The 57,326-nt window shown below is 53.3% G+C and carries 52 protein-coding genes (1 of these 52 running past the window's edge); 32 read left to right on the top strand and 20 right to left on the bottom strand.

From position 1 onward, the window contains the following. The 5 genes from CPA45_RS16355 to hutI form a co-directional block, all read right to left on the bottom strand. On the bottom strand, positions 1–817 hold the 5' portion of the coding sequence (locus CPA45_RS16355; RefSeq protein ID WP_096653334.1) for an HAL/PAL/TAL family ammonia-lyase. 731 nt of this gene lie to the left of the window's left edge; the window shows 817 of its 1,548 coding nt (coding positions 1–817); the start codon lies at positions 815–817; its stop codon lies off the left edge, out of view. Then, a complete protein-coding gene (locus tag CPA45_RS16350; RefSeq protein WP_096653332.1) occupies positions 810–2,399 on the bottom strand; it encodes a BCCT family transporter in 1,590 nt (529 codons plus the stop codon). Before CPA45_RS16350 ends, CPA45_RS16355 begins: the two co-directional genes overlap by 8 nt. A 101-nt stretch (positions 2,400–2,500) precedes the next feature. Next, positions 2,501–4,177, bottom strand: a complete 1,677-nt coding sequence (hutU, locus tag CPA45_RS16345) for a urocanate hydratase (RefSeq protein ID WP_096653330.1) — start codon at positions 4,175–4,177, stop codon at positions 2,501–2,503. 54 nt (positions 4,178–4,231) lie between these two features. Beyond that, positions 4,232–5,194, bottom strand: coding sequence for a formimidoylglutamase (gene hutG, locus CPA45_RS16340; RefSeq protein ID WP_096653328.1), 963 nt, complete (start codon positions 5,192–5,194; stop codon positions 4,232–4,234). Continuing rightward, a complete protein-coding gene (gene hutI, locus CPA45_RS16335) occupies positions 5,184–6,398 on the bottom strand; it encodes an imidazolonepropionase (RefSeq protein WP_096653326.1) in 1,215 nt (404 codons plus the stop codon). Before hutI ends, hutG begins: the two co-directional genes overlap by 11 nt. Positions 6,399–6,752: 354 nt before the next feature. On the opposite strand from hutI, the gene CPA45_RS16330 reads away from it, so the two are divergent. Next, a complete protein-coding gene (locus CPA45_RS16330; RefSeq protein WP_096653324.1) occupies positions 6,753–8,075 on the top strand; it encodes a YjiH family protein in 1,323 nt (440 codons plus the stop codon). A 37-nt stretch (positions 8,076–8,112) separates the two neighbouring features. Here CPA45_RS16330 and hutC read toward each other — a convergent pair whose 3' ends face one another. Continuing rightward, complete coding sequence (gene hutC / locus CPA45_RS16325; protein ID WP_096653322.1) at positions 8,113–8,829, bottom strand: histidine utilization repressor; 717 nt, start codon at positions 8,827–8,829, stop codon at positions 8,113–8,115. A gap of 163 nt (positions 8,830–8,992) precedes the next feature. Then, on the bottom strand, positions 8,993–10,279 hold the full coding sequence (locus CPA45_RS16320) for a cyanophycinase (protein WP_096653320.1): 1,287 nt from the start codon (positions 10,277–10,279) through the stop codon (positions 8,993–8,995). A 331-nt stretch (positions 10,280–10,610) separates the two neighbouring features. Between CPA45_RS16320 and CPA45_RS16315 the strand changes: the two genes are divergently transcribed. The 9 genes from CPA45_RS16315 to uxuA all read left to right on the top strand — a co-directional run bounded on the left by CPA45_RS16315 (position 10,611) and on the right by uxuA (position 21,113). Then, complete coding sequence (locus CPA45_RS16315; RefSeq protein WP_096653318.1) at positions 10,611–12,119, top strand: amidase; 1,509 nt, start codon at positions 10,611–10,613, stop codon at positions 12,117–12,119. Between the two features lie 168 nt (positions 12,120–12,287). Next, positions 12,288–13,043: a GntR family transcriptional regulator gene (locus CPA45_RS16310; RefSeq protein ID WP_096653404.1), complete on the top strand. Its 756-nt coding sequence runs from the start codon at positions 12,288–12,290 to the stop codon at positions 13,041–13,043. Then, on the top strand, positions 13,040–14,251 hold the full coding sequence (manD, locus tag CPA45_RS16305; protein WP_078087094.1) for a D-mannonate dehydratase ManD: 1,212 nt from the start codon (positions 13,040–13,042) through the stop codon (positions 14,249–14,251). Before CPA45_RS16310 ends, manD begins: the two co-directional genes overlap by 4 nt. Positions 14,252–14,333: 82 nt before the next feature. Further along, entirely contained in the window at positions 14,334–15,356 is a 1,023-nt protein-coding gene (locus CPA45_RS16300; protein ID WP_096653316.1) for a Zn-dependent oxidoreductase, read from the top strand. A gap of 117 nt (positions 15,357–15,473) precedes the next feature. Beyond that, complete coding sequence (locus CPA45_RS16295; protein ID WP_096653314.1) at positions 15,474–16,442, top strand: TRAP transporter substrate-binding protein; 969 nt, start codon at positions 15,474–15,476, stop codon at positions 16,440–16,442. 94 nt (positions 16,443–16,536) lie between these two features. After that, entirely contained in the window at positions 16,537–17,115 is a 579-nt protein-coding gene (locus CPA45_RS16290; RefSeq protein WP_096653312.1) for a TRAP transporter small permease, read from the top strand. 2 nt (positions 17,116–17,117) lie between these two features. Continuing rightward, the gene (locus tag CPA45_RS16285; protein WP_096653310.1) at positions 17,118–18,401 is read left to right on the top strand and encodes a TRAP transporter large permease; all 1,284 of its coding nucleotides are present in this window, start codon (positions 17,118–17,120) and stop codon (positions 18,399–18,401) included. 2 nt (positions 18,402–18,403) lie between these two features. Then, entirely contained in the window at positions 18,404–19,924 is a 1,521-nt protein-coding gene (locus tag CPA45_RS16280) for a mannitol dehydrogenase family protein (RefSeq protein WP_096653308.1), read from the top strand. A gap of 10 nt (positions 19,925–19,934) precedes the next feature. Next, a complete protein-coding gene (uxuA, locus tag CPA45_RS16275; protein WP_096653306.1) occupies positions 19,935–21,113 on the top strand; it encodes a mannonate dehydratase in 1,179 nt (392 codons plus the stop codon). 138 nt (positions 21,114–21,251) lie between these two features. On the opposite strand, the gene CPA45_RS16270 is transcribed toward uxuA, so the two are convergent. The 4 genes from CPA45_RS16270 to CPA45_RS16255 all read right to left on the bottom strand — a co-directional run bounded on the left by CPA45_RS16270 (position 21,252) and on the right by CPA45_RS16255 (position 25,650). Then, complete coding sequence (locus CPA45_RS16270) at positions 21,252–22,751, bottom strand: sodium:solute symporter family protein (protein WP_096653304.1); 1,500 nt, start codon at positions 22,749–22,751, stop codon at positions 21,252–21,254. Positions 22,752–22,908: 157 nt separating this feature from the next. Then, positions 22,909–23,301 (bottom strand): RidA family protein, encoded by a 393-nt coding sequence (locus tag CPA45_RS16265; protein ID WP_096653302.1) that lies wholly within the window; start codon positions 23,299–23,301, stop codon positions 22,909–22,911. After that, on the bottom strand, positions 23,298–24,785 hold the full coding sequence (locus CPA45_RS16260; RefSeq protein WP_096653300.1) for an N-acyl-D-amino-acid deacylase family protein: 1,488 nt from the start codon (positions 24,783–24,785) through the stop codon (positions 23,298–23,300). The genes CPA45_RS16265 and CPA45_RS16260 overlap by 4 nt, the downstream gene beginning before the upstream one ends. 1 nt (position 24,786) lies before the next feature. After that, positions 24,787–25,650, bottom strand: a complete 864-nt coding sequence (locus CPA45_RS16255) for a MurR/RpiR family transcriptional regulator (protein ID WP_096653298.1) — start codon at positions 25,648–25,650, stop codon at positions 24,787–24,789. A 179-nt stretch (positions 25,651–25,829) separates the two neighbouring features. Between CPA45_RS16255 and CPA45_RS16250 the strand changes: the two genes are divergently transcribed. Then, positions 25,830–27,053, top strand: coding sequence for an amino acid deaminase (locus CPA45_RS16250; protein WP_096653296.1), 1,224 nt, complete (start codon positions 25,830–25,832; stop codon positions 27,051–27,053). Positions 27,054–27,077: 24 nt separating this feature from the next. On the opposite strand, the gene CPA45_RS16245 is transcribed toward CPA45_RS16250, so the two are convergent. The 4 genes from CPA45_RS16245 to CPA45_RS16230 all read right to left on the bottom strand — a co-directional run bounded on the left by CPA45_RS16245 (position 27,078) and on the right by CPA45_RS16230 (position 30,908). Next, positions 27,078–27,770: an HAD family hydrolase gene (locus CPA45_RS16245; RefSeq protein ID WP_244287636.1), complete on the bottom strand. Its 693-nt coding sequence runs from the start codon at positions 27,768–27,770 to the stop codon at positions 27,078–27,080. A gap of 8 nt (positions 27,771–27,778) precedes the next feature. Further along, the gene (locus tag CPA45_RS16240) at positions 27,779–28,753 is read right to left on the bottom strand and encodes a 2-hydroxyacid dehydrogenase (protein WP_096653294.1); all 975 of its coding nucleotides are present in this window, start codon (positions 28,751–28,753) and stop codon (positions 27,779–27,781) included. A gap of 79 nt (positions 28,754–28,832) precedes the next feature. Further along, positions 28,833–29,801: a sugar kinase gene (locus tag CPA45_RS16235; protein WP_096653292.1), complete on the bottom strand. Its 969-nt coding sequence runs from the start codon at positions 29,799–29,801 to the stop codon at positions 28,833–28,835. A gap of 90 nt (positions 29,802–29,891) precedes the next feature. Beyond that, positions 29,892–30,908 carry a LacI family DNA-binding transcriptional regulator gene (locus tag CPA45_RS16230; RefSeq protein ID WP_096653290.1) on the bottom strand — a complete coding sequence of 339 codons (1,017 nt, stop codon included), beginning with the start codon at positions 30,906–30,908 and terminating at the stop codon, positions 29,892–29,894. A gap of 184 nt (positions 30,909–31,092) precedes the next feature. Here CPA45_RS16230 and CPA45_RS16225 point away from each other — a divergent pair, with 184 nt between their 5' ends. Then, on the top strand, positions 31,093–31,971 hold the full coding sequence (locus CPA45_RS16225) for a methyltransferase domain-containing protein (protein WP_096653288.1): 879 nt from the start codon (positions 31,093–31,095) through the stop codon (positions 31,969–31,971). Beyond that, positions 31,968–32,960, top strand: coding sequence for a class I SAM-dependent methyltransferase (locus CPA45_RS16220; protein WP_096653286.1), 993 nt, complete (start codon positions 31,968–31,970; stop codon positions 32,958–32,960). The genes CPA45_RS16225 and CPA45_RS16220 overlap by 4 nt, the downstream gene beginning before the upstream one ends. 65 nt (positions 32,961–33,025) lie before the next feature. On the opposite strand, the gene CPA45_RS16215 is transcribed toward CPA45_RS16220, so the two are convergent. Beyond that, on the bottom strand, positions 33,026–33,781 hold the full coding sequence (locus CPA45_RS16215; protein WP_096653284.1) for a FadR/GntR family transcriptional regulator: 756 nt from the start codon (positions 33,779–33,781) through the stop codon (positions 33,026–33,028). 354 nt (positions 33,782–34,135) lie between these two features. Between CPA45_RS16215 and CPA45_RS16210 the strand changes: the two genes are divergently transcribed. The 8 genes from CPA45_RS16210 (at position 34,136) to CPA45_RS16175 (ending at position 42,355) form a co-directional block, all read left to right on the top strand. Next, positions 34,136–34,876 (top strand): SDR family oxidoreductase, encoded by a 741-nt coding sequence (locus CPA45_RS16210; protein ID WP_096653282.1) that lies wholly within the window; start codon positions 34,136–34,138, stop codon positions 34,874–34,876. A 22-nt stretch (positions 34,877–34,898) separates the two neighbouring features. Beyond that, positions 34,899–35,741, top strand: a complete 843-nt coding sequence (locus CPA45_RS16205; protein ID WP_096653280.1) for a fumarylacetoacetate hydrolase family protein — start codon at positions 34,899–34,901, stop codon at positions 35,739–35,741. A gap of 235 nt (positions 35,742–35,976) precedes the next feature. After that, positions 35,977–37,014 carry a zinc-binding alcohol dehydrogenase family protein gene (locus CPA45_RS16200; RefSeq protein WP_096653278.1) on the top strand — a complete coding sequence of 346 codons (1,038 nt, stop codon included), beginning with the start codon at positions 35,977–35,979 and terminating at the stop codon, positions 37,012–37,014. Then, the gene (locus CPA45_RS16195; protein ID WP_096653276.1) at positions 37,011–38,648 is read left to right on the top strand and encodes a UxaA family hydrolase; all 1,638 of its coding nucleotides are present in this window, start codon (positions 37,011–37,013) and stop codon (positions 38,646–38,648) included. The genes CPA45_RS16200 and CPA45_RS16195 overlap by 4 nt, the downstream gene beginning before the upstream one ends. Before the next feature lie 69 nt (positions 38,649–38,717). Beyond that, entirely contained in the window at positions 38,718–39,704 is a 987-nt protein-coding gene (locus CPA45_RS16190; protein ID WP_096653274.1) for a C4-dicarboxylate TRAP transporter substrate-binding protein, read from the top strand. A 58-nt stretch (positions 39,705–39,762) separates the two neighbouring features. Continuing rightward, complete coding sequence (locus CPA45_RS16185) at positions 39,763–40,236, top strand: TRAP transporter small permease (protein ID WP_096653272.1); 474 nt, start codon at positions 39,763–39,765, stop codon at positions 40,234–40,236. Between the two features lie 11 nt (positions 40,237–40,247). Further along, positions 40,248–41,531 carry a TRAP transporter large permease gene (locus CPA45_RS16180; RefSeq protein WP_096653270.1) on the top strand — a complete coding sequence of 428 codons (1,284 nt, stop codon included), beginning with the start codon at positions 40,248–40,250 and terminating at the stop codon, positions 41,529–41,531. A 95-nt stretch (positions 41,532–41,626) separates the two neighbouring features. Then, the gene (locus CPA45_RS16175; RefSeq protein WP_096653268.1) at positions 41,627–42,355 is read left to right on the top strand and encodes an SIMPL domain-containing protein; all 729 of its coding nucleotides are present in this window, start codon (positions 41,627–41,629) and stop codon (positions 42,353–42,355) included. Between the two features lie 36 nt (positions 42,356–42,391). Here CPA45_RS16175 and greB read toward each other — a convergent pair whose 3' ends face one another. Then, entirely contained in the window at positions 42,392–42,925 is a 534-nt protein-coding gene (gene greB, locus CPA45_RS16170) for a transcription elongation factor GreB (RefSeq protein ID WP_096653266.1), read from the bottom strand. 155 nt (positions 42,926–43,080) lie between these two features. Here greB and CPA45_RS16165 point away from each other — a divergent pair, with 155 nt between their 5' ends. The 8 genes from CPA45_RS16165 to CPA45_RS16130 all read left to right on the top strand — a co-directional run bounded on the left by CPA45_RS16165 (position 43,081) and on the right by CPA45_RS16130 (position 51,327). Next, positions 43,081–43,725: a tetratricopeptide repeat protein gene (locus CPA45_RS16165; protein WP_096653264.1), complete on the top strand. Its 645-nt coding sequence runs from the start codon at positions 43,081–43,083 to the stop codon at positions 43,723–43,725. A gap of 193 nt (positions 43,726–43,918) precedes the next feature. After that, positions 43,919–44,641, top strand: a complete 723-nt coding sequence (locus tag CPA45_RS16160; RefSeq protein ID WP_244287635.1) for an NUDIX domain-containing protein — start codon at positions 43,919–43,921, stop codon at positions 44,639–44,641. 12 nt (positions 44,642–44,653) lie between these two features. Beyond that, complete coding sequence (locus tag CPA45_RS16155; RefSeq protein WP_096653262.1) at positions 44,654–45,100, top strand: DUF1249 domain-containing protein; 447 nt, start codon at positions 44,654–44,656, stop codon at positions 45,098–45,100. Further along, positions 45,100–45,834, top strand: coding sequence for a phosphodiesterase (locus tag CPA45_RS16150; RefSeq protein WP_096653260.1), 735 nt, complete (start codon positions 45,100–45,102; stop codon positions 45,832–45,834). The genes CPA45_RS16155 and CPA45_RS16150 overlap by 1 nt, the downstream gene beginning before the upstream one ends. 211 nt (positions 45,835–46,045) lie before the next feature. Further along, positions 46,046–47,005 carry a sulfate adenylyltransferase subunit CysD gene (gene cysD, locus CPA45_RS16145; protein ID WP_078087124.1) on the top strand — a complete coding sequence of 320 codons (960 nt, stop codon included), beginning with the start codon at positions 46,046–46,048 and terminating at the stop codon, positions 47,003–47,005. A gap of 14 nt (positions 47,006–47,019) precedes the next feature. Further along, on the top strand, positions 47,020–48,462 hold the full coding sequence (gene cysN, locus CPA45_RS16140; RefSeq protein WP_096653258.1) for a sulfate adenylyltransferase subunit CysN: 1,443 nt from the start codon (positions 47,020–47,022) through the stop codon (positions 48,460–48,462). A 335-nt stretch (positions 48,463–48,797) separates the two neighbouring features. Beyond that, a complete protein-coding gene (locus CPA45_RS16135; protein WP_096653256.1) occupies positions 48,798–49,700 on the top strand; it encodes a homocysteine S-methyltransferase family protein in 903 nt (300 codons plus the stop codon). 40 nt (positions 49,701–49,740) lie between these two features. Then, positions 49,741–51,327, top strand: coding sequence for an ABC transporter substrate-binding protein (locus CPA45_RS16130; RefSeq protein WP_096653254.1), 1,587 nt, complete (start codon positions 49,741–49,743; stop codon positions 51,325–51,327). A 91-nt stretch (positions 51,328–51,418) separates the two neighbouring features. Here CPA45_RS16130 and CPA45_RS16125 read toward each other — a convergent pair whose 3' ends face one another. From CPA45_RS16125 to CPA45_RS16115, 3 genes are read right to left on the bottom strand one after another with little or no spacing between them, the layout of a single operon-like run. Beyond that, on the bottom strand, positions 51,419–52,237 hold the full coding sequence (locus CPA45_RS16125; protein WP_096653252.1) for an ABC transporter substrate-binding protein: 819 nt from the start codon (positions 52,235–52,237) through the stop codon (positions 51,419–51,421). 51 nt (positions 52,238–52,288) lie between these two features. Further along, the gene (locus CPA45_RS16120; RefSeq protein WP_244287634.1) at positions 52,289–53,119 is read right to left on the bottom strand and encodes an ATP-binding cassette domain-containing protein; all 831 of its coding nucleotides are present in this window, start codon (positions 53,117–53,119) and stop codon (positions 52,289–52,291) included. After that, positions 53,116–53,820: an ABC transporter permease gene (locus tag CPA45_RS16115; RefSeq protein ID WP_096653250.1), complete on the bottom strand. Its 705-nt coding sequence runs from the start codon at positions 53,818–53,820 to the stop codon at positions 53,116–53,118. The genes CPA45_RS16120 and CPA45_RS16115 overlap by 4 nt, the downstream gene beginning before the upstream one ends. A gap of 188 nt (positions 53,821–54,008) precedes the next feature. Between CPA45_RS16115 and CPA45_RS16110 the strand changes: the two genes are divergently transcribed. The 3 genes from CPA45_RS16110 (at position 54,009) to CPA45_RS16100 (ending at position 56,987) form a co-directional block, all read left to right on the top strand. Then, complete coding sequence (locus CPA45_RS16110; protein WP_096653248.1) at positions 54,009–54,890, top strand: helix-turn-helix transcriptional regulator; 882 nt, start codon at positions 54,009–54,011, stop codon at positions 54,888–54,890. A 157-nt stretch (positions 54,891–55,047) separates the two neighbouring features. Continuing rightward, positions 55,048–56,166, top strand: coding sequence for an App1 family protein (locus tag CPA45_RS16105; RefSeq protein ID WP_096653246.1), 1,119 nt, complete (start codon positions 55,048–55,050; stop codon positions 56,164–56,166). Positions 56,167–56,312: 146 nt separating this feature from the next. Next, positions 56,313–56,987 (top strand): zinc metallopeptidase, encoded by a 675-nt coding sequence (locus tag CPA45_RS16100; protein WP_096653396.1) that lies wholly within the window; start codon positions 56,313–56,315, stop codon positions 56,985–56,987. Positions 56,988–57,326 lie beyond the last annotated feature (339 nt).

Genomic DNA, 57,326 nt, shown 5'->3' with positions numbered 1-57,326 from the left:
CTCGGCAGTGTGCAAGGCGAGGGCTTCCCTGTAGTAGTCGACGCAGGTTATCCCCTGTGTGCTGAACGCCACCGTGCCGTTTGAGGCTTGTCACCTCTGCCAGTAGAGCGTCCTGCTGACCACCGAGCGCCTCGAAACTCATGGCACCGATGATGTCGGCCCATGCGGCAAGGTGTGCGGTATCCGCAAGTGTTAGGCAGGCTAGGCCCGTCATTGCAGGAGTGCCGTTGACTAGGCTGAGGCCGTCTTTAGGCCCAAGTGTAAGAGGGGCCATGCCGATGGTATCCAGAGCCTGTTTGGCCGGCATGCGCTGGCCGAGGTACTCGACCTCGCCATGGCCGATCAACGCTAGGCCGATGTGTGCCATGTGGGTGAGATAACCGACTGAGCCTTTTGAGGGAACAATCGGTGTGACCTCTTCGTTCAAGAGCCGCATCATCCCCTCCACGACGAAAGGGCTGATGCCGGAGTAGCCGTGGCTATAGTTGATAACGGCGCAGCAGATAATCGCTCTAACCTGCTCCTTCCGAAGAGGTTCGCCGATGCCACAGGCGTGACTCATTAGCGTATGGTACGAAAGCCGCTGCAGTTCGCTTGGTTCTAGCACCACCTCGCATAGTGCGCCCAGGCCGGTATTGATTCCGTAATAGGGAGTAGCCGAGGAGGCGATTTCTTCGACAGTCTTGCGTGCAGTGATGATTCTGTCCCAGGCTTGTGTGGTCAGCGACAAGGACACCTTGTGGCGTGCGATCTCGACTACCTGCCGCCAGTCGACAGGCGTTGCGCCGAGCGTGATATGCCGAGAATTGTCACTCATAGGCCTTCTCCGCCTGTTGGTTAAGGGCGTCTGGCTGCTGTCCCTGAGATCCCTGCATGATGAAAACCTTCGCCGCTGAGGCTACGATCAGTGCGAACAGGAAGAGCACTATGAAGCCGCCTGCTGCGGCTAGGAACTTGATGCCATCTACGCCCTGGGCGCCACCACCGAAGGCCACCATGATGTAGGCGATGACACCAATTGAAAGGCCCCAAAGAACCTTCTGCTTGCGAGGGGGTTCTTCATTCGCCGTCATGTTTTTGGTGCAGATGGTGGCGATAGTCGAGGACATTGAGTCCGCCGCGGTCGAGAAGGAAATGATTAGAGTCAGAATGGCCAGCGGAATCAGTAGCGCTGACAGTGGCAGGTGCTGTAGGAACCCCCATAGCCCAGAGACAGCTCCGCTCTCGGTGACTACTTTGACTAGATCCAGAGTGCCATCCATTTGCCACTTGATGGCTGACCCTCCCCAAATGGCGAACCAAACAATGCCGAATATCGAGGGCAGTATCCAATTAATAATGAGAAACTCACGCAGCGTCCGGCCGTAGGAGATTCGTGCTAGAAAGAGCCCCATCAATGGTGCATAGGCAATCCAGATCGACCAGTCGTACATAGTCCACCAGGTCACCAAGGCCTCGCCACCGGACTCCTTGGTGTCGAACGACCAAAGGAAGAAATTATCGAGCCAGTAACCTAGGCTGGTTACAGACAGGCTGAGAATGTAGTTTAACGGGCCAATAATCACCAAAATAGCAACGAACGCGTAGAAGATATAAGCATTGATCGATGATAGGAAGCGGATGCCACGTTTGAGGCCAGAAACCGCTGAGGTGATAAAAATAGTCGAAATGACCAGTGTCAGAATCAGCCAAGTAGTTGGGTTAGAAGCGATGCCATATTCGACCTCAAGCCCGGAGCTGATCAGAGCCAAGCCAGCACCTAATGACGAGGCGAGGCCGAGCGCAATCGCCAGTACCGAGATGATATCGACTACTGCACGTACTAGAGGATTACGCTCGGTGTTGCCGAGAATCGGCGTCAGTGTCGACGAGATCGAAAAGCGTTGTTGGCGGTTGAAGTGCATGTAGCCGATCATCAGGCCAACGATGGAGTACATGGCGTAGGGGATGAAGCTCCAGTTGTGAAAGCTTCTTGCCAGTGCAAAGATTGCGGCTTCAGAACTGGCGGGCTCGAAGGCTTGATTACTGATCTCGCCATAGACGTTGCCCAAATAGATAATCGGTTCGTTAACTGAGTAGGTCACCACTCCCGTGGCGATCCCTCCTGTCAGTGCCATGGCAAAGGTTGCCGCCATGGAGAAAGTTGGTTTGGCGTGTTCACCGCCTAACCTGATATTGCCAGCTTTGGAGAAGAAGATATAAGCGGTGATGCCCAGTGTTGATATAGCTAACAACTGATATAGCCAGCCAAAATCAGACAGTGATAAGTAGAATAATTGTCTGGCGACACTGACTAGCAACTCGTTGTTTACGAGTCCTATGATGACGGCTAGTAAGATGATGGCGAAGGCGGGTATGAATACACTGCGGTTCAGACTTTTCTTGCCGTGCGTTGACATAAAGAATCTCCCGTTGGTGTTGTTGTTCTCATTCTCATAGAGCGCTGAAATCGGCACCACCAAGTGTTATGCGCGGTGGTGCCGGTATCCCCCCGTGAACGTTACTTCAGCATCGGCAAGTCGAGACCGTTTTCACGGGCAGACTCTTTGGCAATGTCGTAACCAGCATCTGCGTGGCGCATAACACCGGTACCTGGGTCGTTACGCAGCACGCGGCCTAATCGCGCGTGGGCATCATCGGTTCCGTCGGCGACGATTACCACGCCTGAGTGCTGGGAGTAACCCATACCTACGCCGCCGCCATGGTGCAGTGATACCCAGGTAGCGCCACCGGCGGTGTTCAGCAATGCATTGAGCAGCGGCCAATCGGAAACAGCGTCTGATCCATCCAGCATCGATTCGGTCTCGCGGTTGGGGCTAGCAACAGAGCCGGAGTCCAGGTGGTCGCGGCCAATAACTACCGGTGCTTTAAGCTCACCGTTTTTGACCATTTCGTTGAAGGCTTGACCAAGACGAGCACGATCTTTCAGACCTACCCAGCAGATACGGGCCGGTAAGCCTTGGAAGCTGATGCGCTCACGGGCCATATCCAGCCAGTTGTGTAGGTGTGGGTCGTCAGGGATCAGTTCCTTGACCTTTTGATCGGTTTTGTAAATGTCTTCCGGGTCGCCGGAGAGTGCCGCCCAGCGGAAGGGGCCTATGCCCTGACAGAATAAGGGGCGAATGTAGGCAGGTACGAAACCAGGGAAGTCGAAGGCGTTCTCAACCCCTTCTTCTTGAGCCATCTGGCGAATGTTGTTGCCGTAATCAAAAGTGGGTACGCCCATCTTCTGGAAGTCGAGCATGGCTTGTACATGTACTGCCATGGACTGCTTAGCGGCTTTTACGGTTGCCTGGGGTTGCGACTTGCCACGGGCAACATACTCTTCCCACGTCCAACCCGAGGGTAGGTAGCCGTGTAGCGGGTCGTGGGCGCTGGTTTGGTCAGTCACCATATCGGGTTTTACGCCACGCTTGACCAGCTCGGGCAGCACATCTGCTGCGTTTGCGCACAGGCCAATCGAGATCGCTTTGCCTTCTGCGGTGTAGCGCTCTATGCGCGCCAGTGCATCGTCCAGGTCGTCGGCTTGCTCATCCAGGTAGCGCGTACGCAGGCGGAAATCGATGCTGGTTTGCTGGCACTCGATATTGAGCGAGCAGGCACCGGCGAGGGTGGCGGCGAGAGGCTGAGCGCCGCCCATGCCGCCAAGGCCTGCAGTGAGAATCCAGCGGCCTGTCAGGTTACCATCAAAGTGTTGGCGGCCCGCCTCAACAAAGGTTTCGTAGGTGCCTTGGACAATGCCCTGGGAGCCGATGTAGATCCAAGACCCGGCGGTCATCTGGCCGTACATCATCAGGCCTTTTTTATCCAACTCGTTAAAGTGTTCCCAGTTGGCCCAGGCAGGTACCAGGTTAGAGTTGGCAATCAGCACTCGCGGGGCGTCTTTGTGGGTTTCAAATACGCCTACCGGCTTACCAGACTGAACCAGCAGGGTTTGATGATCTTCCAGGCGTTGCAACGTCTCGACAATTTTGTCGTAGCACTCCCAGTCACGTGCGGCGCGGCCAATACCGCCATACACTACTAAGTCCTCAGGGCGCTCAGCCACGTCTGGGTGGAGGTTGTTCATCAGCATGCGCATGGGAGCTTCGGTCAGCCAGCTTTTACAGCTAAGCGTGCTACCGGTGGGAGCACCAATCTTGCGGGAAGCGTCGTGACGTTTGTCGTTAGGTAACATGGCGAAATTCCTCTGGTTAGTCGATTTGTTGTTGATTGCTTTAAGCAGGGCTCGCTAGGTGTCGAGCGCCAACTGAAAAACAAGCCGAGCCGCCGCGCGGGCAGTACGGCTATCGATGTCGTGGTCAGGGTTTAGCTCGGCTAGGTCAGCTAGGCGTAGCTTGCCGCTATCACGGATGGCCTCGATCAGTGGTTCAATCACTGAGAGTGAGACACCTCTGGCGGCAGGAGCACTTACGCCAGGTGCTTCGGACGCAGGTAGAACATCCAGATCGATAGTTAGATAGAGGTGGTCACAGCGCACCATAAAACGCTCAAGGTCGCGCCTAATGCTCTCCAGTTGGGCAGGCTGAAAGTCTCTATCTTCGCGAACCATCACGCCGAGCTCCGCTGCGCGGCTAAACAGGGCGCGAGTATTGGCGGCACGGCTAATTCCTAAGCAGGCGTAGCGGAATGGCCAGCCACGCTGAGCACACTCATCAGCAATTTGCGCAAAGGGAGTACCCGAAGATCGAACGTGGGATGGGTCCCGTAGATCGAAGTGAGCATCAAAATTGATAATGCCTATGCGAGGTGCTTTTTCACCTTTATTTGTGAGGTGCTGAGCAAGCCCCAACCAGCTGCCATAGGCCACCTCATGACCACCACCCACAACAATGGGAAAATGATCCGCGTTGAGTAACGCACTTAAATGGTCGGCAAGGTGCTGTTGTGCCGTTTCTAGTGCATCGCCTTCGCAGCGTATATTCCCAGCATCATAAGCTGGCCCAGTACGGTGCCAGGCAAGTGGTGCCAGTGCCTTACGCAGAGCTGTCGGGCCTTTAGCTGCGCCGGTACGTCCTTGGTTTCTGGCAACCCCTGCATCACTTTCAAACCCCACCAAGGCGCAGCCTGGCATTGCCGTTTGGCTGAGTGGCTGGATTTTTTGATGCCAGCGCTCGCTGTTGGCTTCAGGGTCTGTTCGGCCTTGCCAGAGTGACATGTCGATCATTGTTGCCGTTGTCTCATTAGCCGCCATGGGTCACTACTCCCTGAAGCAAACGTTGGCGCAAACGGCCCGGCTGCACCGCATAGGCGAGCTCGGCGGGGGCTTCGACATTCCAAACACACAGGTCAGCTACTGCGCCCTCGTAGATTCGCCCTTGTTCCTTCAACCCCAGCGCGCTAGCGCCATGAGCGGTCATTCCTGCAAGCGCTTCTTGAGGTGTCATACGGAACAGTGTGCAGGCTAGGTTGAGCATCAGCGTGGGCATAAATAGTGGTGAGCTACCGGGATTAGCATCGGTGGCGACGGCCATTGGAACGCCTGCTTTGCGCAGGGCCGTGATAGGCGGTTGTTGCGTTTCACGTAGGGTGTGGAAAGCACCGGGTAGAATGACGGCCACGCTGCCTGCCTCACGCATGGCGGCGATGCCGGTGTCATCCAGGTATTCGATATGATCAGCGGATAACGCACCGTGGCGAGCGGCCATGGCCGTGCCACCTAGGTTAGAGAGCTGTTCAGCATGGGCCTTAATGGCGAGGCCGTGGCGCTGTGCCGCTTCGAAGACGCGCTCACACTGTGCTACGGAGAAGGCAATTTTTTCGCAGAAAACATCGACAGCATCTGTCAGACCTTCAGCCACCGCAGCCGGAATCATTTCCTGGCAGACCAGATCAATATAGCCGTCGCTATTGTCTTTATATTCTGGGGGAAGGGCGTGAGCACCCAGCAGGGTAGTGACGACGTTTACAGGTAGTATCTCGCCCAGGCGCCGTGCGACGCGTAGCATTTTTAGCTCGTCTTTGACGGTTAGCCCATAGCCAGATTTAATCTCCACGGTAGTGACACCGTCGGCAATCAGTGCTTCAAGGCGCGGTTTGGCGAGCGTTAGCAGGGTATCTTCGCTAGCCTCGCGAGTGGCGCGAACGGTGCTGAGAATACCGCCCCCGCGTTTGGCAATCTCTTCATAGCTTGCCCCTTCCAACCGCGCTTCGAACTCCTCTGCTCGGGAGCCTCCGAAGACGAGATGCGTGTGGCAGTCCACAAGCCCTGGGGTCATAACGCCGCCGTGCCCCATCTCGATGCAGCTATTGGCTAGTTGCTCATTGAACTCACGCATGGGTGTTAGGAGAGTGACTCGTGCTCCCTCCGTGATAACGGCCATTGGTTCAGGCAATGTCCGTAAACCATCGAAGACGCTGATGTCGCGCCAGAGACGGCGATCCGTTGCATTCGACATAGGGAGCTCCTCTCAAATTTATTTCAAAACTTATTTCGAAAACGTAATGTATATACAATTAAGGTCAATTGAACAGGATTCGTCAAGATGCCAGGTGGCACTGTTATTGAAGGATATCGAAGATAAGGTAGGGTGATATTTATAGTTATTTTAAATAAAACAAATACTTGTGAGGTTTTTTGCGTTTTTATCCATCAGTCTTAAATTTATTTATTAGACTAATGTCTACATTTTTCAAGCAAGAATAATCTTCAATCACTCACTTAATGTATATACATTAGGGTTGGAAGCTTACTTCAAGGCCTTAATACAACAGAGTTAGTTCAACAGAGTTAATACAACAGAGGCGTGCCCATGCTCACACCCAACCCTCCCTCCCAGCAGCGGCCAAATATTGCGCTGATGCTTAAGCTGTTTTTACCGAGCGCACTGGGAATATTGATTTTCTTCGTGCCTGTCGAAATAGGCGGCCGCAGCACTATATTGCTCGATCACATGGTGACAAGCGCCCGGGGGATGTTAGGCGAGGCTAGTGGGCTTTATGCGCTGGCGCTGATCGTGTCTGGTGCCGCCTACCCATTGGTGCGAGGCTACTGGAAGCGGAATGTTACCGAGCGTATTTTTACTGCACTAAAATTGCTTGGGGTGGTGGCAGCACTTCTGGCTATCACTGGCTGGGGGCCAGCTTTTTTGCACGAGCCGGATATGCTGCCATTCCTGTTTGATAAGTTGGTGATCCCGGTAGGGTTGATTGTTCCTATTGGCGCTATTTTCCTCGCCTTGTTGATCAGTTATGGGCTACTTGAGCTTATTGGTGTGCTGGTACAGCCGGTGATGCGCCCTATTTGGCGAACTCCAGGGCGTTCGGCTATCGATGCGGTAGCATCTTTTGTAGGCAGTTACTCTATCGGACTTTTGATTACCAACAGGGTTTATCAGGCCGGGCAGTACTCGGCACGAGAGGCTGCCATCATTGCTACAGGTTTCTCTACCGTATCGGCGACGTTTATGATCATCGTGGCGCGCACGCTGGATTTAATGGCGGTATGGAATCTGTATTTTTGGCTAACGTTATTGATCACGTTTATTGTCACCGCCGTTACAGTACGTTTACCGCCGTTATCACGTATGGATAACAGTGCTGAATATGGTGAGCCCGAGGCGGTAGCTGGCAAGCGCTGGTCGACGGCTTGGCAGACCGGGTTGGAGGTAGCTGCCCGAGCGCCTGCGTTGCATAAAAGTGTGGCGATCAATTTTAAGGAGGGGTTAGTGATGGCCATCAGCATCCTACCTTCCATTATGTCGGTTGGCTTGCTGGGACTGCTTACGGCTAAGTACACGCCACTGTTTGAGTGGTTAGGCTGGCTTTTCTACCCCTTCGTGGCGGTGTGGGGGCTTGCGGATGCTGCGGCACTTGCTCAGGCCTCAGCTGCTGGACTCGCCGAAATGTTTTTACCGGCACTGCTAATGGCAGAGGCGGAGTTTGTGGCCCGTTTTGCAGCAGGAGTGGTGTCGGTATCCTCTATATTGTTCTTCTCAGCCTCTATTCCCTGCATTCTTTCTACAAGCATTCCACTGTCCGTAGGGCGAATGGTGGTGGTGTGGTTCATTCGCGTTGCACTAAGCCTGCTACTCGCCGTACCTACGGGGTATTTAGTGCAAGCCATAATCAGCTAATGCCTTGTTAGAAATATCTTATTAAACAATCACTTAATTATGAGGCTTGGCGATGTACCGAGGAGCGTAACTTGTAACGATTACCAGGGTGTAATAACCGGGCATAGCTGATGAGCTGCTCGCCTGACCATGTACGCCGCACCATGCTCAAGCAGGGGGTGGCGGTATCAATGGCTAACCACTCGGCTGTTTGGTGGTCGACGAGTACTGCCTCAACAATATGTTCCACGTCGGTGATCGGGCAGGCCGCTACCAGTACTTCGTTGGGTGTATGTAGCGAAAAGTCGCTTTTTAGATAGTTAGGTACCCAGCGGGGGTTAACGTAGCGGTTCTCAAGCTGTATAGGCGTATCATTTTCCAAGTGTACGAGTAGTGTTTGAAATACACGGCTGCCAAGACGCACACCCAGACGCAGGGCGATTTCGTCATCTGCTTTAATTGCCTCGCAAACCAACACGCTGTTGCTGTAATCATGCCCCCTAGAGCGTACTTCATCGGCAATGTTGTACACCTCGACCAAAGACGATTCTGCTTTGCGATCAGTCACAAAGGTGCCTAGCCCCGGCTGGCGAGTTAGGTAACCCTTGTGGACGAGGTCGCGGATCGCCTTATTGGCTGTCATACGGCTGACCCCAAAGTCCCGAGCAAGCTGCTCTTCTGGGGGGATTTGGTGGTGAGCTGGCCAGGCACCATCCTGAATTTTTTCCAGCAAGTGCTGCTGTATTTGCAGGTAAAGTGGGGGAGCGCTGGTCATGAAATACCTTTCAAGTGAATAATGTATATACATGCCCAGTGTACCTTGTGCAAAGGAAGAGAACACCCTATTGCTGATGGCAAACCGGGCCAATACGGGCCCGGCTGCAAAGTATATATAAAAGTATATATCGAGAAGGTTTGCTAAGAACGTAAAGAGCGCCTTAGGGGGTGTGTAGCTCTACGCTTAGCGGCTCTAGGTCCATTCGAACGTTCTCAAAGCTGTACAGATCCAGAGTCATGTCCTGACTCCAGTAGCCTTGGGTGTGTTCATCTTGAGTAAACACAATCCGCAGCGCTTGGTTATCGTCACCAATTAGCAGGGAACTGACTTGGTCGGTGGCTGAGTTATCTAGCAGGTCAAAACCGATAAGCTCCTGCAAATTACGGTTAGCACTGAAAATACCACTCTGCAGGCTCACTGGCACATCGAAATACTCGCTACCTGAGGTTTCATAGGCGCCATCGCGAACGTGATACTCACCGCTTTCCGGCAGGTAACGGTCGCCCGGCAGCAAGTAGCCTAGGCGCACGTTTTCCACGTTGATTGGAAAACCAGACGAAGGGCGCGTTGCTTTACTCGTATCTACGAGGGTTACTCCGCCTCGGCCAGCCACCTGCCATTCTCCGTCAGCAACGATCAGAGCTGTGCCTTCATCAATGCCGACTCCCAGTGGCTGCCCATCTTCATGCTCCAGCATAACCGTTAGCAGGCGACCTAGGCGGGCTTTACGATCGAAGTGCTGGTCGATTATCCCTGCTTCGAAGAAGCCTAATCCTGGGCGCACAACAGCAGGGCCGTACTCCTGATTATTCATGCCTTGATAGTCGTCGCTAAACCCTTTGAATAGAGCCCCTTGGCTATCACCACCCGCCAGCATGGAGGAGGACATAATCGCTGCGCCAGCGCTGGTTCCTGCCAAAACGCCACCTCGTGAATGTAAATTCCGTATGGCGGTTAGCACCGGCGTATCGCTGCCATCTTCTTCTAAAAGCACGGCGGTAATGCGGGTTTGGTCGCCGCCCAGGAACCAGATGGCATCCAACTTATCAATTGAAGCAGCAAGTGCTTCGTCTTGTCCGTTGTCAGCCCATGTTGATTCATCCACATCTTCGGTTCGCTTGTCATCAGCAATAGCTAAGGGAAGCAAACTGATATTGTCTTCTGTGAGACCTAGCTGGGAAAAAGCTTCAGCAAGTTTGTCATAGTTACCAGAAATATTGCCGGATGCAGCTGGTACTACGCCTAGGCGTATCTCTTCGATAGGCTTATCGATGGGACTGATAACCGCTTGAAATATATCCTGATGGCTCTCTTGCAAAAAACCGCCTGTGATAATAAGTGCACCTGGTGAGCCGGCAAAGACTGCCTGACTGCTAAGTAAGACACCACTTAGGGGGAGGGCAAGAAGGGCGTTTTTAAGAGGATTGCGCGTCGTAGAAATCGACATGAATAAATTCCTTAATCAATACGTCTAGTGCCGTCACTGGTTGACGAACTCGGGAAAAACTGACTGACGAATTGATCAGGCTATTCGTTATACCACTCGCTTAGAGCAGTACGAGTGAGGGGATAAGCGCCTGTGCGCACTACCGCATCAACCCAACGGCTCAGTAAAAGCCGATAGGTAGGCGATAACAATGACAGGCAATGGTGTGACATAGGGGGGAACACTTCTTATCATTTTTTTAAAAGCTACCACTGCTGCATGGTCGTTAGCAAATCTTCAAGGCGGAGGTGCTAGTCTTGGATTAATAACCAGATAACAACGAGCCAATGCGATGCATGTTCACGATTACCAGCAGTACGATGCCACTGGCCTTGCCGAGCTGATTCGCCGTCGAGAAGTAAGTCAGGCAGATGTTTTCGAGGCTGCGATGGCGGCAATTGAAGAGCTAAACCCATCCCTCCATGCAGTGGTCAGAACACGTTTTGAAAAGGCGAGGCATGAGAGCCTCCAAGTGTCAGAAAGCTCAGTCTTTGCTGGCGTTCCTACATTAAGTAAAGATCTATTGATGGCATTGGCGGGTGAGCCGCTGGCTTTTGGAAGCGCCTCGTTATCAACATGGTGCCCAAAGGAAGAGTCGCTTTTTATCCGGCGCGTGCGAGATGCAGGATTAGTAGTGCTGGGGCAGACCGCAACCCCTGAATTGGGATTGATGGGAATTACTGAACCTAGGGCCTTTCCTCATCCGCAAAACCCCTGGCGGGCAGGCTATTCTCCTGGCGGCTCAAGTGGTGGTTCTGCCTCTGCGGTAGCAAGTGGGATGGTGCCTATTGCGCTCGCGGGGGATGGTGGTGGCTCTATTCGTATTCCTGCCAGTTACTGTGGTTTGTTTGGTTTTAAACCTTCCCGTGGTCGGGTGCCGCTAGCGCCTGCCCATGGTGAGGTGTGGCAAGGGGCAGTGATTGAACACGCGCTTACTCGCAGTGTGCGCGATAGTGCAGCACTTTTAGAACAAATTAACGGTATGGCGCCCTCAGGGCCCTACCCGGTACCCCATGAAACGGGCTATGTAGCTGCCTTGTCATCCTCCGCTAAACCGCTGCGTATAGCGGTATCATTAGGTGGCTTCTTGAGCCGTGGACTTGGCACCCAGGTGAGTGCTGAGGTGAAAACAGCCGTCGAGAAAGCCGCTCAGGCGTTGTCTGCAATGGGGCATGAAGTGGAGTGGTGCGACCCTCCGGTTGAAGGCAATCTCCTGGCGGACAGTTACCTTACGCTCTATTTAGGCCACCTGGCAGCCGATCTTCAATGGATTAGTCAGCAAACTGGGGTGTCTGTTCATCGGCTTGCCATTGAGCCTTCCACCCGCGCTGTCGGTAGGTTGGGCGCAAAACTATCGGCTCGGGATTACGAGCTTGCCAAGCGCTACTGGCATGTGGCTGCCGAGCAGATGAGCCAATTTCACCAGCGCTTTGATGTGTTAATCATGCCGGTGGCTGCGGATACCGCACCTAAAATAGGGGAGTTATACCCTTCAGTAGCACGTGAGCGGTTGATGTCTTTGTTAGCTGTTCCAGGCATTCCATCGTTGGCATTAAAAGCCGGAATGTTAAAACGCTTGGCGGTAGATGCGCTTAGTCGAACCCCGTTTACACAGCTTGCAAACCTTACCGGTCAGCCTGCCATGTCAGTCCCTTTCCATGTGGCAGCTAATGGGTTGCCTGTTGGCGTGCAGGTAGTAGGGCGCCTTGGTGAGGATAAACAGCTGCTACAACTGGCGGCAGCGATGGAGCAGCACGATGACTGGCAATGCCGTGTATGCCAAAAGCTTGAACCTGAGTAACGCTGTTTTTCATATGTAGCCCCTGTTCCTGATAGGTGGCTTTTCCTCTTTATTCTTCTCCTTCTGCAACCAAAGTATGAAGAGATTGGGCTTTCTCTTGTCTCGCCATACTACCATACTAGTTGTATCAGATAAGGGCCGCATAACGGCCACCGAATTTGGATGCCCATTATGAAAACACTTCAAGCACTCTGGGGGGAAACTCGCGAAAGCGACCCCGTTCGGCAGCGTCTTTATCAAGTGCTACGCCAGTCGGTTATCCAAATGGTGTTGGCACCCGGTCAGGCGCTATCAGAAAAGGAAATTGCGGACACTTTCTCGGTCAGCCGCCAGCCAGTGCGAGAAGCCTTCATCCGGCTTTCCGAGGCAGGGTTGGTGGAGGTAAAGCCTCAACGTGGTACTTACGTAGTAAAAATTTCCCAGCGGGCGGTGCTTGAGGCGCGCTTTGTGCGTGAGGCGGTGGAGGTCGCGGTCGTGAAGCTGGCAGCTGAAAAGGGGATTGAGCCGGCCACACTGACAGAGCTACATGATTTGTTAGCGCGTCAGCGTCGCTGTATCGAACCTAATGATAACGATCGCTTTTATCGTCTTGATGAAGCATTCCACCGAACGCTTTCACTGGGTGTTCAGCAGTATGCGGCTTGGAAAGTCATTGAAGAAGTTCGTGCCCAGCTTGACCGAGTACGCTACCTCAGTGTGCCCCATAGCACCCCGCTGGAACGGCTTGTGGATCAGCATGCCAACATTATTGCCGCCATTGAGGCGCGAGATGTACACCAAGCAGAGCAGGCGATGTCGCTTCATTTGCGTGAAATTTTGGTCTCAATGCCTGATTTGATTCGTCGTTTCCCCGCCATGTTTGAAGAGCAGGCAGCGTTTGAAGAACCAGAAACCCCAGTGCTGAAGCAGGAGTCGATGCAATGAAGATAGAGCACGCCTATACCATCGTGACATCGCCAGGGCGCAATTTTGTGACGTTGAAGATTGTGACCGACCAGGGGGAGTATGGCATTGGTGATGCCACGCTCAATGGTCGTGAGATGGCCGTTGTGGCTTATCTGGAAGAGCATGTGATTCCAACCTTGATCGGCCGGGACCCCCAGCGCATTGAGGATATTTGGCACTATCTTTACCGCGGCGCTTACTGGCGGCGTGGGCCCGTCACTATGAGCGCGATTGCCGCCGTGGATATGGCGCTTTGGGACATTAAAGCAAAGCTTGCAGGTATGCCGCTGTACCAATTGCTCGGCGGCAAGAGCCGTGACCGAGTCATGGTCTACGGCCATGCAACGGGCCGCGATATCGAAGCTTGTCTGGAAGAGGTCGCCCGCCATGTGGATGAGGGCTACAAAGCGGTACGCGTGCAGGCCGGTGTGCCCGGTATTGCCAGCATTTATGGTGTTGCCAAAAAAGATGGTGAGCCCTATGAGCCTGCCGATTCTGACCTGCCCGCTGAGCATGTCTGGAGTACCAGTAAGTACTTAAATCATGTACCCAAACTTTTTGCCGCCGTACGGGAGCGCTTCGGTGAAGAGCTGCATGTGCTGCACGATGTTCATCACCGTCTGACACCCATCGAAGCCGCCCGCTTAGGTAAAGAAGTTGAGCCCTACCATCTATTCTGGCTTGAGGACTGCGTACCCGCTGAAAATCAGGAAGCGTTTGGGCTTATTCGCCAGCACACCACCACGCCGCTAGCAGTGGGCGAGGTCTTTAATAGCCTGTATGACGCCAAAGCACTAATCGAGAATCAATGGATCGACTATATACGAGCCACCCTAACCCACGCTGGTGGTATTACCCATGTGCGCCGAATCGCCGATTTGGCAGGGCTTTACCATGTGCGCACCGGTTTCCACGGCCCAACGGATCTTTCGCCGGTGTGCCTTGGCGCTGCGATTCATTTTGATACCTGGGTGCCCAACTTTGGCATCCAGGAGTATATGCCCCATACCAGTGCGACGGATGAAGTCTTCCCCCACGATTACCGCTTTGAAGATGGCCACTTTATCGTCGGCGAGACTCCTGGCCACGGCGTTGATATCGACGAAACGTTAGCCAAGCAATACCCCTATAAGCGCGCCAGCCTACCGGTGAACCGGTTGGAAGACGGCACTCTGTGGCACTGGTGAGCTAGGGGCACTAGTGAGCTAGGGACATTGGTGAATTCGCGGCATTGGTAACTTAAAAGTGCGGGTAAGGAGAGTCACGTCAATGAAAGCATTCCAGGTGAAAGCGCCACACGACTACCAAGTGGCTGATGTTGAGGTGCCTGAGGCGGCCAGCAAAGAGGTACTTGTGCGGGTGGCCTTTGCAGGTATCTGCGGCTCAGATATGCACATCATCCATGGCGATAATGCCTTCGTGCGCTTCCCACGTATCACCGGCCATGAATTTGCCGGTGTTGTGGAAGCAGTAGGGGAAGAGGTACACGGTGTTAACGTCGGTGACCGCGTGTGTGTGGATCCGGTTATTAGCTGCGGTAAGTGTTACCCCTGTCGTATTGGCCGCCCCAACGTGTGCAGTTCGCTTGAAGTGATCGGTGTCCACCGTAATGGTGGTTTTGAAGAGTTCGTTACCGTGCCTGCCGCTAATGTGCACCACTTACCCGACCATATTGGCTTGGATGCTGCTGCCCTTGTCGAGCCCTACACCATTGCGGCCAACGTGCTTGATCGTATGCAGCCCCACCCCGGTGACCGGCTAATGATTTTGGGGGCGGGTGTGATCGGTATGACGATCCTGCAGATGGCACTGGCCAAGGGTATCGAAGAGGTCATCGTCACTGATGTCATCAATGAGCGATTAGCCGTCGCGAAGCAGCTTGGCGCCACACACATCTTTAATAGCAGTGAGCACGATGTTGAAAAAGAGGTGCTCGCGCTAACACAGGGTGAAGGTGTGCCGCTGATTGCTGATGCGGCCTGCGTGCCTGCGCTGTTGCCGCAAATGCTGCGTCTGGCATCGCCAGCAGGGCGCATTGGTTTACTGGGCTTCAGCGTTCAGCCCAGTGACCTTGTGCAGCTAGAAGTGATTAAGAAAGAGCTGACCCTGGTGGGGTCGAGACTTAACAACCGTAAGTTTCCGGAGGTGCTTGAGCTAATGGCGAGCGGGCAGTTGGATCCGTTAGCGCTGGTCAGTCATCGGTTGCCGCTGAGTGATATGCCTAGTGCCATCGACATGCTTGATCACCGACCAGAAGAGGCCCGTAAGGTGCTGATTCAAATCAGTGCTTGAGGGCGGGCTACACCAAGGCATGCCAATGCATGTCAACCCACGCCACTCCATGCTCACCCATGCGTAGTTAACCGCTGCAATTAACAACTAACAACACTCGTATGCAGGAGAAAGACAATGATCAAAAAGCTTATCACCAGCGCTGTACTGGGGGCCGCCATACTAGGCAGCCATTCTCTAATGGCGGCAGATTTCACGCTGCGTTTTGGCCATTTAGCCAATGAGCAGAACATTTGGCACCAAGCCGCCGAGAAGTTTAAAGAGGAAGTTGAAGCCAACTCCGACGGGCGAATAGAGGTGCGTCTTTATCCCAGTGAGCAGCTTGGCAACGAAATGGACGTGATTAACAGTATCCAACTGGGTACTGCGGATATGACCATTACAGGGGAGAGCTTACAGAACTGGGCGCCTAAGGCCGCGATGATGGCGGTTCCCTACGCTTTCCGTGATGCCGAACATCTTCATGCGGCGGTTGACGGCGAGATCGGTGCTGAGATTGAAGCGCAAATAACTGAGCGTACTAATTTGGTCCCTCTGGCATGGTTTGAACGTGGCCCTCGCGAGCTGACCTCCAATCGTGCTATCCGCCATCCAGATGACCTTGATGGTCTACGCCTACGTGTTCCTAACGTGCCGCTATTTGTTGATACATGGCAGGCAATGGGTGCACGTCCTACGCCAATGGCGTTCAGTGAAGTGTTCACTGCACTTCAGCAAAATACCCTGGAGGGTCAAGAGAACCCGCTTAGCCTGATTGAAAGCGCCAGCTTCAACGAGGTGCAGGACTACGTCAACATGACCGGTCACGTGCGCAGCTGGATCTATGTGGTGATTGGTCGCAACCAGCTGGAGCGTATGCCCGAGGACCTGCAGCAGGTGATTCGCGATGCTGCCCAAACAATGCAGGCATATGAAGCTGAACTGTTCACTGAAGACCAGGCGCGCCTTGAACAAGCACTACAAGATCGTGGCATGGAGTTTATCGAGGTCGATGTTGATGCCTTTGCTGAGAAAGCTCGCCCCGCCGTACTCGATGCCTTGACGCCAGAACAGCGTGAAATCTTTGACGCTATCCAAGACTTATGAAGTCGTATTTGTAGTGAATGATTAATGAAACTGGGCGGGTAGCACGCCAGCCCGGTTTCTACTGCAATAGCGGCTTGCCCCTGAGGATATGGTTATGAACTCGGATCACAAAGCGCTTGAACAGCAAGCGTTGGAGAGTCTGGATTCAATGTCGGCGGTGCCTAAGTTTGAAGGCGCCATTGGGCGTGTGATCGGCTGGGTGGATAAATGCTTTTTAACCTTAGCTGTCATGGCGCTGATTACCATTGCTGCCACGGTTCTGCTGCAAATATGTTCGCGGCTGTTTTTGCCATTCTCTATTGCCTGGACGGAAGAGCTATCACGCTATTTGTTCATCTACATGGTGGCGTTATCGGTGGGGGTGGTATTGCGCCAAAACCGTAATATCAGCGTTGAGCTTTTTCATCACTTGTTGCGTCCGCGAATGAAAGCGGCTTTCCAGGTATTGATCTGCTCGATGATAGGGCTATTTGCCTTTCTGGTGCTGCCTTACGCTTGGCAATATGCCCAAAATGGCGCCTGGCAGACCTCGCCAACGCTGCGTGCTCCCATGCTGTATATCTTTTTCTCAACGGTCGTCACCTTTGCGCTCCTCCTGGTTTACAGCTTACTGGGATGCATTGAGGGAATGGTCGCTATGTGTCGCTCTTCTGCCTCCCATCAGGAGCCGTAAGCATGGAAGTTATTATCCTGTTTAGTGTGTTTTTAATACTGCTAATGATTGGGATGCCTATCGCCTTTTCATTGGGGTTAGCGTCGCTTTCATATCTTCTTCTGGAAGGCATTTCACTGACGATTATCCCGCAGCGGATGTATGCGGGAATCGACACCTTTGTACTGCTCTGTATCCCAGGCTTTGTGCTGGCTGGCAACCTGATGAATGCGGGCAATATTACTGAGCATATTGTGCGCTTTGCCAACGCCTTGTTAGGCCACATTCGCGGCGGGTTAGGGCTGGCGAATGTGGGTGGTTCGATGATTTTCGGTGGTATTTCGGGTACCGCGGTGGCGGACTCGGCCAGTATAGGCTCGGTGATGATTCCTGGTATGGCGCGTTCGGGCTATGACAAACCTTTTGCTGCCGCCGTCACCGCCGCATCCTCTACCATTGGGCCGATTATCCCCCCCAGTGTGCCGATGATTATCGCCGGTTCGCTAAGTGGTATTTCGGTCGGGCGTATGTTCCTTGCGGGCGCTATACCTGGCTTGTTAATGGGCCTGGCTATGATGATTACGGTGTACATTCTAGCCGTTCGTCGTGGCTACCCTAAAGAGAAGCGGGTGCCAATGATGCAACTGCTGCGTGAAGCGAAAACAGCCTTTTGGGCACTGTTAATGACCGTGATTATTCTCTACGGCATTATCGGCGGTTTCTTTACGCCCACAGAAGCATCCATCGTTGCCAGCCTTTATGCGTTAGTGGTGGGCATGTATGTCTATAAAGGACTGTCGTGGAAAAATCTTCCGGGGATCTTATCTGACACGGTACTAACTTCCTCGGCACTGCTTTTAATGGTGGGATTAGCCAACCTGTTTGGCTGGATACTTACCAGCGAGCAGATCCCTCAGATGATTGCTTCACTGATTCTCTCTATCAGTGACAACCCACTGATCGTTCTACTCATCCTTAACCTGATTCTGCTGTTTGTCGGCGCCTTTATGGAAACTATTGCAGCGCTGATTATTCTCTTCCCAGCGTTGGTAGGCGTGGCCACTGGCGTTGGTGTTGACCCGGTGCATTTTGCCGTCATCGCAGTCTTGAACCTGATGATCGGGCTAACCACACCGCCGGTAGGGGTATGCCTCTTTGTGGTAGCCGGGATTGGTAAGCTACCCATGTTGACCGTCGCCAAAGCCATCATGCCGTTTTTGCTATGTAACTTGGTGGTGCTACTACTGGTGACCTATGTTCCTGCGATCTCGCTTTGGTTGCCTAACCTGCTGATGGGGAGTAATTAACGATGGCCCTGCAACGTATTGACGCTTCGCCAAAAAGTGGCCAGATCGGTATCGTTCACTTAGGCTTGGGTGCTTTTCACCGTGCCCATCAAGCCGTCTATTTAGAGCGCTATCGTCAACGCAGTGGTGATAGCGAGTGGGGCGTGTGTAGCGCTAACTTACGTTCAAGCGTTGGTTTGGTAGATGGCCTTCGCGATGCTAACTACCGTTATCAGGTTGCCGAGTACGCTGATAGCGACACCCTCACGCTACGCGAAATAGGCGTGATCGAAGAGACGCTGTTTTCTGGTTGTGATAGCTCTGGAAATAGTTCTGGAAATAGTTCTGGAAATAGTTCTGGAAATAGAGCGGGGAACTGGGGGCGTGACCGTGAGGCGCTACTGGCGCGAATGGCTGCTGTTGATACACGCATCGTTACTCTAACAGTGACCGAGAAGGGCTACTTTCTAAACCCTGCCAGCGGTGAGTTAAGGCTTGAGGACCCGATGATCATCGGCGACATTGCCTCGCCCCAGCAGCCGCGCACCGCGCTAGGTTTACTGGTGGAAGCGCTAGCACGGCGGCACGCAGCAGGCATCGCTCCATTTACGGTGCTTTCCTGCGACAACATGCCGGATAACGGTAAGCGTACACGCCAAGCGGTGGTGCAATTGGCTGAGCAGCGTGATGTAGCGCTGGCGAGTTGGATTGCCGATAAGGTTGCTTTTCCCTGCAGCATGGTAGATCGCATCGTCCCCGCCATGACCGACGTGGACTTCGAGCGTTTGGCGGCGCTGGGAGCTAACGATCCCAATGCGGTAGTGAGCGAGGCGTTCACCCAGTGGGTAGTGGAAGATAACTTCCCCATGGGGCGCCCAAACTGGGAGGCTGAAGGCGTTGAGATGGTCGCTGATGTGGCGCCATTTGAAACCATGAAACTACGCATACTCAATGGCAGCCACTCCTTACTGGCTTACCTTGGCGCATTAGCGGGTATTGAAACTGTCTTTGATGGCGTTAATCACGCCGGACTGCGTGCTTTGCTACGCCGCTATATGCTGGAAGAAGCGGCCCCTACGCTCAAAATGCCCGAGGGGATTGATTTAGCGGCATATGCCGACTCGCTACTGGCACGCTTTGCCAATGACAGTTTGCGCCATCGCTTGCAGCAAATTGCCATGGATGGCAGCCAGAAGCTCCCTCAGCGCTGGCTTTCTGGTGTGCTGGAACGCAGTGCTGTGGGGCTTTCATCGCCCTGTTTGGCATTAGGCATGGCTGCCTGGATCCGCTATACCGATGGGGAGGACCTGCAAGGCAATCGCTACCCCATTGATGATCCCATGGCCAAACGATTTGCTGAACTGCATCAAACCCACGGTGGTAACTCAACGGAGCTAATTAATGCGTTTCTAGCGGTCGATGACGTTGTGCCTGCTGTGCTGGCAGCGAATCAGCCATTTGTCGACGAGGTACTGTCGGCTTACCAAGTGCTGACAACCGACGGGCTAAGCGGGGCATTAGCGGCGCTCAATAGCAAAAAATAGGGAGTTACTAATGGAGCATACCTGGCGCTGGTTTGGCCCAAATGATGCCATTCGCTTAGCAGAAATTCGCCAAACAGGCGCAACCGGTATCGTGACGGCACTGCACGAGGTGTCCAACGATCAGGTTTGGGCAGTTGAGGCGATCCATGAGCGTCAGCAGATGATCGAAGCCGCTGGTCTGAAATGGTCGGTGGTGGAGAGTGTGCCAGTGCATGAGTCGATTAAAAAAGGCCTGCCCGAGCGGGATGCACTGATCGCAACTTACTGCCAAACCCTGCGACATCTGGCAGCCTGCGGGATCGATACTGTTTGCTACAACTTTATGCCGGTGTTGGACTGGACGCGCACGGACCTGACGTATGCGCTGCCGGATGGCGCCTTAGCGCTACGCTTTGACCAAACTGCTTTTGCTGCCTTTGATCTTTACCTCCTCAAGAGGCCAGCAGCAGAGGCTGAATACAGCGCCGAGGAGAAGGCCCAAGCAAGTGGTTATCTTGAAGGCTTAGATCGTGCTGGTCGTGACAAACTGGTCAATACGCTAATTGCAGGGCTACCTGGGGCTGAAGAGCACTACACCCTTGAACAGTTTCGCGCTGTATTGGAAGAGTATGCTGATATTGATGCTGCTCAACTGCGCGAAAACCTGGGTTATTTTCTGCAGGCCGTCATCCCAGTGGCAGAAGAGATCGGTATACGCATGGCGATTCATCCAGATGACCCCCCAAGGCCACTGCTTGGCCTTCCGCGTGTCGTCTCGACCCGCGAAGATACCCAGTGGATTGTCGATCGCGTGCCTAGCCCTGCCAATGGCTTAACGCTTTGCACCGGCTCTTACGGCGTTCGGGAAGACAATGACTTGGTGGCCATGATCCGCCATTTTGCCCCGCATATTCATTTTACCCACCTACGCGCCACCCAGCGCGAAGCGGATACACTTTCGTTTCATGAAGCGCCGCATCTTGCGGGTGATGTAGATATGGTGGGCGTGATCCACGCTTTGGTAGAGGAAGAGCGTCGCCGGGAACGTGAGGGAGGGGCGTGCATACCGCTGCGTCCTGACCACGGCCATCACATTCTTGATGATCAACAGCGCAAAACAGCGCCCGGCTACCCGCTTTACGGGCGCCTGCGCGGCTTGGCTGAGCTTCGTGGTGTGGAACTGGCGGTGCGGCAGTTAACCGCCCGGTAATCCGTAACCCCTTCATCTATTATTCTTAGGTCTGTTATCCCTAGACCCATTATCCTTCAACCCATTACTCTTCAAGATGGAAAAGCCCCACTGATTTAAAGAATCAGTGGGGCTTTTTTGTGCACGAATGGTTAACGATTAGCGAGGCGTAGAGGGGGCTTCAGAACTGGTTAACATTGGTTCTGGGACTTGTTCCATACGTTGGCGCTCTTGGTCAAGAATCGCCAGCGCCTGGGCAGAGGTGACGTTGGAAGCTGGCGTCAAGAGGCTAACAACCACCCCGGCTAACAGAGAGGCTAGAACCGCAGGAATACTCGGGTTACCCCAGAAGGCTGTCCAATCACTATTGGCGATAATCGTTAATGATGTGGCTGAGGCGAAAACTAGTGAAGCGATGGCGCCCTGCCAGTTGTAACGGGGCCAGAAACGGCCTAGTACCGCGCAAACGAATAAGCCTGACAAGATAGTTGAGATCATGCGGGTAATGTAGGTAATAACATTATCCGAGGCTAGTGCGAACAACAGTGCCAAGCCAATGGTTGCTACTAGTGCTATACGGGAGAAGCGAACCACATTGCGCGCCGATGGGGTACGCCCAGTTACTAATACATACAAGTCACGAATAAGCGTGGAGACCCCGGCAATAGCGTCTGAGCTGGCGCTCGACATAGTGGCTGAAAGGCCCGCCACCAGTAATAACAAGCCTAACCCTAGCGGCATGATTTCAGTGGCTAAGAAAGGGAAAGCGTAGTTGCTATTCTCAAGCCCTGGGTTAAGGGCATGCGTGGCCATGCCAATAATGGCGGGAATGATGGAAAAGCCAAGATAGAGAAAGCCGGTGATCAGGAATGAGCGGCGCACTGAGCCAACTGATTTTCCAGAGTAGATCCGCTGACGGAAGGAGGGGGTTGCGAGTACACCAATCGCAATAACGGCGGCTAGTGACAGTGCGGGTAGCGCACCAATTTTACCAATGCCTAAAAAGCTGGTGGCCCCTGCATCCATGCTTGCTGTAAGTCCCGAAAAACCGCCTACCTCAACCAACGCCAGCACTGCCATCAAGATGAAGCCCGCGAAGAGCACAACTGCTTGAATAGTGTCAGTCCAAATAACTGCGAAATATCCCCCAACCACACAGTAAATGCCGAAGCCAAGGGCAACCAGAATACGTGCCGTGGTTAGGTCAATACCCGCCATCCAGGAAAGGTAGAGGCCACCTCCCAAAATATGTGCGCCCAGCCAGCCAATGCAGGCGATATAGATAAGCAGCGCGACGATGTTACGCACTAGTCGGTTGGCGCCAACATAGTAGGAGAGTTCTTCGCTCATGGTCATAAAGCGCAGTTCGCGCACGGAGGCAAAACAGACGGCGAGCAGTAAAATGCCGACAGCACCGCCGAGTCCGTATAGCGCGCCAGCCCAACCATTCGCATAACCAAACCCAACGGCACCCATGCTAGAGCCGGTACCAACCATGGTAGCGACGGTAGTGCCGACGGTGAGAAACAGGGGCACACTACGTCCACCAAGTAGAAAGTCGTCTCCGCTACCGCGTTTGTGCCGGGAGACCCACCACCCAAACGCGATCATGGCGATAATGTAGAGCAGAAAGGTGGTGAGGAATATTTGACTGTTCATGTTAACCTCTTATCGTTGTTTATCCGGCCGTTGCCGCGGCCGAAGGTGGGCAATGGAAGCGATTACCGCAGGGCTTGTTTGTCTTAATCACGCGGTAATCTGGCGCTGTACCCTTGCCGGGGTACGGCGCTTTTTTGTAGTACTTATTTTTAGGTTTTTAGGCGCGATCAGCGCGAAAACACTTCACGTCAACCTCAACTTTGCAATCCACCACTAAGTCCTGAACGCTGCAGATGCGTGCCGGTGGGTTGTCACCAAAGACCTCCTTAAATACTTTGTTGAAAGAGCTGAAATAGCGCGCATCAGTCAGCACGGTGGTGACATGCACGACGTCTTCAACGCCGTAGCCAGCTTCTTGCATGATGGCCAGGCAGTTGTCGAAGGCGAGGCGGGTCTGCTCAACGATGCCGCCTTCAACGACTTCGCCATCGGTCATTGGTGTTTGGCCGGAAACGTACAGCCAGCCACCGGCTTCTACGGCGCGGGCAAAGGGCAGCTTCTGGCCGCCGGTCCCAACGCCGCCTTCGGTTCCGTATCGAATAATGCTCATGGTGTTTGTTCCTGGTTGGGTGAAAAGGGAGAGGTGGTTTGAGAAATACGTTCTGTCCTGCGTAGCATTCGGCCAGAGCGCTGGTTTGTAATAGTGCCTTGGTGGTAGGCGATCTTGCCGTTCACCACCACTAGGTCGATGCCTTTAGCTGCCGCTATCGGGGTCTCGTAATTGGCGGTGTCTTCCAGCACCTTGAGGTCAAACAGAGTGAGATCTGCATAGGCACCTATGCGGATTACGCCGCGATCCGTTAAACCAAAATTGGCAGCAGAAAGGCTGGTCATCTTGCGCACTGCTTCTGGGAGTGGCATCAAGTTTAAGTCGCGACTGTAGTGAGCCAGCACACGCGGGAAGGCACCCCACAGCCGCGGGTGAGGGTGCGGGTCGTTCGGTAAGCCATCAGAGCCCACCATGGAGAGCGGATGCGCTAACACTTGCTGCATATCCGCTTCACTCATGTTGTGGTAGACCGCCCCTGCAGGCTGCAACTGCTTGGCGGCATCTAGCAGTGACACACGCCATTCGGCGGCGATCTCTTTTAGTGGGCGACGTGCCTGTTCCGGGTGGGGGTGAGACCAGGTAATTGTGATCTCAATCTCATCCGTCACTTGGCTCAGGTCGAGGGTGGACGAGCCAGCGGTGTAGGGGTAGCAGTCGCAGTGGGCATGCTGATGTTGCGCGGCAACCTCCAGTTTACTAAGCGCCTTGCCTGCACCTCCCCAGTTGCCCGCACCTGCGCACTTAAGGTGCGAAATCACCAGGGGAACCTGCCCATCCCGAGCGGTGGCAAACGCTTCATCCATCGCGCCAAGCAAGCCCGCAAACTCATCACGAAGATGGGTGGTATAGACGCCACCTGCTTTTCCAACGGCTGCCACCAGTGGTGTCATCTCCGCTGTAGGTGCGTGTATGGCGTTACGGTAGGCAAGCCCCGAGCTGAGCCCTAATGCGCCCTCATCCAGTGCTTGGCTTAGTAATACCTCCATTTTGGCAATTTCTTCTGCAGTGGCCGGGCGGGCAAAGTTGTTCATCACCTGGCTGCGTAGACTGGTATGTCCGACCAGTGCGGCAACGTTAATGCTTGGTGTGGCGGCGTCTACGGCATTGGCATAATCAGCGAATCTGGGATAACAAAAGTCCTCTAGGTTGCCCAGTAAATTCATTGGATCGGGTACTTCGGTGGCGAGTGTCACAGGGCTTGCGCTAATACCGCAGTTACCCACCACTACTGTGGTTACCCCCTGGGTTAGCTTAGGGAGCATCTCGGGAGTACGAATGACATTGGTATCGTCGTGGGTATGAACATCGATGAAGCCAGGGGCTAAATAGCGCTGCTCGGCGTCGATGATGGTAGTAGCAGTGGCATAGGGCATGTCGCCGATAGCGCAGATACGCTCGCCTTGAATAGCCACATCAGCACGAAAATGCGGTGCACCAGAGCCATCAAGCACGTTGGCATTACGAATTAGCAGGTCGTAACCCATCTCAATCTCCTAGTGGCTGGCGGTTATCGCCGCCACGATGGTCATCGAGGCTAAGCTTGAGTCGGCGTAATTTAGTGCGTGAGCGCTCCCGGTGGCGCATGGCAAGCTCCAGCGCTAATACGTCGATGACGGCCAGCATGGCGTAGCGGGAAGCAGAAGGGTGGTAGATAAAGTCGGTCTCCCGTGACGTAATAGGGAGCACAATGTCAGATGTTGCGGCGAGCGGTGAGTTCATTGCGGTAATGGCTACCACGGTAGCGCCATACTGCTTAGCGATCTGCGCAGACTCCACCATTTCCGGGGTATAGCCGGTTACGGATAGCACGACAACAACGTCATCTTGCTCAAGGGTTGAAGCCACCATGCGGGGCAATAGTGCTTGGGGATAAGCGCAGATTGCATAGCCAAGGCGTACTAACCGAAATTGGAGCTCTTGGGAGAGGATGCTAGAGCCGCCGCCTGCACCGAATACCAGTATCTGGCGTGCTTTATCTAACTGCTCAACGGCACCTGCCACATCGGCTTTGGCGAGTAGGTCACGGTTGAGCGCTAATGTTTGCGTGGCGATGTCATATACCACGCTTGAACCGTCTTCCGGTGTTGCTTCTTGAATAAATCGGCGCCCAGCGGCCAAGGCTCGGGTTAGGCGCGTTTTTAGGTCGCGCACATTAGTGCAGCCGATGGCGCGTGCAAATCGGGTTACGCTGGCATCGCTAACCCCAGCTCGCTGGGCAATGTCACCGATGCTCGCTTCGGTGACAAACTCGATGTCTGCGAAGATAAGCTCAGCGACTTTCTTTTCTGCGTCACGTAGCGCGGCAAAGTCGGTGGTAATACGGGATAAAATATCAATTTCTTGGCTCACCGTGAGCTCCTAATGGTTGCCTTGTTTGAAAAGTATGTTAGTTTCTAACCTTAAGTCAATAGTTATGAAAGTATCTAACATTGATGCTTTGAAAGAGAGACGTTTTTGAAAGAGAAATGTTTTTGAAAGAGAAACGTTTTTGAAAGAAAGCTGATTTTGAAAGAGATAAGGAGTAGCACATGCAGACAGTAGCGTTAGCGGTGGATAAAGGAGATATCGAACTGGGGCCCAATGTGCTGTCTGGTGTTAGCCTGCCGGCAGCGGTGGTGCATGAAGGTCCGCTGATGCATAACGTGGAGTGGATGCAGCGATTTGCAGATGCTCACGGTGCTCGCTTGGTGCCCCATGGTAAAACCACCATGGCCCCTGCACTTTTTCATCGCCAGCTTCAGGCGGGGGCGTGGGGAATTACCTTGGCGACTGCCCCCCAGTGTCGTGCGGCCTTCGCCCATGGCGTCACCCGGTTGCTAATGGCTAACCAACTGGTCGGCAAAGCCAATATGGCCATCATTGCGAGTCTGCTTGAACAAGACGCAACGTTTTATTGTGTGGTGGATAGCCATGAGAACGTGAGGCAGCTTGGACACTTCTTTGCTGAGCGAGGCTTAACGTTATCGGTGCTTATTGAGGTCGGAGTAGAGGGTGGCCGCTGTGGCTGCCGCAATCAGCAGCAAATTTTATCGTTAGCGGAAGCGATAGCTGATGAGCCTGCACTTTCACTAGTGGGGCTTGAAGGCTATGAAGGAGTGGTTCACGGCGATAACCCTGAATCAGGTGTTCGTGTTTATGCCCAATATCTAGTGGATGTTGCCGTGGAGCTTGAGGCTGCAGGACGTTTTTCGCAGACGAACCCAATTGTCACTGCATCAGGCTCTGCCTGGTATGACGTAATTGCAGAGGCTTTCCGTGGGGCGCCGCTGCAGGGGCGATTTACCCCCATGCTTCGCCCTGGGTGCTACGTGGTTCACGACCATGGCCTGTATCGTGAGGCGCAGACCGCTGTAATGGCGCGCCGCCCTGATTTACAGCAGGGGCTTGAGCCTGCCTTGGAAGTTTTCGCCCAGGTGCAGTCGCTTCCCGAGCCAGGGCTTGCGATTATTGCGTTAGGTAAGCGCGATATTGGCCACGATCAACTGCCAATTGCACTACGCCGCTACCGGGAGGCTGATGAGCTCTTAAAACCTGGGCTTGCGCAACCGTTGTCGGTTGCTGGCTGGGAAGTGACGAAGATGATGGATCAGCACACCTTCGTACGCCTTCCCGAAGAGACTCAGGATGTTGAAGTCGGTGATATCGTCGCTTTTGGCGCCTCTCACCCCTGCTTGACCTTTGATAAGTGGCGCCAGTTGCTATTAGTGGATGATCAACTGAACGTGAAGGAGCGTTTGGTGACTTGCTTTTAAAAAGCACCTTCGTTGCCCGTTGCGCTAAACCGCTACTTGCGCAGTTAAGCGTGCAATAGCGGTGGGCAGCTCATTGGCATGGTGGATGCCAATGGCGCCCGCAGGGGTTACTTCTTCATTCGGGAAGTGATTGAGATGAATCACATGCATGCCCGCCGCCAAGCCTGCCTCCACACCCACCGCTGCATCATCAATAACGACACACTCGTGGGGAGCGTAGCCCATGGCTGAAGCAGCTTTGCGATACAGCTCTGGGTCTGGCTTCCACACGTTTAGGGTATAGGCGCTAAACAGCCTATCGGCAAAATGGTGACCGAGATGGGTGCTCTCAAGCGCGCAGCGGATTTTGGGTTCGGGGCCATTGGAAACGACGGCTTTAGGGTGGCTGCTTAACAGTTCCAGTGCATCGGACATTCCGGGGATGGCCACAAGTTCAGCACGCATGCGAGTCTCCATGCGTGCTCGCATGCCTGCTTCCAGGGTGAAAAACTCATCTTTCCCTAACGTCTGAAAGCGGCTTTCCAGGGTTTGCACGATGGTTTGGAAACGTACCCCACGAAATTCATCCATATATTGCTGCGCTGAGAAGGGTAAATGGAACTCGGGAAGAATGTCGCCCATCACTTCGGCTAGCAGTACTTCGCTATCCACCAAGGTGCCATCGCAGTCAAACAGTAAGCAAAAGGACGTGGGTGTGTTCATAGTGGGTGTGTTCATAGCAGAACTCATCGGCATACTTCCTCGTTAACTAAGCTAATTGGACGTTCGCCTTGGAGTGCTAGGCGAATGTTATCCACTGCCCGCTGAGCCATGGCGTCTCGGGTTTCATGGGTGGCTGAACCAATATGAGGTAGCGCCACTACGTTCGACATTTGCGGGAGAGGCGAGTCAGTCGACAACGGTTCTTGCGCAAAAACATCCAGTCCGGCCGCTTGAATAACGTTGTTGTTCAGGGCATGGATCAAGGCATTTTCATCGATCACTTTACCGCGAGCGATATTGATCAAAATGCCCGAAGGCTTCATCAAAGCGAATTCATCAGCGCCAATCAAATGCTCGGTGCTGGCGGTGAGTGGCACTGTGACACAGACAAAATCAGCCTCGGTCAGTAATTCGTTGAGTTCGCGGCGCTGCGCACCAAGCTCTTTTTCAAGGGCGGGCTTGGGTGAAGCGTTGGAGTAGAGCACTTGCATACCAAAGCCAAGAGCGCCGCGCCTTGCAACAGCCTGCCCAATGCGGCCAAAGCCCACCATACCGAGGGTCTTACCATATACATCACTGCCGAATAGGGCGGGGCCAATGCTGGTTTGCCATTTGCCCGCTTTGACCCACTCGGCTAATTCAACCACTCGCCGTGCTGTAGCCATGATGAGGGCAAAGCCTGTGTCCGCCGTGGTTTCGGTGAGCACGTCCGGTGTGTTGCACAGCATAATGCCGAGCTGGGTAAGTTCATCAACGGGGATGTTGTCGTAGCCAACAGAAACCGTCGCGATGGCTTTTAAGTTGGGCGCTGCGTCTAGCAGCTGGGGGGTAATTGCTAAGCCGGAACCGATAATGCCATGAGCCTGCGATAGGGCGGCGAGCACCTCCGGTTGCGTTAGATTTAACGGCTTGGTGAGTTCAAGTACATGAAAGTGTTGCTCAAGTTCTGCCCACTGGGATGAGCTAAGCCTCCCTAGTACGATGACGCTCTTTTGCATGCTGCCTCCTGTCGCATTGATGGTTATTGTGAGTGCCAGTGGCTATGTGCGTATCAGTAGCTATGTAAGAGCCAGTGGCTCAGTGCTGCTCAAGTGCTTGTAGCTGCTCGCGGCTTGGCAAGCCTTCCATATCGCCCACCACCTGAACGGCCTGAGCACCGATTAAGTTACCGCGCTTCAGCGCCTGGGTAGGCGTCAGGCCATCTAATAGCGCGCTGATTACGCCCACCGCAAAGCCGTCTCCTGCACCGACCGTATCCACGACGTTAGCCACGGGTTGGCCTGGAACCAAAACACTTTCCAGTGTGCCGGTGAGAGTGCCGCGATAGTAGCTGCCTTCCGGCCCCAGTTTAATGATGACGGCTTTGGCACCGCGTGCTAAGTAGAAATCGGCAATCGCTTCAGGTGACTCGCATCCAGTGAGCAGGCGCCCTTCGGAAAGCCCAGGTAATACCCAGTCGGCGCGGCTTGCTAGCTCATTTAAGGTAGTCCGCATGGCATTCTCACTGGGCCAAAGTGATGGGCGTAGGTTGGGGTCAAAGGAAATACTAGCGCCATGTGTACGCGCTTGTTTCATTAAATGGCGAGTCAGTTGGCAGGCACTTTCTGATAGGGCTGGGGTAATACCCGTTGCGTGCAGATGGGTAAGTGTCTGAAAGTCGACACCCTTTGCATCTTCAATAGAGAGGTGACTGGCGGCACTCCCACGCCTGAAATATTCAACTCGTGGATCGGCACCAGCCTGTGCACGCTCTTTAAAAAGAAGCCCTGTGGGGTGCTGTGAGTCGGTACGAATATGGCGGCTATCGATACGCTCAGCTTCCAGTGCTTGGTGAATGAATTGGCCGAAACTGTCATTGCCCACTCGGCTTAACCAGCCAACATGAAATCCCAGTCTGGAGAGGCCGATCGCGACATTGTTATCGGCACCGGCCAAGCGGCGATGAAAGTGCTCAATACTCGCAAGGGAGCCAGGAGTGTCTGCGACAAACATCGCCATTGCTTCGCCGAAGGTCAGTATTTTGGGTGCAGGAGTAGGCTGTGTCATAGGGTGTGTCTCAGTAACCTTGTTGTTGATTGGGAACGATACCATTTTGGCTATTAACCAGAGTGAGTCTCGCGACATCGATACCTGGGGCTACCCCGGAAAGGTGGTACTACCTCGGGTAATCAGCGTTGGTGGATGACGGTATTGCACAGGGAGTTCACGGGCACGCTGGGGAAACTGATTGAGTAGGCAAGCAATGGCTGCGTGTCCAATCACATCGGTTGGCTGGGCCAGCGTAGTAATGCCAGGTAACACCAGTTCACACCAGTCCAGCTCATCGATACCGATTAAGCCCAGTGGGCCCATCGCAAGGCCAAGGTGTTGAAAGCTGCGTACCATGGCAAGCGTGGCATTGCCATTGGCGCACAATACAGCCTTGGGTACGGTGGTGGGATGCTCAGCAAATGCCTTTAGTATTGGTATAGCTGAGTGTTCAGCTAAGCTGCTTAGCACCAGCGTCTGGCTGTCTAGGCCTAATGCTTCTGCTTGCTGATTAAATCGTTTCAGCCGTTCCAGACGAGCACTGGCATGCTCGGGTGTCTCACTCACGTAAAGCACCGAGCGATAACCTTGTTGCACCAGATGATCCAGCGCCATATCAATCGCCAGCACGTTATCGAGTCCGATAACCTTGGCATCGAGTTGACGTACTTCACGGTCGAGGAGTGCCAGCGGAATGCCGCCCTTCATTAGCGCTTGTAGTTGAGGCTCGGGTTGCCCAGCCGCATTGATAATCAGCCCTTCCACCTGGTAGGCCGCCAGTGACGCCAAGTGCTTTTGTTCCTGCTCTGGATCGTTATCGGTATTACACACAATCAGTGAATAGCCATGGGCGCGGGCTGCCAGCTCTACACCGTGCACGATGGCAACTGAAAAAGGGTTGCGTATATCAGCCACCAACATACCTAGTAACCGCGAACCACCACCTTTTAAGCCACGCGCCATGAGATTGGGTTGATAGCCCAATGATTGCGCCGCTTGCTCAATCCGTGACTGGAGTACAGAGGAGAGCTTGTCGCGCTCTGGCCCGAAAAACCGCGATACGCTGGTTTTGGAGGTGCCCGCCAATTTGGCAACTTCGATGAGGGTGGCCCGGGATGACGACATAAGTAGAGTGCTTCTAATCTAAATGGGAACGTTCCCAAGGTAGGTGTTTTCGATACGAAAGGCAATACTTTCGACTTGGCTGGATTAATACAATGAACCTCCTGCCGTTTCCTCCGTCGAGACAAGCCTTCTACCTTCAGGCAGGGTAAACTACGCGACTTTGAGTCAACGCTTGGCGCTATGCATGCACCCGATCTATACACCAACAAGCCATTTATCAGAAAGCCATTCATCAAAAATCCATTTATCAAAAAGCTATGAGTTAACTGAGGCGGGTGACCGTTATTTTGATGGACTGGCTGAAAAGTTCTCCCGCTCACTTTATCAGGCACCCCGTGGCGAGCTGCGTTTGGCTATGCTGGATTATTTGCTACCGCAAATGCTGCACCTAGAAGCACAGCCTGTGTTGGATGTAGGCGGTGGTTTGGGGCAGCTTGCTGCGTGGCTGGCTGAACGTGGGCACGCGGTGACCATGGCAGAGCCTTCTCAGGATATGCTGACCCATGCAAGCGCGTGGCATGCCGAGCGTGGTGCTGCAGGTACTTTACTGTCTGACCAGCTTTGCTATCTGGCGGCGCCGCTACAGGCGTTACCGCAGCAAGCCCCTGGGCCTTGGCCACTGATTACCTGCCATGCTGTACTGGAGTGGCTGGGGGAACCTCGGCTGGCCATGCAGATCCTCGCTAGCTTGTTAGCCCCTGGTGGGCAGTTAAGTTTGATGGTGTTTAACCGCGATGCACTGCGTTTTTCGAATGTGGTGAAGGGTAACCTGCAGAAAGCGCTGAGCGATCAGTTAGCAGGCAAAGGCAAACGGCAGCGCTTAACACCTATTTCTCCGGTTACCCACGATGAAATATGCCAGTGGGGCGCCGATAACGGCCTAATTATGGAGGGTGTGGCGGGAGTGCGTGTGTTTCAGGATTATCTTCGCCAGCCACCTGAAAAAGAGAGTGATCAGGCCGCGTTACTGGCGCTGGAAAAACAGTACTGCCGCCAAGACCCTCACTGGCGGCTAGGCCGCTATTTACTTTATACCTTCACCAAACCCGAGGCTGATGTATGAGCGCTCAATCGCCCGCTTGCCAACTCCTTGAACGTTTTTATGGTCAAACAGCGCATTTATGGCCCGTTGCGCCGCCTGCTGACCCTTGGCTGCAAGACCACTCCACGGCAATGATAAGTGGCGATATGGCGTTACGTCAGCAATGGTTGACCAGTGGTAAAATAGCCGCCAGCCCGTTTGATGTTCCTATCACCCAGCAGGATGGGCAGGTGGTGCTGTTCTGGCCAAAGGCCCATCAACTGGGGATCTGGTGGCTTGAATGGTTATGCTGCGTGCTGCCTGAGAATACGCCGGTGGATGTAGTGGGGGAGCATCAGGGAGGCATCAAACGTGTACCCAAAATACTCGGTGAGTTTGGGATGCGTTGCGATAAGCTTGATAACGCCCGTCGCTGCACTTTGTTTGCTACACGTACTGTGGCTATTGAAAAGTCCGATAACACTTGGCAAACCTTTGAAGCACTAGGAGTGACGTTGGTGAGTCACCCCGGCGTATTTGGCCATGGCAAGGTTGATGAAGGCACGCTGTTACTGTTGGAGAGCATCGCAAGTAGCTTGCCTAAAAAACCGCTCAACGTACTGGATGTGGGCTGTGGGGATGGCATTATCGCTGCTTGGCTGGCCAAGCAGGGGCATCAAGTCACTGCTGTGGATGTCAGTGCGTTTGCGGTAGAAGCCAGCCAGCGCACCTTAGCTGCGAACGGGTTGGAAGGGCGGGTGTTGGAAAGTGATATCTACTCAGCGCTGGAAGGCGAGTCTTTTGACCTGATAGTGAGTAATCCGCCATTTCATCAAGAGCGTGCGATTACCTATGGCCCCAGCGCGCGCCTTATCGAAGATGCCCCCCGTCATTTAACCGCCAAGGGGCAGCTTATACTCGTAGCAAACGCCTTTCTTCCCTACCCAAATGTGCTGGAAGGCGCTTTCGGTAGTTTTGACATCCTGGCCGATAATCGACGTTTTAGGGTGTATCAAGGGCGTTTGCAGTAATCAATTGGGGCGGCGATTTCTCCGGGCTGTTTTTTAGGGCGATTTCTCAGGGCCGTTTCTCAGGGCTATTCCGCAAAGAAAACGCTTAGCACGTGGTCTAGATGCACTTCCATGGCGTGGCGAGCGGCAGCAGGGTCTCGAGCCTCTATGGCTTCAACGATGCGTTCGTGGTCGTTCTGAGAGCGCTGAGGCATGTCTGTTTCCATGAACAGCTCTTGAAGGCGGCGGAACATCGCGCCGTATTTGTGCCCTAGCAGATGCTTGATAACAAGCGCATAGGCTGCGTTGCCTGATGCCTCGGCGATACGGATGTGTAGCAGCCGGTCCCCAGCGCAGTTACGCCCTCCGTTAGCATTGTCAGAGACATTGCGCTCAAAGGCTAAACGGATCGCTTGCATGTCTTCTTCGCTAGCGTTCAGGGCTGCCAGCGCTGCAATTTCTGGTTCCAGATAGCGGCGCGTTTGCAGCAGCGAGAAGGGTGGAATCTCCTCGTCCAGGTTGAGCTCAATTTCACTCTCGAACTCTGGGTCTAGTGCCCAAGACTCAGTACGTGCTGCTGCGCGCATGACCGGCTCCTGGGTGGTTGAGCAAGTCTCTAACACAACAACACCATGCCCAACGCGTACTTCCACTTGCCTCACTACTTCCAGGGCGATCAAGGCTTCTCTAACGGAGGCACGACTGACACCCAGTGATTGAGCGAGTTCGCGCTCAGGGGGTAATAGCGTGCCAGGCGGAAACTCACCTTCACGGATTAGCTGCTGCAACTGATCAGCAATCTGGCGGTAGAGACGCTGTGAGCGGATGGTTTGAATCGGCATTCGTGGTATTTCCTATCCGTTTCATTGATGTTTTTCGACTAAAGTTGATGGCGACTAAAGTGCAATCTAAAAAGCTGGCATTTAGCTTTTTGAGGCTTGCCAGGATCAAAGTTTTTCACTCATACTCGGCTCATTGGTCAGGCCATTGGATGTCTGGATAACTTGGCCTTCTGTATGTTCCCACTCTTTTGAAGGGCGCGCCATAGCTTTAGGGCATGTCATAGCTATTTATGTCGTAGCTGTTCATGTCATCGCTGTTCATGTCATCGCTGTTCATGTCATCGCTGTTCATGTCATCGCTGTTCATGTCATCGCTTTTAGGGCGTGCCATCGTTATTAGGGAAGTGCCATACCATGAGACTTAAAAACAAAACTGCTCTGATCACGGCTGCCGCTAATGGCATTGGGCGAGCTAGCGTCGAGCGCTTTGTCGCCGAGGGCGCGACCGTATTCGCCACAGATATTGATATTACTAGCTTAAAGGATATGCCAGGCGTTGAGGCGTATCGCCTGGATGTTACTGATAGGCGAGCGATTCATGACTTAGCTGATTCACTGCCTGCCTTGGACATACTGTTCAACTGTGCCGGTATGGTGGCAGGTGGCTCGATACTCGAATGCGACGAGGCTACTTGGCAGCGCTCAATGGATCTAAATGTTACTTCGATGTTTCATACCCTCCAGGCATTTTTACCGGGTATGCTGGCTAAAGGAGGCGGCAGTATTATCAATATGGCTTCCGTGGCATCCAGTATTAAGGGTGTCGCCAATCGCTGCGCCTACAGCACCTCAAAAGCGGCGGTCATTGGGCTGACCAAGTCAGTGGCTGCCGACTTTATGACCCAGGGGATTCGCTGTAACGCGATTTGCCCTGGCACTGTTGAGTCGCCTTCGCTCAAGCAGCGTATTACTGAGCAGGCTTGCCAAGAGGGCCGTGGCGACGCTGAGGTGCTGGCATCTTTCATTGCGCGCCAACCTATGGGGCGCCTGGGCCGAGTAGAAGAAGTGGCGGCATTAGCCGCTTTCCTAGCCAGTGATGAGTCGCAGTTCATCACTGGCTCCGCGCAATTGATTGATGGCGGCTGGGTGAATTGATCTTTTAAGGAGACATAACAATATGAAGCTTTTACGTTTTGGGCAACCAGGCCAGGAAAAACCAGGCATTCTCGATAGCGCAGGAAAGGTGCGTGATCTGTCCGCCATCGTTAGTGATATTGCTGGCGATGCATTGAGCGACGAAGAGTTACGGAAGCTTCGCGATATAGACCTTTCCTCGTTGCCAGAAGTGGCCGCTGATGTACGTTTGGGGCCTTGTGTTGGCCAGGTGGGCAAATTCATCTGCATTGGCCTGAACTATTCTGACCATGCGGCGGAAACGGGTGCTTCAGTTCCTCCTGAGCCGGTCATTTTTAATAAATGGACCAGTGCCATCTGTGGCCCCAATGACAATGTAGAGATTCCTCGTGGCTCGAAGAAGACTGACTGGGAAGTAGAGCTTGGGGTGATTATCGGCAAGGGCGGCCGCTATATTGATGAAGCCGATGCAATGTCTCATGTGGCGGGGTTCTGTGTTGTCAATGATGTCTCTGAGCGTGAGTTTCAATTGGAACGCAGTGGTACCTGGGATAAAGGCAAAGGCTGCGATACATTCGGCCCTTTAGGCCCCTGGTTGGTAACACGAGATGAGATCGCTGACCCCCATCAGTTGAGTATGTGGCTGGAGGTTGATGGTCAGCGTTATCAGGATGGCAGTACGTGCACTATGGTGTATCAAGTGCCTTTTCTGATTAGTTATCTGAGCCGTTTTATGAGCTTGCAGCCCGGCGATGTGATTTCAACAGGAACGCCACCAGGGGTAGGGATGGGACAGCAACCACCTGTTTACCTGCGCGATGGACAGCAAATGCGCTTAGGTATTGAAGGCCTCGGTGAGCAGCAGCAACGCGTCGTACAGGCTTAAAAAAATCAAACTGTTGGGATCTGGTCGGTGAAATCTGGTGGATGAAATATAGCTATCAACGTGCTTAGTACCCGCAGATACCAACATCAATAATAAGTGTCAGGCCCAAGGCTAAAAATATCTTCAGCTATATTTTTACCAATATTTTTTTCACTACAAAGGCCTGACCACTGGATCAAAGTACCTGTCAGGCCAGTTGGTTGATGGCCTGTACTTGGTGGAGAGGGACGCACTAATGCAAGTTCTCGTCTGTTCAAAACCGCACCACCTAGAGCTGCGTCACTCTGACCGCCCTGAGTGTGCCGCTGGCCACGCTATTGTACGTATCCGGCGTGTCGGGATCTGTGGCACGGATATTCACGCTTACGGTGGCAATCAACCCTATTTTGAGTACCCACGGGTGCTAGGTCATGAGCTTGCCGGGGACGTCGTCGACATCGCTGATGATCAATCTCACCAATTGCTTGGCAAACAGGTCTATGTCATCCCTTATCTGCACTGTGGCGAGTGTCGCGCTTGTCAGCAGCATAAAACTAACTGCTGCCAGAACATGCAGGTGATTGGTGTGCATAAGGATGGTGGTATGGCGGAGTATTTAGCTGTTCCAACCACGCACCTAGTGGTGTCGGAAACCCTTAGCATCGATCAATTGGCGCTGGTGGAGTGCATGGCGATTGGTGCCCATGCGGTAAGGCGTAGCGCACTACAAGGGGGCGAGCTTGCCGTTATTGTTGGGGCAGGTCCTATTGGTATGGGGGTTCTGCAAGTCGCGAAAAGCCTAGGGGCACGTACCTTGATGGTGGATACCAACGCTTCACGGTTGGCTTTTTGCCGCGATGTGTTAGGGGCTGATGCGATAGCTGACCCTCAGGATGCTGATGTCGCTGTGCAAATAAGTGCCATGAATAGCGGGGCACTGGCAGATGTGGTGTTCGATGCCACTGGAAACCCTCGTGCCATGCAAGCGGGGTTCGATCTGGCCGGCCATGGCGGACGCTATGTACTGGTAAGTGTGGTGAAAGCCGACATTACCTTTAGTGATCCTGACTTCCATAAGAAAGAGCTGACGCTGATCGCCAGCCGTAATGCCACTCGCGAAGACTTTGACTGTGTGGTGTCGCTGATGGAGAGCGGCCACATCAATGCTAGAGCGATGATTACCCATCGTGCGCCCCTCGCTGAAGTGCCTTCCCAAATGCCCCAGTGGTGTGATCCTGCCAATCAGGTCATTAAAGCCATGATTTCGATTGACTCTGAAGAGGTGTGCTTATGAGTGACCTGATTGCGACTCAAATACCTCGTCTCACGCTGCGGGTGCACAGGCTGGATAATGTCAGAGTCGCCTTGACCGATTTGCCTGCGGGCACAGTGATTGAGGATCAGGGGAGGTATATCACGCTCCCAGGCCCTATTCGTCATAAGCATAAGTTCGTGCTGAGAGATATGAGCGTTGGTGATTTCGTCATTATGTATGGCGTCAGGGTCGGTAAAGTGACCCAGCCCATAGCAGCGGGAGGGGCCATTACAACTGAAAACCTGGTGCACTCGACGGAAGATTTACCTACCAACACCCAGCAGGAAGCGTGGCAGCCCCCCGAGGTAACTGCGTTTGCGCAGACAACGTTCGATGGCTATCACCGCCCCGATGGGCGAGTGGGGACAGCGAATATCTGGTTGGTGGTGCCCTTGGTATTTTGCGAGAACCGTAATATCGAGGTACTACGGCAATGCGTGGCTGATGCGCTGGGCGACGATCCTTTTCATAGCTACAAACGTATGGCAAGGCAGCTATTGCATGGTGACGTTGCCGCTGAGTCAGCACTGCCAACGGGAGAGCGGCTATTCCCCAATGTGGATGGCGTGCGTTTTCTAATCCACCAGTTGGGATGTGGTGGAACAGATAGCGACGCTGAAGCGCTCTGTAACTTACTGGCAGGCTACATCTGCCATCCCAATGTGGCGGGAGCTACGGTACTCAGCCTGGGATGCCAGAAAGCGCAGATCACCATGCTGCAAGAAGCTATTGCCGCACGTGACCCGAGTGGACACAAGCCTGTCAGCTATTTCGAACAGCAGCAGTCTGTTAGCGAAGAAGAGCTGATACGTGATGCGCTGACAACGATTTTTGATGGCCTAAAGAAGGCTAATCAGGTGACACGCCAACCAGCGCCGCTCTCTGAACTAACGCTGGGCGTTGAGTGCGGTGGTTCGGATGGTTTTTCCGGGCTTTCTGCTAATCCGGTGGTTGGGGCAGTGGTGGATCGGCTGGTGGCGCTGGGCGGTAGTGGCATCCTGAGCGAGTTCCCTGAGCTGTGTGGTGTTGAGCATGAGCTGCTTGCCCGTTGCCATGAGCCTCAGGTGGCCGAGCGGTTTACCTCGTTAATGGCGGCTTACCAGCGTCATGCCCATGCAGTGGGTGCGGATTTCTCCATGAACCCCTCACCGGGCAATGTTCGTGACGGCTTGATTACTGATGCGATGAAGTCGGCCGGGGCGGCCAAGAAGGGCGGCGATAGCCCCGTAGTGGATGTGCTCGACTACACCGAACCCATGACCCGTAAGGGCCTTAACCTGCTCTGCACGCCTGGCAATGACGTTGAGTCCACCACTGGGCTGGTTGGGTCTGGTGCCAATCTAGTGCTATTTACTACAGGTTTAGGCACTCCCACCGGTAATCCTATTGCCCCCGTGATCAAAATTGCCAGTAATAGCGAGCTGGCAAACCGGATGAGCGACGTCATCGATTTTGATGCTGGCCCGATCATTCGTGGTGAAGCTGATATTGCTGAGTTAGCGGATCAGTTACTGCGCTTGTGTGTCGATGCGGCTTCAGGCCGTTATGTGACTAAAGCGATGCGCCTCTCTCAACTGGACTTTATTCCCTGGAAGCGGGGTGTCTCGCTGTAAGCCATTTAAAACAACACTGCCTTTAGGGCAGGAAAAGTGCCGTTAAACACAACAAAAATGGAGTGCTTTATGCGCCTTAATAAACTTTCAATTGCTATTACCCTTGCTACGGTAACCAGTGTTGGCCTTGCCAGTGCTGCCCAGGCAAGTACTGTGATCCGTATTGCTTATGGCAACCAGCCTGGTGAGCCTGTGGATGTGGCTGTTAACCAGTGGGCAGAGTGGGTCAGTGAGGCAAGTAATGGCGAGCTAGAGCTAAAAGCGTTTCCCGCCAGCCAGCTGGGCTCAGAGACCGAGGTAATGGAGCAGGCCCGTTTTGGCTCAGCCATTATTTCGATTACTGCATACAGTAACTTTCTCGACTCGGTGCCTGATCTTGCCGTGTTGGACGCCCCCTATTTAAGCGAGGACTTCGAGAGCAAGCTTAAGGTGTTTGACTCCGAGTGGTTTGCGGACCAAATGGCGCAGGTAGCGTCGTCGGGTTATCACATTGTTATTCCTAACGCCGTCTATGGTGTACGCCACTTGTTGTCCCGCAACCCAGTGAATAGCCCTGAGGATCTCGATGGCGTAGGTATTCGTGTGCAGAACTCACAAATGTATGTCGCGGCCATTCGTGCCATGGGAGCAACGCCCACGCCTATGTCACTAGGGGATGTTTATCCCGCATTGGCTCAAGGAATGGTGGATGGCGTCGAGAACCCTGCAGCTGTGCTCTACGGCGGTAAGTTTCATGAGGTGGTTAAGCATCTCAGTTTAACAGCGCATATGCATACCGTGGCACCGTTCGTCACCGGTCAAGCGTTCTGGGACCAGCTCGACGAAGAGCAGCAGCAGATCCTAACGGATACAGGCCAGCAAATGGCGGAATACCTCGCTGAACTGGTTGAAGAGGATGGAGACCAGGCGCTTGAGCGGTTACGTAGTGAGGGCGTAGAAATTCACGAAGTAGATATCACCCCCTTCCGTGAGCGGGCTGCCGAACAGATCCCATCCGCGTTTCCCCAGTGGAGTGATGGTCTCTATGACAATGTTTACGACATTATCAACGGCTGATTAGTGCGTGATCTTATGGTTCCCCAGCTTGCTGGGGAACTTGGTGGAGGATTCGGGTATGAAGCGTATTTTCACGTGGCTGGATAGGATTATGCGCCTGGATGAGGTGTTGGCCACGGCGGCAGTCTTCGCACTTTTTCTAGTCGCTATCAGCAATATATTTATGCGGTATCTGTTTAACTCTCCCTTGGCGTGGACAGAAGAGGTACTTCAGCTACTGCTGGTCTGGGCTACTTTTCTAGGCGCTAGTGCACTAGTGCGACGGCGCGAGCATGTGTTTATTAGTTTTGTGACCGATAAGCTGCCACCCCGTTTAGCGCATTGGAATGAGCAGGTATTTAGTGTTGGCGTCATTCTGATTAGTGCGCTTGTGATGCTGTATTGGGGAACCCAGCTACTCAGTTTTTCCGCATTGCGCAGTACGCCGATGCTGCAAATCCCCTATTACTGGATTCATGTTGCGATCCCTGTCAGTGCAGCGGTGATGATTTATCACTGTGTGGTGCGACTCGTTCAGCGGTATCAATCATAGGAGTCAACCATATGGCTGTCAGCATAGCTCTTGGCGCGCTGTTTTTGCTGTTTCTGTTAGGCACACCCGTTGCTTTTGCCCTGTTTTTCTCCACCTTCCTTTATTTCATCGTAGGCGCCGACCAGCCTACCATGCTACTTATCCAGCGCTTAGCAGGGGGGCTGGAGTCCGTATCGCTATTGGCCATACCGTTTTTTATTATGGCTGGTGTTTTCATGAATTACTCGGGCATTACCGACCGGCTGCTCCGGCTGGCTGAGCTGCTGACGCGGCGTATGCATGGTGGGTTGGCTCAGGCTAACGTGCTGTTGAGTACGTTTATGGGCGGGCTTTCCGGTTCCAATATTGCCGATGCGGCTATGAATGCAAAATTATTGGTACCCACCATGACCGATAAGGGCTACACCAAGCCCTTTTCCAGTGCGGTAACGGCTGCGTCGTCGCTGATTACATCAACCATTCCGCCCGGTATTGCTCTGATTGTGTATGGCTATGTCAATAATGTGTCGATAGGGCGTCTCTTTCTAGCTGGGGTAGTGCCGGGAGTATTGATGGCGATAAGCCTAATGGTGCTGGTTTCCTATCTATGTCGACGCCATAACTATCAACCGCCTGAGCGCAAAAAAGTAACACGCCGTGAGTGGGTCAGTGTCACTCGAGCGGGAATAATTGCCTTAATGCTGCCCTTGGTGGTGATTGGGGGGATTCGGGTCGGTGTCTTCACACCAACTGAAGCGGGTGCCATTGCGGTGTTTTATGCGCTCATTGTTGGTGTTTTCGTTTATAAGCAGATGACACCAAAAACCATTGCTCTGGCAACCAATGAGTCGCTGTTGGCATCGGTAAATGTGCTTTTCATTATTGCGGTGGCATCAGGATTTGCCCGTTTCCTTACCTGGGAGCAGATACCCCAGGAAATCGCCATGCTGCTCTCTTCTCAGGTAGGCAGTGCGATTGTCTTCCTGCTCTTGGCAAATGTGCTGCTGTTAGTGTTGGGTATGTTTTTGGAAGGTAATGCCATCTTGATTGTGCTTTCACCCCTATTGGCACCTGTGGCTGCCCAGTTCGGTATTGATCCGGTGCATTTTGGGATTATTTTTATTATTAATGCCACGATTGGCACGATTACGCCGCCACTAGGGACAGTAATGTTCACCACCTGCAGTATCACCGGTATTGATATTGCTTCTTTTATCCGCGCCGTCATGCCGTTTTGGTTAGTCATGGTCGGGGTGCTTTTGTTGACGACGTTTGTTCCTTTTGTGTCATTAGCGCTGCCTAATCTCGTGTTCTGATTAGGCAAAAAAGTGCATCGCTAAGCGGTATAAAACCACTATGATGCAAGTTGGTATTGGTCGTTAATGCTAGCTAATTGATTAGGGTGGCCGTAATGGCGGGAAATATTCGAAATACAGCAGTGCTGGGTAGTGCTGTTGTGCTGGGCGGGTTGTTGGCGCTGGGGCTTGTATGGGGCGGAAGCTATTTCAAAGGCGCTGCAGAAGTGTGGCAACAATCTTCACGCAGCGTCACTGTGCGTGGTTTAGCCGAGCGCCAAGTGGCGGCAGACATGGTGCTATGGCCTCTGAACTATACCGTTACCGCCAATTCGCTATCTGAGCTTGAGCAACAGCTTTCCAGTAATGAACAGCTGATTCGCCAATTTTTAGATGAGCGCGGCTTCAACATGAACAATGTGAATGTGACGCCACCGCGCATCACGGATCAATTTAGCAATATGTATGGTGGTGAGCGGCCAGATGAACGTTACCGCGCCGAAGCCACACTGCTATTACGTACCGATAATGTGACGGGGGTAATAGAGGCCTTGCCCCAAGCAACCACACTTGTACGCCAGGGGGTACTGTTATCGCCCAGCTATGAATACCGAACCGAGTTCCTATTTACTGGCCTGGATGCTATTAAACCAGAAATGATCGCTGAAGCGACGGCTGATGCCCGCAATGCCGCTCAGCAGTTTGCGGAAGATTCTGGTAGTGGGGTAGGGGGTATCCGCCAAGCAACCCAGGGCTACTTTTCTATTAATGACCTAGATAGCTACACGCCTCATATTAAACAGGTCAGGGTTGTTACCACGGTGGATTACTCACTAGAAGAGTAAGCGCTACCGCCTCATGATAAGAGGGGAAAGGGGCGCTTACTGACCCTGGTAGCGAATAACCGTTATGGTGTAGAACGTTTCGCCATTGGGCGTAAGCACCGTAATGTCATCGCCTACTTCTTTGCCCAGCAGCGCCTTGGCCATGGGGGCATCGATACTGATCCAGCGTTTTTTGGTATCGGTTTCATCATGGCCAACAATACGGATATGCAGCTCTTCACCGTCTTCATCTTCCAAACTCACAAACGCGCCAAAAAATATTTTATTGGTGTTGGCTGGTAAACGATCAACCACCTGAAGCTCTTCCAAACGCTTTGTCAGGTAGCCAATACGGGCAATCACGCGGTTTAACTCTTTCTTGTTATAAGTGTAATCGGCATTTTCACTGCGGTCGCCCTGGGCGGCGGCTTCGCCGACTTTGGCCGAAATTTCAGGCCGCTTTACCCTTAATAGATGGTCCAAAACAGCGCGCAGGCGAGCAGCCCCTTCACTAGTAATCAGGTTGCTTTTGGGTGCTTGGCGCGGGTCTTTTGCTGGGTCACGCCAGCGTGTCATATTGCGGCCTTTCATTGAGTTTTTCGCCTTGAACAAAACACTAAGCTTACGCTAAGGGCGCTCACTATCACATAGTGACGAACCACTGGCGAATCATTCAAACGTTCGTTACATTATGAGGGCGAGCTATTTAAACGATCCGCTGTATAAAAATAACTTAGGAGTTTTCAATGCGTGCACTTCCTTTTTCTCGCCTACTCATCGCGGCTGCCCTGGGCAGTACACTGGCGCTGGCGCCGTTGGCAGCCACAGCCTATGACGGCGAACTGTTCTCTCTGAAGAACCGCTGGGAGCATACCGTCACCGATATGCCGGCTAACCAGCGCGAAAGTACCCTAAGGTCGCTGGCAAGCGAAGCCGAGAAGATTGCTGATCAACACCCAAATGAAGCAGAAGTGCTGATTTGGCAGGGCATTGTGCTTGCGTCTTATGCCCGTGAACGTGGTGGTTTGGGAGCGCTAGGCACTGCTGGAGATGCGCGTGATGTGTTGGAACGGGCGATTAAAATCGATCCGCAGGGTGGTAATGGTTCAGCCTATGTAACCCTTGGGGCTCTTTACGACCGTGCGCCAGGCCGTCCGCTAGGATTTGGTAATAGCAACACCGCTGAGCGCATGTTCCAGCGAGCGTTAGAGATCCGTCCCGATGGCATCGATGTTAACTACTACTATGCAGCGTTTCTAAAAGAGCAGGGCAACACCCAGGCTGCCCGCGAGCACGCCCAGCGCGCTGTTGACGGTGCTGCCCGTGATAACCGCCAAGCATCTGATGAAGCGCTACGCCGAGATGCACAGGCATTACTGCAAACACTGTAGTTGGCTGGATATACTGTTATTGAGAGAAGGTTGACTGAGCTAGCTTTTATCCAATTCGCTTTTTGCTGAGTTGGCCTTTTTAAAGTGAGCGCAGCGCGGCAGTCGTTTTGTTGCTGCATGCGTTTATCACTAGATTGGCATTCCCGATGGTGAGCATTGATAATAGTACGATTGTTATCATCGGGAGTGCTCCATGGCGTCTAACCCTACTTTTTCAGCGCCTAGTTCCTTAGCGCCCATCTCTACTAAACTTGATGATACCAAGCTGTCACAACCTCAGCTTGGGCGCAATGACGTCGAACTTCTTAAGCGCGACACGCTCTACCAAGGCTTTTTTCGTCTCGAAGCGTTGGAGCTACGTCACCGTCTGTTTGAAGGTGGCTGGAGTGGTGCTATGCGCCGTGAAGTGCATAACCGTCATGATGCGGTGGGTATTCTGCTGTACGATCCGGCTCGCGATGCGTTAGTGCTGGTAGAGCAATTTCGCGCTGGTGCAGTTGACGACCCACTTTCCCCCTGGAAGCTAGAGCTAGTGGCTGGGCTCGCGGATAAGAATGAGCCGCTTGAAGAGGTTGCCCGTCGTGAGGCACTGGAAGAAGCAGGTTGTCACGTTGGTCAGCTCACTCAGCTACATACCTACTACCCAAGCCCCGGCGCCTGCAACGAACGCGTGACGCTATTTTTTGGGCTGGTTGATAGCCAAGGGCTAGGTGGTGTTCATGGCTTGGATGAGGAACACGAAGATATTCGTGTTCATGTGGTGAATTACCCCACTGTATGGGAACTCTTGGAGCAGGGACGACTCGACAACGCTATGTGTTTGATTGCGCTGTATTGGCTAGCGGGGCAGCGTGCCTCACTGCGTGCAGCCTCTTATCGTGCCTCTATACCCAGCACTGATATTAAGCGAACCTGATAAGGAGTGAACATGGCCAGAACCGCCTATGTCACCGATTTAAAATCCCTACAAGGTGAGTGCAGTGCTAATTATTTGCGCTTGATACGCCTGGTGGGTGATATGGAGACCGGTCAGCGCCGTGATATTGCTCTGCGCGGCGATAACCAGTATTTCGGGGACCTGCATCTCTATATTCAAGAGCAGGCGCCTTATACCACCATGGTGGATGTGTCCCAGAGCGGCCCGCTTGACTCGGTAATTGAAGGGCCAAAAATGCGTGTTCACCTTTACCATGATGTGCGGATGGCGGAAGTGACAGACTTTCAGCGCGAACGCCATTTTAGCGGCCGCTATCGCTATCCTAATGCCAGGATGCATCAGCCCGACGAAAAGCTGCAGCTCAATCGGTTTTTGGGTGAGTGGCTGGCCCATGGTTTGGCTCATGGGCACGCTTGTAATGTGCCGGAGATGCCCTAATGCGGTTGGTTCAAATTACTGATGCTCACTTGCACGCTGACAAAAAAGCGCGTTCCAGAGCGGGTGTTCCCTGGCGCCAGTTTCAACAGGTACTTGAGTGTGTGATCGCAGAGCGTCCTGACATCGTGGTGTTCACCGGTGATGTTAGCCAGGATGAAACGGCTGCCTCCTACGCGCTGGCGTGCCAGGCGCTTGCCACGTTACCTTGCCCATGGTTCTGGATTCCTGGCAACCACGACCAGCCTGAGCTAATGCTGGCGGAGCACCCACTACTTGAAGAAGTGGATTTAGAGCAGTGGCGTCTCCTGCTGTTGAATACCAGGGTGGAGGGGCGCGCTTACGGCAGGCTAGGCAGTGAGCAGCTCTCTACGCTTGCCGCGCAGCTTGAAGATGATAACCGTCCAACGTTGATTGCGATGCACCATCCGCCGGTAGCGGTGGGAGCCGCGTGGATGGATGCCATTGGTTTACAAGACCGCGATGCGTTTTGGCAGGTACTAAGCGCTTACCCTCAAGTGAAGATTGTGCTGTTTGGTCATGCCCATCAAGCCTATGCCCAGAAGCATTGTGTGGCGGGGGCAGAAATTGGTGTGTATGGCTGTCCAGCGTTGGCCGACCAGTTCATGCCAAACTCCGAAAGCTTCGCGGTTGATGAAGCCTCAAGGCCAGGCTATCGCGTTATTGACCTTCATGGTACTGAATGGCAGACCTGGATAGAGCGCGTTGCCGTATAGCGATTGTGGGAACGGAAGCCCTTTTACAGGCGGTCTCACTGCTAATAATAGCTTGATAGTCGATAAAGATATAAAAAGATAGTTATTAATTCTTTTGGGTTATTATTGACTCGGCGTTACCCTACTCCTAAATGTCCATCGTTGGGATCTTTCTCGATGAGTGGCAAACAGCGTTTGCACATGCAAGCTTCGTTTTGTGAGGGAGTAGGTAATGAACCAGTTTTCTGCGCCGTCGACGTCTCGGCGTGAGGTGCCCGGTGCACCTGATGCAGCGCGTCTGACCCATTTAAAGCAGCTAGAAGCTGAATCGATACATATTATCCGGGAAGTGGCCGCAGAGTTTAGTAATCCGGTCATGATGTATTCCATCGGTAAAGACTCCTCGGTCATGCTGCATTTGGCCCGCAAAGCGTTCTACCCCGGCACACCGCCGTTTCCGTTGATGCATGTGGATACCACCTGGAAGTTTCGGGAAATGATTGAGTTCCGTAACCGCATGGCAGAAGAAGCGGGGATGGAGCTGATTGTGCACACCAACGAAGAGGGGCGGGCCGCTAATATCAACCCCTTCGACCACGGCAGTGCCAAGTACACTGACATTATGAAAACCCAGGCGCTGAAGCAGGCTCTGGATAAGTATGGGTTTGATGCTGCCTTCGGTGGCGCACGCCGTGATGAAGAGGCGTCTCGCGCTAAAGAGCGCGTTTACTCCTTCCGCGATAAATACCACCGCTGGGATCCTAAGAACCAGCGCCCTGAACTGTGGAATGTGTATAACGCCAAGGTGAATAAAGGCGAGTCAATCCGTGTGTTTCCACTCTCTAACTGGACCGAGCTGGATATCTGGCAGTATATCTATCTAGAGTCGATCCCCATTGTGCCGCTTTACTACGCCGCCAAGCGCCCTGTGGTGGAGCGCGATGGCATGCAGGTCATGGTGGATGATGACCGCCTGCCACTTGCTCCAGGTGAAGTTCCTGAAGAGAAGTACGTTCGGTTCAGGACATTAGGCTGCTACCCGCTAACAGGCGCTGTGGAGTCTGAAGCCGCTACGCTACCGGAAATTATTCAAGAGATGCTGCTGACCCGTACCAGTGAGCGTAGTGGCCGGGCCATTGACCGTGATCAAGTCGGTTCAATGGAGAAGAAAAAGCGCGAGGGTTATTTCTAAATGGGGAACGTCTGATGGCTCACCAGTCCAATTTAATTGCTGATAATATCGAACAGTACCTGCACGAGCATGAAAACAAAGACCTGCTGCGTTTTATTACCTGCGGCAGTGTAGATGATGGCAAGTCCACGTTGATTGGGCGCCTATTGCACGACTCTAAAATGATCTTCGAAGATCAATTGGCGGCGATTACCCAAGCTTCCAAAACCAGTGGTACCACCGGTGATACGGTGGATTTGGCACTATTGGTTGATGGTCTTCAGTCTGAGCGTGAGCAGGGTATTACCATTGACGTGGCGTACCGCTTTTTCTCCACGGATAAGCGCAAGTTTATTATTGCTGATACGCCTGGGCATGAGCAGTACACCCGCAATATGGCCACGGGTGCCTCTACCGCTAGCTTGGCGATTATTTTGATTGATGCCCGCTACGGTGTGCAGACCCAAACCCGCCGCCATAGCTTTATCGCCGATTTGCTGGGTATTCAGCACTTGGTGATTGCGGTTAACAAGATGGATTTGGTGGGGTTCTCCGAGCAGCGCTTTAATGAAATTGTTGCCGAATACCGCGCCTTTGCCACTAACCTGCAGGCCCCGGATATTCGCTTTGTACCGATGTCGGCACTTAACGGCGACAACGTGGTTAACCCAAGCGAGCAAACACCCTGGTATTTTGGTGCGGACTATGAAGGCCAAACGCTGATTGAATTGCTGGAAAGTGTGGAAGTAAGCCGTGACCAAAACCTTACTGACTTGCGCCTACCTGTTCAGTATGTAAATCGCCCGAATTTGGATTTTCGCGGTTACTGCGGCACCTTGGCCGCGGGCGTGCTGCGTCCTGGGCAGGTGGTGAAAGTATTGCCGTCTGGTAAAACATCACGAGTGGCTCGTGTGGTCACCTTTGATGGCGACTTGGATGCTGCCTACCCGGGTCAGGCAATTACCGTCACTTTAGAAGACGAAATTGATATCTCTCGAGGTGACTGGATTGTCAGTGCAGATGCTGAATTACCGCTTTCCAATGCGTTAACCGCAGATATCGTCTGGATGCATGAAGAGACGCTAACGCCAGGTAAGCTTTACGACTTTAAGCTGGCCACCCGCGATCTTTCAGGCCAAGTGAGCGCGATTGAGTACCAAATCGACGTTAACACGCTGGAAAAACACACTACCAGTGCGTTGGGCCTCAATGCTATTGCCCGCTGTGAGGTAGAGCTCACCGCCGCCATTCCGGTAGATGACTACCGTACCAGTCCCGGTACAGGCAGTTTTATTATCATTGACCGGTTAACCAACGTAACGGTTGGGGCGGGCATGATTCGTGGGGCAGCTAATCGTTCAGGCGTAGCAGCGCCAACGACCGATTGGGTCGCTTTTGAGCGAGATCTAAATGCGCTGGTGCGCAAGCACTTTCCCCACTGGGAAGCCAAAGATATTGGCGAGCTTTTTAAACGCTGATTTGCCTACAACGGATTGACCAATAGCTAGCGTGCACCATTAGAGGTCATGGTTGTGAATGACAGCTGTGAATGACAGCTGTGAATGACAGCTGTGAATGACAGTTAGGGTGGCTAGGTATGGTTGACGCCTGAACTGATGGGGCGCATTAATAAGGCACCTTACTAATGTATGTGAGTAAGGTGCATGAGTAGGGCGCATCCCAAGCCTGCTGTTAGCGACATTTGATCGCTGGCAGCAGGTTTTTTTAATTAATTGCTATCGCGGATGGACGATATTAGTGAAGCGCCCATTTAAACGTGAAGTTTAATCAAGAGATTAAGGAAGCTATTGATATGTTAACTATTCTGGACGGTGGTTTGGGGCGTGAACTGAAGCGTTTGGGCGCGCCGTTTCAGCAACCAGAGTGGTCGGCGTTAGCATTAATGGAAGCGCCAGAAACGGTGACCCAAGCGCATAGGGCATTTATTGATGCTGGTGCCGACGTGATTACGACCAATGCCTATGCGGTCGTGCCGTTTCATATCGGTGAAGAACGCTTTGCTGAACGTGGCCTTGAGCTGGCTAGCCTGGCCGGGAAATTGGCAAGAGAAAGTGTCACGGGGCAGCCACGCAGCGTTACAGTGGCAGGTTCGTTGCCACCACTGTTTGGTTCTTACCAGCCAGAGTTATTCGATGCTGCACGTGCGCCCGAACTACTCGCCCCGCTGGTTGAAGGACAAGCCCCTTATGTTGATGTCTGGCTTGCTGAAACCTTAAGCGCGACTGAAGAAGCGAAGGCGGTAGCGCAGGCATTAGGTGATGATCAACGTCCCCGCTGGTTCTCTTTTACGTTGCAGGATGCCGATGAAAGCAGCCAGCAGCCTTGCGCCCTGCGCTCAGGGGAAACAATCGAGAGTGCCGTGGACACGGTAGTAGCTGCAGGCGGTGAAGCGCTGCTGTTTAACTGCAGTCAGGCTGAGGTGATGGAAGAAGCAATACGGCGTGCCCGTGCTGCGATAGACGCCAAGGGCGCTGAGCTGCGTCTTGGGGTTTATGCCAATAGTTTTGTGCCGCAGAGCAACCGTATTGCGGCTAATTCAGGTGTCAGCGATATGCGTGATGACCTTGGGGCAGAAGCTTATGCCGAGTTTGCCCAGCGTTGGCAAGCGGCAGGAGCTACGATGATCGGTGGTTGCTGTGGCATTGGTCCTGAACATATCGAAATGCTCACGCGCATCGCGCGTAGCCAAGCGTAAAAACAGGCCTGTACGTTTCGCATAAGGGTAAGTCAAAATTATGTCTAAAGTGAATAAGGAAGCCTCAGTGCCACTACTGAAAGGGGTAACGCGGCGCCAGTTTTTACAACAAACGGCAGCGCTATCAGTATCAGCAAGCGCCTTAGGTGGCTTACTGCTTCCTGGCAGTGTAAGCGCAGATACTGCCCTGACACCCCAGCGTGGTGGGCATCTAATTCTGGCCATTGACAATGCCTCAAGCAGCGACCGGCTAGACCCTGCCTACTATTTTGAGCAGTACATGTATCACATAGGCCGTCAGCTGTTTAATACGTTGACCGAGCTAAACGATGATGGGTCGCTGGCGCCAGGCTTGGCTGAGTCCTGGGATACCACGGATGCCACGCAATGGGTGTTTACGCTACGCCAGGGCGTAACGTTCCATAACGGTAAAACACTAACCGCTGATGATGTGGTGTATTCGTTAAACCATCACCGTGCGGAAGATTCGCCTTCGGCGGTGAAAGGGTACATGGAGCAGGTTAGCGAGATTACTGCGCTTAGTAGTAATGAGGTGCAAATTACGCTGACCGCACCCAATATGGATCTGCCGTTTTTGCTGGGCGAGGTGAACTTTGCGATTACTCCCGCCGATGCTGACTTCGACCAGGGCATTGGTACCGGTCCCTTCGTGCTGGAGCGTTTTGAGCCTGGGGTGCGCACCTTGGTGAAGCGTAACGAGAACTACTGGAAGAGTGATCGTGCCTTTGTCGATAGTGTTGAAACCCGTGCGTTCAATGATTCCAGTGCCCGGGTTGCGGCACTTATCAGCGGTTCGGTGCACTTCGTTAACCGAGTCACGCCCAGTATTGTGAGCCGCTTGGAGAGCGCATCCTCGGTACGTATCAACCGTAATGTGGGCAACTTTCAGGTGACATTCCCTGGCCTCGCTGACCGTGCGCCGTTTGATAATGTAGATGTGCGCCAGGCAATGAAGTTTGCCCTGGACCGTGAGCAACTGCTAAACCTGTTGGTGCAGGGCTATGGCCAGGTTGGCAACGACTCGCCACTCTTCCCCAGTAATCCCTATTTTACTAATGACCTGCCCAGTCATGCCTTTGATCCGGATAAAGCGCTCTATCACTGGCGTAAGGCGGGGCTGGATCGAGCCATTCGGCTTAGTGCAGCTGATGGTGCGACCTTTGAAGGGGCGGTGTCGGCAGCAGAACTCTACCAGCAGTCGGCCAAACGAGCGGGCATTCCGTTGGAGGTTAATCGTGTGCCTGCGGATGGCTATTGGTCGGAAGTGTGGCGCCAGCATGAATTTTGCGCCTCGGGCTGGTCGAGCCGTCCCACCGCAGATACTTACCTGTCCATGGTGAATATCTCTAACGCTCCTTGGAACGAAGCGCGCTGGGCCAATGAACAGCTGGACCAGCTAATTATCGCGGCGCGCGGCGAGCAGGATGAGGCTCAGCGTCGGCAGATGTACCATGATATTCAGCTTTTGTATCAGCAGGAAGGCAGTACCGTCGCACCGCTGTATATGGATTCAATTTCGGCGAATCGGGCAAATGTACATGGCTACATCGATGTGCCAGGAGAAGTGGCTACCCGCTCAGTTGAAAAAATGTGGCTAGCTAGCTGATCAGTGCCCGCTAGGCATGCGCGCCCCGCAGAGTGGGGCGCGCTTAAAGGCGTCATTAGAAAAGCTACTCTAGAAAAGCTACTCTTCGGCGTTACTCTCTGTGCTTAGCGTTAGGGAAGAATAACGGCTGGTCGTTAACGGTGAAATCGGCAATCGCTTGCTGACCCGCTTCAGAGACTAGCCACTGATGCCATTGGCTCGCTAAATCGTGTTTCAGGTGGGGATGCTGTTGTTCTGAAAGCAGTAGGCTGCCGTATTGGTTAAATAGGGCATTATCGCCTTCAAATAGCAGCGTTAAGTCTTGTGGGTTTTGAAAGGCTACCCAGGTAGCACGGTCGGTAAAGCTGTAGGCATTCATGCCTGCTGCTGTATTGAGCGTTGGCCCCATGCCACTGCCCAGCTCGCGGTACCACTCGCCCTGTGGGATAACGCCTGCGTCCTCCCACAGGCGCAGTTCGGCACGATGAGTGCCGCTGTCATCGCCCCGTGATGCAAAGGGGGACTCACTGTTTGCGATACGTGCAAATGCATCAGTCACGCTGTCGGTTTCAGCAATCCCCGCAGGGTCGTTGCTTGGCCCCACAATGATAAAGTCGTTATACATCACATCAAGGCGTTCGCTGGCATAACCATCGGCAATAAACTGCTGTTCGCCTAGAGTATCGTGCACCAGCAAGCTGTCGACATCGCCACGTCGAGCAATTTCAAACGCCTGGCCGGTGCCTACCGCTATCACGCGCACGGCAATCCCTGTCTCTTCGGCAAACGCCGGAATAATAGCGTCAAACAGGCCAGAGTTTTCAGTAGAGGTGGTGGAGGCCAGAGTGATGAAGTTATCGGCTGCCATCAGGGAACCGCTCGTGATTAACCCAACAGCGCCAACTGCTATAGATGCGATTGCGTTTTTCATGCTAATGCTCCTTGGATGTTATCCAGCATTGTTCGTGTTATTCGTCTTGAATTACCAAACCAGTTCGCCACGAACGAAGGCTGCTGCCTCACTTGAGGTGGGAGAGGAAAAAAAGGCTTCGGCGGGAGAGTGTTCGAGCAATGCGCCGTTATGCATAAACACTACGTTATCGGCTAGTCGGCGCGCCTGGTGAAGATCATGAGTAGTCATGACGATGCGTGTGCCGCTGCGATGAAATTCAAGCACTGCATCTTCAACGGCTTTGATCGCAGCAGGGTCTAGTGCCGACGTCGGCTCATCTAAAAACAGCACTTGGGGATTAAGCAACCAGGCGCGGGCTAACGTAAGTCGCTGCTGTTCACCACCAGAAAGTACCCGGGCTGGCCGCTTGGCAAGCGCTGCCAAGCCAAACTTTTCTAGTGCTTGCAGGGCCAGAGCTTTGCGCTGGTGACGGGGTACCTGACGCACTGCCAAAGCATAAGTTAGATTATCTAGAGCCGATCGGCGCAGGAGCACTGGGCGCTGAAATACCATCGCCTGTACAGGTGTTTGGCCTTCCCATACGACTTGGCCACTACTAGGGCGTAGCAAGCCATGAGCCAAGCGCATTAATAGGCTTTTACCCGCGCCGTTAGGGCCCATAATCAGCGTGCGCTGGCAACCTGAAAGTGACAGTGTAGTGGGGGCCAATAGCCGATTGCCGCGGTGCTCGAAGCTAACCTGGTCAATGCAGAGTGTCGGTACGCTAGACGTAGCTATCGGCATAATAGGAGATGCCATGGTAGAAGATGGCTCGACAGCAGGTGACTCGGCAGCAGGTGACTCGGAAGTAGGTGACTCGGAAGTAGGTGACATAGCAGGAGATCCAAGAGGCGTGCTCATCCTAGCCGCCTCTTGGAGGTCTCGCTGACTAAATGCGCCAGAGCGTTGATTAGTGTGACAAGGGTGAGCAGCACAATGCCTAAGCCTAATGCCAGTGCTAGGTTGCCTTTACTGGTCTCCAGCACAATGCTGGTGGTCATCACACGAGTAACGCCATCAATATTGCCGCCAACAATCATCACTGCGCCGACTTCTGCACTGGCGCGGCCAAAGCCTGCCAGGATCACGGTTAAAAGACTGAAACGTGCATCCCATAGAAGTGTTGGCATCATACGGAGTTGATTAAGCCCCAAGGAGCGTAGCTGTTCAGCGTACTCGCTATGCAGTGCTTCAACTTGTTGGCGGGTAAGTGCAGCGATAATTGGAAATACCAGAATGACTTGGGCAATAACCATAGCCGTGGGCGTAAACAATAGCCCAAACTGGCCCAGCGGCCCTGCACGGGAAAGCAACAGATAAACACACAGCCCGGCCACGACAGGGGGCAGGCCCATTAATGCATTGAGCAGTACAATCAGTGCATTGCGGCCGGGAAAGTGCCATAGCGCCAGCGCTGCGCCTAACGGCAACGCCAGTATGCTGGCGATGAGCACCGCGAACAGCGATACCTTAAGCGATAGAATCACAATCGCGAATAACCCCTGGTCCATACTTAGAATTAGGGTAAGCGCGGTATAAAAGGGGTTATCGCCTGGTGACATAACATCCCGCCTTTATGTTTTTGTACATTGGAGCTGTGGTTAAAGATGCAGTGGTGATTAACAGCGCAGGGGGGAAACATAAGCCCTGAATTAAAAAGCATAATGTAGGTAAATTGACCACAATGCACCTAAGGCTGAAATATATGCAGTGCTATACAGTATTATGCAATTAGAGATAGAGGTATGCCATGTTAAGGGAGTATCTCACTACGGCAGAGGTGGCAGATTACCTGCGTTTAAAAGAGCGCAAGGTGTACGATCTGGTGCGCCAAGGGCAGATTCCCTGCAGCCGGGCCACGGGTAAGCTGCTCTTTCCCCGTCAGCATATTGATATGTGGGTACTCAGCCATTTATCGGGCGACCAAGCGCAGCGCTCGCCGCTACCGCTAGTATTAGCAGGAAGCCAAGACCCACTATTAGAGTGGGTGGTTCGAGAGAGCGGCAGCGATTTAGCAACGATTTGCCACGGTAGCGGCGATGGCGTACGCCGCTTATTAGAGGGGCGGGCAATGCTGGCAGGGATCCATCTGCTCAATCCGGCAACCGGGCGTTATAACGAACCCGCCGCGCTGGGGCTTAGCGGCATTCGGGACCTGATTGTGCTGCACTGGGCGAAGCGCCAGCAGGGGTTGCTGGTAGCAAAAGGTAATCCGCATGATATTCGAACGCTCAAGGATATTGCCCATAAGCAAATCACTATTGCCCATCGTCAGCCGGATGCCGGTGCGGCACAGCTACTGCGCTGCCTGCTACAGCAGGCGGGTATTGAGCACCGCACACTTACTTGGGCGGCTCACGCGTCGCTTAGCGAAGATGACTTAGCGCTAAGCATCTCCCAGGGCGAGGCGGATGTAGGGGTGGGAGTGAAAGCTGCTGCCAAGCGCCAGCAAATAAGTTTTATACCGCTAATTGAGGAGTCGTTTGATCTAGTGATGCACCGGCATAGCTACTTCGAGCCAGCAGTGCAGGCGCTTTTTGCATTCGCACGGCAGGAACGCTTTGCTCAAAGGGCCAATGCCCTAGACGGCTACGAGGTCAGTGGTTTAGGCAAGGTGCTGTACAATGCTTGAACGTGTTGTTTCCATCTGTATCGCTTGACGACAGTATAAGATCCGCCACACTGGACAAGGATTGCAGGCCTAGGCCCCATCAGGATAAGGAGAGCATGATGAACCACTTAATCCGCGCTAAATATAAGCTGCGCTGCTACTTCGGTATGTGCTCTTAATGTCGTGGTATCAGCACTGGATAAGTTTTGCCAAACGACTTGTGCATGTGGTCGCCAAGCCCATGAAGCAGAACAGTGGGCAGGGTGGTGTGATGGTTCATCCTTACCGAGGCTATGGCTCTTCGCGAGAAGTTTTTGTGATGGGGCGGGTGTTTCGTCAGGCTGCTCTTGGTCGCGCTATTCCTCGGCGCGGGGTGCTACGGGACACTGCAGATGTAGCGCGGCGTATCTTTAGGCGGGGGTTGGCGGATGCCAGAGTAGACATTCGCATAGGCAACAACCAGCTATGTATTACTACCGATCGTGATGGCTACTTTGACGCTCAACTACCGGTCAGTTCCGCGCTTCCGGTAGATGTTTCCTGGCATCGTGCCGATATAATGGTTCATGCGAAAGGATATCCACCGGTTCGTACTAACGTGGAGATTTATGTGCCTCCTCCCGAGGCAGATCTGTTGGTCATTAGTGATATCGACGATACGGTCATGTTCACCGGTGTGGCAGAAAAGCTCAAAATGCTTTACCGACTATTTGTGCGTAAACCCCATCGTCGTACGGCATTCCCGGGGGTTGCCTCACTTTATCAAGCGTTGTATCGCGGTAAAAGCGAAAAGGCCGAGCGGCCTATTCTGTATGTTTCTAGAGGCCCTTGGGCTATTTATGAAATGCTGGAAACTTTCTTTCAGCTTAACCGCATTCCTGTGGGTCCTATCCTCTTTCTGCGCGAGTGGGGCATCTCATGGCGCAAACCATGGCCACGGCGGGCTGAGGCCCATAAGCGCGATTTAATCGACCGCATGTTAGCGCTCTATAGCGATATGCCCTGTATCTTGATTGGTGATAGCGGCCAGCATGACCCTGAGGTCTATACGGAAGTGGTGAAAGCCTATCCTGGGCGTATCAAGGCGATCTATATCCGTCGGGTTGATCAAGACCCCAAACGGGAGCAGGCTATTCAGCGCTTACGCGATGAGCTAGCGCATACTGACTGTGAGCTGGTGCTGGCAGCAGACAGTGTTCTGATAGCCGAGCACGCTTATGCCCAGGGAGATATTTCTGCCAGAGGGCTGCAAGCTGTACAGCGAGATGTTGACGAGCAGCAAAACGACCCTGCTTAAGCTGCGTATTAGCCCCGTTATGTGCGCCACTACGGTCGTGGTAAAACTAAGCGCTTACAAAGGGGTCAACTAGTTAGCTTTTATGAGTGGTGAATGCCCATGGTTACGGGGTTGATATACCCTGGGTTGTTACGCTCGAGGTTATTATGTTTATAGTATTCATTGTGTTGGCGTTGGCCATTTTTGTATTGCCTAATATGTGGGCGAAATGGGTGCTAAAGCGTCATACCCGCGGCCGTGATGATTACCCTGGCACCGGCGCAGAGCTTGCTGACCACTTGTTACGCCGTTTAGGTATAGAAGGCGTCAGTGTTGAGCGCACAGAGTTTGGTGATCATTACGACCCTGAAACCCGCTGCGTACGCCTCTCTCCCGATAATTACGATGGCCGTTCGCTGACGGCAGTAACGGTGGCCGCTCACGAAGTGGGACATGCCATTCAGCACCATGAAGGCTACACGCCCCTGCTGGCCCGCAGCCGGTTAGTGCAAGTGGCGCAGAAAGCCGAAAAGCTGGGCGCAATTTTAATGATGGCTGCCCCTTTCCTATTTGTGCTCACGCGGTTGCCCGGCGGGCTGGCGGCCATCATTGCGATGGCAGTGATTAGTTTTGGCACTGCTGCGCTAGTACATCTGGTAACGTTACCTGTAGAGTTCGATGCCAGCTTTAACCGGGCTCTACCACTGCTCAAAGAGTATGTGCCGCCTTACGATATGCCCGGCGCTCGCCACGTACTCACTGCTTGTGCCTTTACCTACGTAGCCGCATCGCTCGCCAGCATCCTGAATCTAGGTCGCTGGTTGGTTATTTTAAGGCGTTAAGGGTGCTTGTGCTTTTATGCTGAACCTTGGTGACTCTGTTGCTTGGCTTCAGACTCCTGGCTTGTTTAATTTTTCTTCGTAATTGATGAGTTTGAAGTGGATTTTTGTAAGAGATCTCTTACAACGATGTAAGAGATTGCCGCTTTGTGTCCTCCACAGGTTGCGCTTCGCGCCTGCCTCGTTATCCTGATCGTTTCTTATTTACTAGTAACGATCCAAGGAGGGAGCGATGGCCAATGGTACAGGCCTGCAATTCACCCTAACGCTACCCGGCGTTGATGATATCGCGGTGATTGATTTTACCCACCGCGAAGCGCTCTCCCAGCCCTTTGAGCTGAT

Origin of the sequence: Vreelandella nigrificans (assembly GCF_002374315.1) — a bacterium.
In the GTDB taxonomy this organism is placed as follows: Bacteria; Pseudomonadota; Gammaproteobacteria; order Pseudomonadales; family Halomonadaceae; genus Vreelandella; species Vreelandella nigrificans.
Note: the sequence above shows the minus strand (reverse complement) of the source record. Positions and strands in the feature narration are given on the sequence as shown.

Excerpts from the sequence above, each read along its gene's own strand:
- CPA45_RS16245 (WP_244287636.1), bottom strand. The coding sequence starts at position 27,770 with ATGAACACACCCACTATGAACACACCCACGTCCTTTTGCTTACTGTTT.
- CPA45_RS16270 (WP_096653304.1), bottom strand. The coding sequence starts at position 22,751 with ATGAACAGTCAAATATTCCTCACCACCTTTCTGCTCTACATTATCGCC.
- CPA45_RS16350 (WP_096653332.1), bottom strand. The coding sequence starts at position 2,399 with ATGTCAACGCACGGCAAGAAAAGTCTGAACCGCAGTGTATTCATACCC.
- CPA45_RS16265 (WP_096653302.1), bottom strand. The coding sequence starts at position 23,301 with ATGAGCATTATTCGATACGGAACCGAAGGCGGCGTTGGGACCGGCGGC.
- greB (WP_096653266.1), bottom strand. The coding sequence starts at position 42,925 with ATGAAAGGCCGCAATATGACACGCTGGCGTGACCCAGCAAAAGACCCG.
- CPA45_RS16330 (WP_096653324.1), top strand. The coding sequence starts at position 6,753 with ATGCTCACACCCAACCCTCCCTCCCAGCAGCGGCCAAATATTGCGCTG.
- CPA45_RS16280 (WP_096653308.1), top strand. The coding sequence starts at position 18,404 with ATGGCCCTGCAACGTATTGACGCTTCGCCAAAAAGTGGCCAGATCGGT.
- CPA45_RS16215 (WP_096653284.1), bottom strand. The coding sequence starts at position 33,781 with ATGCCGATTCAAACCATCCGCTCACAGCGTCTCTACCGCCAGATTGCT.
- CPA45_RS16165 (WP_096653264.1), top strand. The coding sequence starts at position 43,081 with ATGCGTGCACTTCCTTTTTCTCGCCTACTCATCGCGGCTGCCCTGGGC.
- CPA45_RS16240 (WP_096653294.1), bottom strand. The coding sequence starts at position 28,753 with ATGCAAAAGAGCGTCATCGTACTAGGGAGGCTTAGCTCATCCCAGTGG.
- CPA45_RS16315 (WP_096653318.1), top strand. The coding sequence starts at position 10,611 with ATGCATGTTCACGATTACCAGCAGTACGATGCCACTGGCCTTGCCGAG.
- CPA45_RS16100 (WP_096653396.1), top strand. The coding sequence starts at position 56,313 with ATGTTTATAGTATTCATTGTGTTGGCGTTGGCCATTTTTGTATTGCCT.
- CPA45_RS16185 (WP_096653272.1), top strand. The coding sequence starts at position 39,763 with ATGAAGCGTATTTTCACGTGGCTGGATAGGATTATGCGCCTGGATGAG.
- uxuA (WP_096653306.1), top strand. The coding sequence starts at position 19,935 with ATGGAGCATACCTGGCGCTGGTTTGGCCCAAATGATGCCATTCGCTTA.
- CPA45_RS16320 (WP_096653320.1), bottom strand. The coding sequence starts at position 10,279 with ATGTCGATTTCTACGACGCGCAATCCTCTTAAAAACGCCCTTCTTGCC.
- cysD (WP_078087124.1), top strand. The coding sequence starts at position 46,046 with ATGAACCAGTTTTCTGCGCCGTCGACGTCTCGGCGTGAGGTGCCCGGT.
- CPA45_RS16290 (WP_096653312.1), top strand. The coding sequence starts at position 16,537 with ATGAACTCGGATCACAAAGCGCTTGAACAGCAAGCGTTGGAGAGTCTG.
- CPA45_RS16115 (WP_096653250.1), bottom strand. The coding sequence starts at position 53,820 with ATGTCACCAGGCGATAACCCCTTTTATACCGCGCTTACCCTAATTCTA.
- hutG (WP_096653328.1), bottom strand. The coding sequence starts at position 5,194 with ATGGCGGCTAATGAGACAACGGCAACAATGATCGACATGTCACTCTGG.
- CPA45_RS16225 (WP_096653288.1), top strand. The coding sequence starts at position 31,093 with ATGCACCCGATCTATACACCAACAAGCCATTTATCAGAAAGCCATTCA.
- CPA45_RS16125 (WP_096653252.1), bottom strand. The coding sequence starts at position 52,237 with ATGAAAAACGCAATCGCATCTATAGCAGTTGGCGCTGTTGGGTTAATC.
- CPA45_RS16220 (WP_096653286.1), top strand. The coding sequence starts at position 31,968 with ATGAGCGCTCAATCGCCCGCTTGCCAACTCCTTGAACGTTTTTATGGT.
- CPA45_RS16205 (WP_096653280.1), top strand. The coding sequence starts at position 34,899 with ATGAAGCTTTTACGTTTTGGGCAACCAGGCCAGGAAAAACCAGGCATT.
- hutC (WP_096653322.1), bottom strand. The coding sequence starts at position 8,829 with ATGACCAGCGCTCCCCCACTTTACCTGCAAATACAGCAGCACTTGCTG.
- CPA45_RS16200 (WP_096653278.1), top strand. The coding sequence starts at position 35,977 with ATGCAAGTTCTCGTCTGTTCAAAACCGCACCACCTAGAGCTGCGTCAC.
- CPA45_RS16105 (WP_096653246.1), top strand. The coding sequence starts at position 55,048 with ATGTCGTGGTATCAGCACTGGATAAGTTTTGCCAAACGACTTGTGCAT.
- CPA45_RS16120 (WP_244287634.1), bottom strand. The coding sequence starts at position 53,119 with ATGAGCACGCCTCTTGGATCTCCTGCTATGTCACCTACTTCCGAGTCA.
- CPA45_RS16175 (WP_096653268.1), top strand. The coding sequence starts at position 41,627 with ATGGCGGGAAATATTCGAAATACAGCAGTGCTGGGTAGTGCTGTTGTG.
- CPA45_RS16190 (WP_096653274.1), top strand. The coding sequence starts at position 38,718 with ATGCGCCTTAATAAACTTTCAATTGCTATTACCCTTGCTACGGTAACC.
- CPA45_RS16155 (WP_096653262.1), top strand. The coding sequence starts at position 44,654 with ATGGCCAGAACCGCCTATGTCACCGATTTAAAATCCCTACAAGGTGAG.
- CPA45_RS16160 (WP_244287635.1), top strand. The coding sequence starts at position 43,919 with ATGGCGTCTAACCCTACTTTTTCAGCGCCTAGTTCCTTAGCGCCCATC.
- CPA45_RS16250 (WP_096653296.1), top strand. The coding sequence starts at position 25,830 with ATGCAGACAGTAGCGTTAGCGGTGGATAAAGGAGATATCGAACTGGGG.
- CPA45_RS16230 (WP_096653290.1), bottom strand. The coding sequence starts at position 30,908 with ATGTCGTCATCCCGGGCCACCCTCATCGAAGTTGCCAAATTGGCGGGC.
- CPA45_RS16210 (WP_096653282.1), top strand. The coding sequence starts at position 34,136 with ATGAGACTTAAAAACAAAACTGCTCTGATCACGGCTGCCGCTAATGGC.
- CPA45_RS16295 (WP_096653314.1), top strand. The coding sequence starts at position 15,474 with ATGATCAAAAAGCTTATCACCAGCGCTGTACTGGGGGCCGCCATACTA.
- CPA45_RS16110 (WP_096653248.1), top strand. The coding sequence starts at position 54,009 with ATGTTAAGGGAGTATCTCACTACGGCAGAGGTGGCAGATTACCTGCGT.
- CPA45_RS16150 (WP_096653260.1), top strand. The coding sequence starts at position 45,100 with ATGCGGTTGGTTCAAATTACTGATGCTCACTTGCACGCTGACAAAAAA.
- cysN (WP_096653258.1), top strand. The coding sequence starts at position 47,020 with ATGGCTCACCAGTCCAATTTAATTGCTGATAATATCGAACAGTACCTG.
- CPA45_RS16235 (WP_096653292.1), bottom strand. The coding sequence starts at position 29,801 with ATGACACAGCCTACTCCTGCACCCAAAATACTGACCTTCGGCGAAGCA.
- CPA45_RS16260 (WP_096653300.1), bottom strand. The coding sequence starts at position 24,785 with ATGGGTTACGACCTGCTAATTCGTAATGCCAACGTGCTTGATGGCTCT.
- CPA45_RS16135 (WP_096653256.1), top strand. The coding sequence starts at position 48,798 with ATGTTAACTATTCTGGACGGTGGTTTGGGGCGTGAACTGAAGCGTTTG.
- CPA45_RS16130 (WP_096653254.1), top strand. The coding sequence starts at position 49,741 with ATGTCTAAAGTGAATAAGGAAGCCTCAGTGCCACTACTGAAAGGGGTA.
- CPA45_RS16285 (WP_096653310.1), top strand. The coding sequence starts at position 17,118 with ATGGAAGTTATTATCCTGTTTAGTGTGTTTTTAATACTGCTAATGATT.
- hutI (WP_096653326.1), bottom strand. The coding sequence starts at position 6,398 with ATGTCGAATGCAACGGATCGCCGTCTCTGGCGCGACATCAGCGTCTTC.
- manD (WP_078087094.1), top strand. The coding sequence starts at position 13,040 with ATGAAGATAGAGCACGCCTATACCATCGTGACATCGCCAGGGCGCAAT.
- hutU (WP_096653330.1), bottom strand. The coding sequence starts at position 4,177 with ATGTTACCTAACGACAAACGTCACGACGCTTCCCGCAAGATTGGTGCT.
- CPA45_RS16300 (WP_096653316.1), top strand. The coding sequence starts at position 14,334 with ATGAAAGCATTCCAGGTGAAAGCGCCACACGACTACCAAGTGGCTGAT.
- CPA45_RS16180 (WP_096653270.1), top strand. The coding sequence starts at position 40,248 with ATGGCTGTCAGCATAGCTCTTGGCGCGCTGTTTTTGCTGTTTCTGTTA.
- CPA45_RS16195 (WP_096653276.1), top strand. The coding sequence starts at position 37,011 with ATGAGTGACCTGATTGCGACTCAAATACCTCGTCTCACGCTGCGGGTG.